The organism is Flavobacterium oncorhynchi (assembly GCF_002217355.1).
In the GTDB taxonomy this organism is placed as follows: Bacteria; Bacteroidota; Bacteroidia; order Flavobacteriales; family Flavobacteriaceae; genus Flavobacterium; species Flavobacterium oncorhynchi.
In genome coordinates, this window is sequence record NZ_MUHA01000023.1 from 1 (window position 1) to 57,671 (window position 57,671).

Here is a 57,671-nt window from a genome sequence, read left to right on the forward strand (position 1 = left end):
TGTTTTTTTTCTTCATTTTTTTAAAGTTTTAATTTTTATCGAATTTCGATGTTTTTTAAGGGTTTGTGAGAAAAATAATAATCATTTAATTACTTGTATTTGTTTTATTTGAGGTGAATTAGGAGTAAAATTAGGCTATATTTTTTTTAAATGTTAAAAAAGTCATTTTGCTGCAAAAAAAAATACTAAAACGTTTTTGTAAATCGTTTTATTAAAATATATTTGTTTTAATAAATTAACTAAGGTTTAAGATAAACTTAACGTTTTATGAAAAAAAAGATCACTATCAAAGATATCGCTAAGGCAGCAAATGTATCGGTAACTACGGTTTCATTTGTTCTTAATGATAAAGGTGAGAAGATGGGGATAAGCAAGGAAGTGATCAAAAAAGTTTTTAAGGTAAGTGAAGAAATGAAATTTAAACTCAATATGATCGCCAGCAGTTTAAGAACTGGTAAAACAAGATCGATTGGGCTTATTGTAGAAGATATTTCAAATCAGTTTTTTTCTGATTTAGCGAGAGTAATAGAAAGAGAAGCAATAGATTTAAATTATAGAGTTTTTTATTGCAGTACAGGCGGGAATGATGAACGTGCAGTTGAGTTGGTTAATAGTTTACTTCAGGCAAATGTTGACGGTTTTATTATAACACCAACTGAGAATATGAAATCTACTATAGATAGATTAGTAGAGTTACAGTGCCCAGTTGTTTTGGTCGATCGTTATTTTGAAGAACAGGATGTGAGTCATGTAGTACTTGATAATTTTGAGGGGGCAGAAACGGCAACACATTATTTATTAAAAAAAGGATTTCGAAAAATTGCATTTGTAACCAACTCTTCGCAGTTGATTCAGATGAATTTGAGAAAACAAGGATATACAAAAGCATTAAAAGAAGTGGGCTTATATGATGAATCTAAAATTTTAGACTTAGAGTATCATATCAGCGAAGAGGAACGAATTGAAAAGATCTCTGAATTTTTGGATAAAAGAAGTGATATAGACGCTGTTTTGTTTGGAGCAAATTATTTGCTTCTTGCTGGATTACAGTCTTTAAGCAAGCTTGGGTTGAGAATTCCTGTAGATAAAGCAGTTATTAGTTTTGATGATCATGACAGTTTTAGACTTCATTCGCCATCCATAACTGTATTATCGCAGCCAATTGAAGAGATGGGAAAAAAAACAATCAAATTGTTGATGAAGCAAATGAGTGACGGCAGCAATTATAAGGTTGTAAAAGAAAAGAAAAAAGGAAGTTTGACAATAAGGGAATCGGTTTAAAAATTGCACCCTTTTTTTTAAAGAATATCACTAAAACGATATAGTTGAATTAGTAAGCAACTCAAGAGAGCCAAACAAATTATTAAATAAAAACAAAGACGCTTATGATGTAAAAGAAATAGAAAAAATGTTATTCAGGAAACTTAAATTATTACTAAATGCTGAAAGGGTAAATTAAGTAATATAGAATTAAAGGTTTTAGTATTTACTATTTTTTTAAAATTCAGAACCTTTCAATTTAAACAAAAATTAAAACCAAACCAAACTAATATTAATTATGAGAAAACTGTTATACAAATCACTGTTAGTTTTTCTAATGGTATTGTGCTACGAAGGAGTTAGTGCACAAAACAAAACAATCTCCGGTGTAATTACAGACAACGCAAATCTTCCTATTCCTTCAGTTATAGTTAAGGAAAAAGGAACGAAACAAGAAACGCTTACTGATGAGAATGGAGCATTCAAGATTTCAGTAAAAGAGGGTGCCACAATCATCATAAGTTCGATTGGGTTTAAAACAACAGAATTAAAAGCTGTTGATGGAATGGAAGTTAAGCTGGCAAGTGCAACAAATGAACTTGAAGGAGTTACAGTTACCGCTTTAGGACAAACTAAAAAGAATAAAGCAATTGGTTATGCGACAAGTATAATTAAAGCTGATGCGATCACAAAAACAGCATCTCCAACAATTGCTAACTCTTTATATGGTAAAGCGCCGGGTGTTCGTATTACATCTACACCAGGAGGAGCTGGAGCAATCAATATCCAGATTCGTGGTATCAACTCTATTACAGGTAGAAATCAGCCGCTTATCATTTTAGATGGTGTGCCTATTCGTGATGGTGAGGTAAACAATAGTGATTACTGGAATGAGCAACGTGTAAAAAACAATGGTTTAGCAGATATAAACCCTGAAGATATTGAGAACATCTCTATTCTTAAAGGAGCATCTGCAGCTGCATTATACGGTTCTGAAGCTGTAAATGGAGTTGTATTGATTACTTCTAAATCAGGTAAAGGAAAAAAAGGTTTAGGTGTAGATTTTAGTACTAGTTACTCTGGTAACGAAATTGCATACTTGCCAAGATTTCAATATGCGAGAGGACCAGGATGGTCGAATGCAAATTTTTCTACAGGATTTTTAGCTCCAAATGGGTTCACGCAATATGATACAAATGGAGACGGTACACCTGACACTAGAGGAGTTTCTAATAGTAGTTATAACTACGGTCCATGGTTCGACGGGCAACCAGTTATGACTTGGGATGGAGTAGTGCGTCCATATTCTGCTCAGAAAGATGGATACAAAAATATGTTTCAAAATGCTTGGGATGCGACTACAAACATTGCGCTTACAAACAATACAGAAAACAGCAGCACTCGTTTTTCTTACACACATATTGAATCGGAAGGTTTAAGTATGGGGAACAACAACAAGAAAAACAACTTTAACTTAAACGCATCTTTCAAAACAGGTAAATTAAAAACAGACGTAATTGTAAGTTATTTGAATCAAAACATTACAAACCGTGCATACGGTATGGATCGTTTGGTTAATAATTTTACTGGTATGATTAGTCCGTTTTCTAATGGAGATTGGTACAAAGCAAGATACAAAACGAGCTTAGGATATAAATATGTTACGGGTAAAGATACTCAAAGTTTAACTCCGGGTGAGAATATTTATCGCAATGGATTTAGAAATGATATTGCTGATTATTTTTGGAATACAAATGCTAAAAGACAATCGGAAATTACAAACCGTTTAATTGCCAGCGTTACTGAAACACTTTCAATTACAAATGAGTTAACATTACGCGGCCGTCTTTCGACTGATTTGACTTCAGTAAATACAGAGAATAAAAACCCTGTGGAAATTCCTTTAGTTTATAAATTTGGTGGAGATGGAGATGCTTCAGGATCTTTTTTAATGGATGCTCAAGATTACAATATTCTTTATGGAGATGTATTATTGACATACAATAAAAAAATTAATGAAGATTTTGGTGTAAATGCTGTTCTTGGTTTTCAAGGGACTCAAGAAACAGGAAGAACATTATCTCGTTATACAAATGGAGGTTTAAGTGTTGAAGGATGGTATGATATGAACTCATCTATAGGAACACCTCTTAGTAAAAGTACAAGATACGAGACAGTAAAAGATGCGATTTTTGGAACTTTAAGCGGTAGCTTTAGAAACTATTTGTTTATTGAGGGAACGATCAGAAGAGACCGTACTTCTACAATGAACCCAAATAACAATGCCTTTACTTATCCTTCTGTTAACTCAAGTTTTATATTGTCTGATGCGGTTGCATTACCAGAATTTATCAGCTATGCAAAAATGAGAGCTTCTTGGGGTATAGTAGGTAACTACCCAGATCGTTACAGAGCTAACGTTGCATTTATTCAAAACACTTTAGGAACTCAAGGTACAGCAAATCCTGTTTTGATTACAAATTCTCAGGATATTTATGGAAATGAAGGAATTAAACCTGAAATGAAAAACGAGTACGAGCTTGGTTTTGAAACAAAGTTCTTTGATAGAAGATTAGGGTTAGATTTTTCTTACTACAATGCAAAAATTAAAGATCAAATTCTTGACATGACTTTAGCACCAACTACGGGAGCTAGTAAAATTTTAGCAAACGTTGGGGAATTAAATAACAAAGGATTTGAGATTGCTTTAACAGGTTCTCCTTTTAGAACTCAAGATTTTTCTTGGGATGTAACTTTAAACTGGGCTAAAAACATCAACAAGATTGTAAAATTAGCTAACGGTGCAAGTGAATTATTGCATGCTGATTATGATGGATCTGCTGCTCAATTAAAATCTGTTGTAGGTGATCCAATGGGAGGTATTTATGCGCATCCAGTTAAAACAGATGCTAATGGTAATAAAATGGTGGACTCTGATGGTTTTTATATGCTTGATGGTGACAAATGGGAAAAATACGGATCAGCAATGGCTAAAGGTGTTGGAGGTTTGTTAAACACATTCACGTATAAAAATTTCACATTAGACGTAAATATTGATTATTCTTACGGAGGTTCTTTGATGCCAACAGGTATCAACTGGATGACAGCTTTAGGTTTGACGGAAGAATCATTGAATGCTAGTACAAACGAGCGTGGTGGTTTAACGTATTACATGGACAATGGAAAAGGTGTTCAGGTTCCTAACAGTGCTACTGCAGGTCCTGCTGGTCAACCAGTATTCCGTGATGGTATGTTGATGGATGGTGTTAATGTAGATGGTACTCCAAATACAAATGTGGTTTCTCAAGCAGGGTATTATGTTACTACATATAACTGGGGAGGACCACAATACAGCAGCTCACGTTACGAATTATACGTTCAAAAGAATGATTATGTGAAGTTAAGAGAATTATCTTTAGGATTCAACGTTCCAGCATCTTACGCTAGTAAAATTGGAGCTACGAAATTAAGTCTTTCTTTATTTGGACGTAACTTATTCTACATCTACAGAACTATTAAAGATATGGATGCTGAAGCAACTACATCTGGATCTAGATGGGACAAAAACGTAAACAATGCGGGAGTAAGCCCTTCTACAAGAAGTTATGGAGTAATGTTAAGAGCATCTTTCTAATTACGTAAATTATAATTAAAAAACAGACAACATGAGAAAATTATTATATATTTCATTAACGACAGCAGCGATCTTTTTGGGCTCTTGTTCAGACAGTGATTTTGAAAATGCGTATAAAGATCCATCTACTGTAACGGCAACAAATGTACCTAAGCAGTTTGCGGGGTTTATGAAAATTAACTTTGAGGATGTTATCCCATCGTATTGGAATTACTTTACGGTGATTAGAACAACTTCTTTGAATTATACTCAAGCTCACGGTATTGTTAATGCAGCAGGACGTTTTGTTCCTGGAGCAGCAGTAACGAACAGATGGGATAGATATTACAAATTCATTACTCAATACAGAGAGTTGGAAAAAGTAATGGCTTCTTTAACTCCAGCAGAGCAGGCAGAAAATCGAATTTATACCGTTACTTCTACAATTTACTTGTACGATCATACCTCAAAAATGATTGATAATTTTGGAGATATTCCTTTCTCTGAAGCAGGTAAAATTAGTACTACTGGTGGTAATTATGATGCTGCAGCAGCTAAGTACGACAATCAAACGGAGCTTTACATCAAAATGTTAGATGAGTTAAAAGCTTTTTCTACTGAATTGAACACAATTACTTTGTCTCCTAAGGTGGTGGTAGAGTTCAAAAACCAAGACTTGATTAACAAAGGAAGCTTGGTAATGTGGCAAAACTACTGTAATTCTTTGCGATTGAAATTGTTAAACAGAGTTTCTGCGGTTCCGGCTTTTGCTGCTAGAGCAAATTCAGAAATAGCTGCAATCATAGCGGAGGCAAAAATTGTTGATGAAAATTCAGAGAATATCGCATTTAGAGTTTATACTCAAGATACAGATTTAGATACTTCTGGTTTCTTTGATGCTTTAGAATCAGGAAATAACAATCTTGCACCAAAACCAATGATTGATCATATGAATACTAACAGCGATCCACGTGAACCTTGGTTGTTTGAAAAAGGAGCAAGCGCAACTGCTTATGTAGGACTTGATCCATTGATGATATCAGGAGCTCAAGATCAGTTAATTGCTGATACTAAAATAGCTATTTATAATAGATCTGTAATTAGTAGAAACAAGTGGCTTCCTGGAACATTGATTAATGCCGCTGAAGTAAACTTACTTCTTGCAGAGTATTATTCAAGAAGCGGTAATAGTGGTGCTGCAAAAACGTCTTTCGAAAAAGCGATTAAACAATCTGTTGAGTATTATGTAAGATTGGGAGATAAAGCGGATGTTTTAACTTGGAAGCCAGCTACAGAGCCTACAACAGCTGAAATTGATGCTTATATTGCAAAAATTAACTTTGCAGGAGCAACAACAGCTGCTGCTCAATTGCAATTGATTGCTTTCCAAAAGTACATTCACTACAACATCATGCAGGCTGATGAAACTTGGGCTGAACAAAGAAGATTAAAACTTCCAGCACTTAGTTTCATGGAAGATGAAACAAGTACGATCAGAAAGACACCTCCAACTCGTTGGACATATCCAAACTCTGAGCGTGTTTACAATACAACAAATTACAATACTGTTAAAGACAAAGATAATTTAAGTACCAAAATTTTCTGGGACGTAAAATAATTTCATTTTTAATGTTTGGTTAGTAATTGGTAAACCCCAGATTCAGGATATTCTTGATTCTGGGGTTTTTAACTTTAAGATGAATCTTTTTTTAAGAGAAAAAATCTTTGCAAAGGAGATATTATTATAAAAAAAATCGGCGGACTAGTAGTTAATTCAACTATAGTCAGTCGATTTTTGTTTTAAATGGTTTTCCTTTAGTTTCTTTTAATCATACGATAAAGAGGTAGTCAGCTGTAAAAGTTTAAGGATTAGTCGATAGTTTAATCGCAAAGTACACAAAGAAAAAAACGCAAGGTTCGCAAAGTTATAGTGAAACTTTGCGAACCTTGCGTAAATCTTAGCATTCTTAGCGGTTTAAAAAAAATAGGCTGTCAAATAGAATTTAAAGCGTTTTAATTCTGCTTAATAAAAGTCAATGGCTGCTCGTAATTTGCAATAGAAACGAGTGCATTATAAACGTATTTTGAGACTAATGCACCGCCTTCGCTGTTAATTAAAGCAGTATCATCTTCGGGAGTGTGATATTGCGGATGTCCGCCTGTATGTAAACCTATAGCCGAAATATCATTTTTGTAAAAGGTAACATGATCAGAACCACCAACATCACCAGCAAAAACAACTGGATTTAGTCCGCTGCCTTCGCCTAGTTTTTTCATTAGTTCAACTCCATCAGGAAAAGTTCCTGCGCCGCCCATATAGAGTTCTTTTTTATCGTTTAATCTTCCAACCATATCCATGTTGATCATTACTTTAACAGCATTTTTAGCCACAGGTAAGTGATTTACAAAGTATTTTGAGCCCAATAAACCTTCTTCTTCAGCGCTGAAAGAAATAAAAATAATACTTCTTTTTGGAGCTGTTTTAGTACGATAAAATTCTTCTACAATCGACAAAAGAGCCGAAACACCAGAAGCATTATCATCGGCTCCATTGTGAATGGCCAACGTGTCTTTTTTCTTGCTGCCAGAACCTTTTCCGCCCCATCCCCAATGGTCGTAGTGCGCACCAATAACGATATACTCGTTTTTCAAATTTTCATCCGAACCTTCAAGATATCCAACGACATTTTGTGTAGATACACTGTCTGATTTTATTTTATTAATATCAGGTTTCATGAATATTTTAAAAGGCTGATAATAGCTGTTATTGAATTTTTTTAATCCAAATTTTTTGAAATACTTTTTAATGTAAGCCGCAGCTTCGTTGTTGCCTTTTGTTCCTGCTAGACGACCTTCCAGCTTATCTGAAGCCAAATAAGTATCGTGCTTAAGAAATTTCTCAGCAGAAAATGTAGATTGTGCAGTTCCTTTTTCAGCTGCGATAAAAGCAACTGCAGAAAAGAGAATAACTTTTTTAAACATGTTTGTAATAATTAATTTTTATGATATTTTAAATAAGCCCATAAAATTCAATGATCTTACGAGCTTATCGAATTATTGTATTTGCATTTCGATTATGGTATCAATTGCATCGAATTTAACTCCATTCAAATACACAAATGTTCCCTCAGGCTGTTGTTTGAATTTTAGTTCTTTTTTACTGTCCATCAAATAACATTTTTTAATTTTTTGCTTCATCTCAGGAATAAAAATATAATCAGTTTGATTAGGAGTTTTGATAATGTGTGCAAACCAAGTTTTATCTTTAGCCGTAAATACACCCCAATCTTGCGGCTTCATCACATTACCTCTCGTTCCGTAAATTGTATTTCCGTTTTTACCCATCCAAACTCCAATTTCTTTTAACGTTTCAACAAATTCCGGCTGAATAGTTCCATCTGCCATTGGACCAACATTCAAAAGGAAATTAGCATTCAAACTGGCAGCATTGATTAAGTAATGAATTAAATCTTTAGTCGACTTGTATTTGCGGTCATTAATATTAAATCCCCAAGAATTATTCATTGTTTCGCAAGTTTCCAAAGGCAATTGAGAAACGGATTGTCCGCCAAATCCAGTAGAATTTCCTCCAGGTAAGTCTTTCTCAAAAGCTTGAAAATCTTCACCCTGAATAGGTGTAAGATGATGATTGTTTGAAATTAAACAATTAGGTTGTAAGGAATGAATCAGTTTATAAATATCGTCGTAATGCCAGTTTACTTTTGACTGTAATGTTTTATCCGTATCATTATCCAATTGGTCCCAATGACCGTCAAACCAAATACCGCCAATTTCTCCGTAATTAGTCAGTAATTCTGTTAATTGACCTTTCATAAAGCGAATATAGCTTTCCCAATCGCTTTTTTGAGTTCTGCCAGTTCCTTTTCCTGTTTTTCCAGTTTCATATTGATAGTCAGATCTAGTCCAGTCTAAAAGCGAATAATAACAAAATAATTTGATTCCTTCTTTATGGCACTCATCAGCCAGTTCTTTTAGTAAGTCTCTTTTAAAATGCGTATTTGTAATTTTCCAATCCGATAATTTCGTGTCAAAATTGCTAAAACCATCATGGTGACGTGTAGTAAAAGTGATGTATTTCATTCCAGCACTTTTCGCAATACTTACCCATTTTTTTGCATCAAAATCCTGTGGATTAAAAACATTAATCAATCTTCCGTATTCCGTTACTTTGATATTTTGATTGTTCATAATCCATTCGCCGTTGCCCAAAACGCTGTATGGGCCAAAGTGAATAAACATACCAAATTTATCATCTTGAAATTCTTTTCTGTTTTTCAGGTTTCCTTCGGTTGGAGTGTAGTTTTGAGCCATTATTGCCGTCAAGCTCATTGAGAAAAACAGCAGACAAAGTGTGATTTTTTTCATGTTTTTTGAAGTTAGGTGGTTTGATAGTAAGGTTTTAATAGTGAAAATTAAATAAGGATTTAAAATAATGACAATTTAAAAGAGAGTGTGTCCAATAAAAGTCATAATTCTAAATCCTTATTTAATTTTAGTTTTTTTGAAGATTAAATATATAAAGACTTCTCTTTAAGCAATAAGTCGATATTATCTAAGTTTAACTATCAATTACCTTTCTCCAACCAAAAATCCCGAAACATTCCAAGCGCTGCTGCTGGTTCCTTCTGGTTTTCCCATTGGGATAGAAACGCGAATAGTATGTTTTCCTGGTGTAAGGTTTCCTAAATCAATTAAATTTGGATTCGTTGTTGTTCCCGGACACCAGTTAGAACGGCTTAAATCTGATGATGATAATCCATTGCCAAAATTGCCCGAAGCAGGATTGCTCAACCTATACGAACCACAATCTGTACGCCAAGGTGTAAATGCAAATACTTCCTTACCATCAATAAAAATAGAATTCTTTTTTTGTAAAAATTCATCACCGTTTTCCCAGCCTCCATGACCAGTTGTGGTATAACTCAACTTGAAGTTTTTGTATCCTTGCGGTACTTCAAAAGTCATTTCCAGACCTTTTTCGTTATCAAACATCGTAGCATAATCTTGCCCTGCCATTTCCATTACATTAAGGGTATTGAATAAAGGCAAAATAAAATCGCCTTTTTCATTATTGTCCTCGCCCTCATGAATAGAAATATTCAAACTCGCTTTGTGTCCGCCCGCATCATAATTCCCAATAAACATTCCGATATAAACCTCCTGATTGCTCAATTTTGGCTGTAATAGTGAAATGTCCTGACGATAGAAAACACTGTCTTGCCAAACCTTATTTTTAAGCTGCAAATAGTTGAAATGTTTTACACCAAACGGAGTAAAAAAGCGCATCAATTCTAACAGTGGTGCATATTCATCTGTAGCTGTAACACCTTGGTATTTTTTGCCATTTCCGTTTTCGTATACAGGAAGCGTTTTAGCGCCATTTTTTAATCCGTCTAGAAAAGAACTTTTTTTATCCATTGGAATCATAAAAACAGAGCCTGTTCTGTCGTAAGCATCACCATTAGATTGCTGTGTTACATCAACAAAAATGGCGCTTCCGTTTTTTATTTCAGGAAATTTCACTTTTCGGACAATAATAGTACCGCTTGCAAATCGGAGGATGCTGTCATTTGATTTTGAATCAGATGAAAAGTTAATTTGCTCTTTTTCGAAAACTGAAATATTAGTAAAACGACTTTTCCATAATAAATCTTTATAAGTCAGCTGGTCAACAGTTTGTACAGCAGGTATTTTTAATACAGCAGGAACCGTTTTTAGAATCTCGATTTTTGAAGCCGAAACAATAGAATTTCCATTACGATTAGTTTCTAGAACTAAACCTAAATCTTGTCCAAGAACACTTGGTCCGCCTTTTAAACCCAATTCGTTGGTATACCAAATTTCGATTTTATTTGAGTTTACAGATGTAGTAGCTTTTTTACAGGTATAATTTAGGATTTTTTTAGTTTCATTGCTAAACTCAAATTTTTGTTTCCCTAAAGCTTCACTGTCTTGACCAAGAATAGATTTATTTGCTTTAAGCTGCGCCCATTGCAAAATAGTTTTGGAATTTAAATCAACAAAAGTCTGCTCAAAAGGCAAATCTGCTTTTTTCTGTGTTATTTTATCAGATGTTACTAAACTTAAGTCTTTAGAAGCAAACAAAAGCAAAGGATCTTGGTTTTCGCTGATTTTTCCGTTGTAGCTTCTTTGATAAGTAACTTTAATTGCTTTGGCTGTTTTTTGAGCAAAAGTGATAGAGATTGAACAAAAGAAAAAGAGTGCAAATAGTGTTTTTTTCATGTTATGGTTTGTTTGGTTTATTTGTACTTCTGGTTTAAGCCTGAAGAAACTAAATTGGTTGGTTTGAAAATCAAATATATGGCAATTTGCTAAATCGATTTAATAAAATTACAAATCTAAGATGAAATCAGAATTTAAAATGCAGTTTCATAGTGTTTTGAAAATTATAAAATAGAGAAGTATAATTGAAACGGATACCGTTTTTCGCAAAAGCTAAGATAGAAAATTTTAAGTTCTAATAGGAACATACTAACTTTTTTTAGTAAAAAAACATCAATTTTAAAGTCATTACTTGATAATCAGTTAATTTACTGTATCGTTTTAGTAAGAAATGGTTTTTACTAAAAATGTTTAGTAATCAATTAATTACATTTTTTTAAAAATAATTTTGTTCGTAATAAAAAACGAGTACATTTGTTATATGTATGAACATATGAACAAAATACCGTTATTAGATCACGACAGCAAAATTCCGCTTCACAAACAAGTGGAAGAGTTATTGCGCGAATTGATCAAACATCCCGATTTTAAAGATGGAGAGTTATTTCCAAAAGAAGTGGATTTGGCTAAACGCTGGGGAATTTCTCGTAATACACTTCGTCAGGCAATCGCCATTTTGGTAAATGAAAAGCTGTTAGTGCGAAAAAAAGGCTCAGGAACGCGAGTTTCCCAAAATCGAATCACAACCAATCTGAACAACTGGATGAGTTTTACTCACGAGATGGAGGATATGGGATTAGAGTTTAAGAATCTTTCTTTGAATGTAGAAATGGTTAAGGCCAGCGCTAAAGTTGCTAAATATCTGCAAATTAATGAAGGTGATGAAGTTTTGCTTTTGCAGCGTACAAGAAGTATTGATGATAGTCCAATGGTGTATTTCGAATCTTATTTTCATCCAAGGATTGGACTTTCTGTTGAGGAAAATTTTGAAACGCCATTATACGAGATATTAGGCAATAAGTATAATGTCGTTCCTGTGTATTCGCAAGAAGAATTAAAAGCTATTGCGGCAAGTAAACGTATTGCGGGCTTATTAAAAATCGAGAAGAATCAGCCTGTTTTAGAAAGAAAAAGAGCTGTTCTTGATACCGCTAGAAAACCAATCGAATATAATATTTGTTACTATAGAAACGACTGGTTTACCTATACAATCGAAATCAAACGTACGATTTAAAATAGAATGAAAAAGTTAGGAATTGATGTTGGCGGGAGTCATGTTACTGTGAGTATTATTGATGAGAATATTATTAATGAGCAGCCGCAGACTTTAATTAGAAGAGAAATCAATTCAAAAGAAAAAGCATCCAGCATTATTTCAGTGCTAAGCAGTTCGATTGAAGAAGTTTTGAAGCAATCCAATAATATCGATTCAATTGGAATTGCTTTTCCAGGGCCTTTTAATTATGATAAAGGCGTGAGTGAAGTTTTGGGAGTTGGCGGAAAATTCGAAACAACTTTTGGAATCCATATTCAGCAGGCATTAAAAAATAGTATAGGTTTGAAAAATGTTCCTTTTGTTTTTGCAAACGATGCCGATTGTTTTGCCGAAGGTGCCTATTTCCGTCATAAATTAAACAGTGCACGAACTGTTTTTGTGACTTTAGGAACTGGATTTGGTTCCGCCATAATGTTAGATGGCGAGCTAATTAAAAAACATCATGACATTCCCGATGGCGGCGCTTTTTATAATCAGCCTTTTTTAGAACAAAAAGCCGATGATTATTTCTCAGTCCGCTGGCTTTTGGCAGAGTACAAAAGGCTTTCGGGCGAAAATATCAAATCGGTAAAAGCAATTGCAAATTTAAATACTGAAATTTCAAAAACAGTTTTTGCCAATTTCGGTCGAAATATGGGAACGTTTCTTTTTCCTTGGTTTGAAAAATTTAGATGCGAAGAACTGGTAATTGGCGGCAATATTTCTAAAGCCAAAACACTTTTTATGCCCGCTTTAGAAGAAGCTTTAAAAGAATTAAAAATAAAAGTAAATATTATTTTCTGTGATGACGCCGAACTGAGTATTCTTAGAGGAGCGACAATTATTGCAGATAAGAAAAATAAAATACAAATGGAAAAATCTATTCAGTCTAAAAGAAAAACCACACAACCTTTATTGCCTGTAAAAGCAGTTATAAAAGAAAATGGAGAATACAATGTTTTTCCTTCTTTTCCTTCCAAATCTGAAATTTTTGTTGGATTTGAAAGTTTGGCGAATCAAATTGCAGGACAAAAAATTGTTGTTATTGATGGATTTGGCGGTGTTCTTTGGGAAAATTTCAGACATCATTTAAATTCGGCTTTGATCGAAAAAAAGAAAAATGTGCTTTGGTACGATATTGATTCCTGCTTAAAATCAAGCGAAGAAATCAATAAAATGATTGAACCAAACCTTAATGGAAATGATCCTGTTTTTGGAAAAAAATATTTAGGAGAACTTTCTGATTTCTTTGAAGCCGAAAAATTAAATAAACTAAAGCCAGACACAAGTGCTGATATATGTATTGTTTACGGAACTGGAGCTTCATTGTCAAATTGGGAAGGAAAACTGATTTATGTTGACGTTCCAAAAAATGAAATTCAGTATAGAATGAGAGCCGGTGCTGCAAAAAATATGGGCAGTAACGACACTTTAGCTTATTCTCAGGTTTATAAAAGAATGTATTTTATCGAATGGCCTGTTTTAAATATTCACAAAGAACGTTTGCTTCCAAAAATTGATTTTATCGTAGATGAACAGCGAATTGATGAAATCACTTGGATGAAAGGAAGCGATTTTAGAAATGCATTGAATCTAATGTTGGAAAGTCCGCTTCGTGCTCGTCCTTGGTTTGAAGCCGGAGTTTGGGGTGGTGATTGGATGAAAAATCATATTTCCGATTTGAATCAAGAGGAAGTAAACTACGCTTGGTCATTTGAATTAATAAGTCCAGAAAACGGAATTGTGTTTGAAGGAAACAATCATTTACTAGAGGTTTCTTTTGATTTTCTTCTATTTCAGGATAACAAAAAAGTGCTAGGAAAAGCAGCAGATCGTTTTGGAAATTATTTCCCAATTCGTTTTGATTATCTAGACACTTTTGATGGAGGAAATCTTTCTGTACAATGTCATCCGCGTCCAGAGTACATTAAAGAGAATTTTGGAGAGGAATTCACACAGGATGAAACCTATTATATTTTGGATTGTGAAGATGATGCTGAAGTTTATTTGGGCTTTCAAGAAGATATTAATCCAGACGAATTTAGACAAGCATTAATAGAATCTCAGGAAAAAGCAGAAGAGATTGATATTGTAAAATATGTGCAAAAATTCAAAGCCGAAAAACATGGTTTGTATTTAATTCCTAACGGAACCATTCATGCTTCGGGCAAGAATAATATGGTGTTGGAAATAAGCAGCACGCCATATATTTTCACTTTTAAAATGTACGATTGGGTTCGTCCCGGTTTAGACGGAAAACCGCGTCCGATCAATGTAGAACACGGATTCAAAAATGTCTATTTTGATAGAAAAGGAGAAAGAGTGGAGAGAGAGTTTATTTCGAAACCAATTGTAAGCAAAGAATTTCTGAATGGCAGAAAAGTGAGTCTGCCTACTCACGAAGAACATTTTTATGCCGTTGACCGCTACGAATTTACAGGTGAAATTGAAATTGAAACTTTAGGACAATGTCATATTTGTATGCTTGTCGAAGGTGATATTGCCGAAGTAAGCGCAGGACAAAACAGCCAAAAATTCAAATATGCCGAAACTTTTGTCATTCCTGCAAATGTTCCAAAATACAAAATCAATCATATTGGCAGTAAAAAAGCTTTTGTAGTGGTTTCGTATGTAAAAGATAACTGGTGTTAACGCAATTGGCTTTGTGAATTGTCACCCTGAGCGAAGTCTAAGGGCGTTCTAATTGGCACGTGGGCTTCGACTCCGCTCAGCCTGACAATAACTTCGCCTGACAAATGAATATCTAAAATCTATGTTTCTATATGTTAAAAAATTTATTTATTGAATTAAGGGCTCAACATCAACTATAACTACTATCTAAGAACCAAAACTATTATGAAAACCAAAGGAACCAATTATTTCATATCGCTCATAACGCTGATCGCAGCATTAGGAGGATTTTTATTCGGTTTTGATATGGCTGTTGTCAGCGGAATTATCGAACCATTAAAAATGCAGTACGGCTTATCATCAGCACAAGAAGGATTGTTTGTTTCCTGTGCTTTATTAGGTTGTATTGTCGGCGTAGCTTTTTCGGGTTATTTAAGTGATAAAATCGGAAGAAAAAAAGTATTGTTTGTTTCAGCCATATTATTTTTAATCAGCGCTGTAGGTTTTGCATTTTCAGAGGAATATTCAATATTAATATTATTCCGTGTTCTTGCCGGAATGGGTGTAGGAGTAGCCTCGAATGTTTCACCGCTTTATATTTCAGAAGTAGCGCCTTCTCATAAACGCGGACAATTAGTTGTATTTTATCAACTTGCCATAACCATTGGAGTTTTAGCAGCATATATCAGCAATTTTTTCCTTCAAAAGTATGCAGTATCACATTCAACGGAAGGTCATGGTTTACTTCATTGGTTGTTTGTTGAAAATGTTTGGCGCGGAATGTTTATTGTTGGTGTAATTCCTGCAGGAGCATTTTGTTTGTTATTGCTTATAGTTCCAGAAAGCCCGCGTTGGCTGGTGCAATTCGGACTCGATGAAGAAGCTTTTAAAATACTAAATAAAATAAATGGAAACGAAAAAGCCCAATTAGAACTGCATTCTATTAAAGAAATGGCAAGTCAAAAATCGGGCGGCATACAAGAATTGCTTCGTTTGCCTTTACGAAAACTACTGATTTTGGCAATGGTACTTACGGCTTTGTCACAGTTCAGCGGAATTAATGGCGTTATTTTTTACGGGCCTACAATTTTAAAATCTGCAGGAATAGTAACCAGTGACGCTTTGTTTTACCAAGTAATATTAGGATCTGCTAACGTACTTTTTACTTTTATTGCCATTTCAAAAGTAGATACGTGGGGACGTAGACCTTTATACATTGTAGGTTCGTTATGTGCCGCTTTTGCATTGGCTTTAACAGGTTTTTGTTTTATGATGAATATTACAGGCTGGTTTATGCTGTTTTGCATCATTCTATTTCTTTTGTTTTTTGCCTTCTCACTTGGACCATTAAAATTTGTAATCTCAACAGAAATTTTTCCAACACATATTAGAGGAACAGCCTTGTCTATCTGTATTATGACTATGTGGGTATCTGATTGGCTGGTGAATTTGTTGTTTCCTATAATGAGAGACGGATTAGGTATTGCAACAACATTTTTCATCTTCTCCTTTTTCTGTATTCTTTCTTTCGCTTACGCCAAAAAGAAACTATTTGAAACCAAAGGAAAAAGCCTTGAAGAAATTGAGAAATCTTGGAATTTAGATGTAAAAGCAGAAGGACTAAAAGAAATTGAGAAAGCATAAATTGTATTTATAAAAATGTGTAGCGTCCAACTTTAGCTGGATGAAAACAATAAAATTTAGATTAGTGGCTTTAGCCAAAAGACAAAAGTTTGGCTAAAGCCTGAATCTAGAATCAATTTTACCCTCCAGTTAAAATTGGAGGCAATTCAAATGTTTATGTGTTTAGGACAATTAAGTCCAAAAGATTAAACCAATAATTTACTATTTGAAGCTTCATTTTATACTTTAAATATTATGAAAAAGAACGTACTACTATTTATACTTTTAGTTTTTAACCTTACAACTTGGGCGCAGCAAAAGCCCAACGTAATTGTAATTTATGCAGACGATTTGGGTTATGGTGATTTAAGCTGCTACGGTATGTCGAAAATCAGTACTCCAAATATTGATAAACTGGCGAAACAAGGATTGCAGTTTACCAATGCGCATTCGACTTCAGCAACTTGTACACCTTCTAGATTCGGATTACTTACAGGCAAATATCCGTGGAAACAAAAAGGAACTGGAATAGCTCCAGGAGACGCCTCATTAATTATTCCCACGAATGAAGCGACTCTTCCTTCAATGCTTCAAAAGGCAGGTTATACTACGGCTGTAATTGGTAAATGGCATTTGGGATTAGGAAAGAACGGAATTGATTGGAATAAAGAAATTAAGCCCGGACCAAAAGAAATTGGTTTTGATTACTCGTTTATTATGCCAGCAACTTTAGATAGAGTTCCGTGCGTTTATGTCGAAAACGGCAGAGTAGTAAATCTTGATCCAAAAGATCCAATAACGGTAAGTTATAAAGAAAAAGTTGGCAATGATCCAACAGGCAAAGAAAATCCAGAACAATTGCGAATGAAGCCTGATCCAGGTCAAGGACATAACGAAACAATTGTAGACAGTATCAGCCGAATTGGATATATGAGCGGCGGTCATAGTGCATACTGGAAAGATGCTGATATAGCTGGCGATATTACGAAAAAGGCAATCAGTTTTATATCAAAAAATGCTTCAAATCCATTTTTCTTGTATTTCGCAACTGGCGATATACATGTACCTCGTTATCCTCATAGTATGTTTAGAGGTAAAAGCGGAATGGGGCTTAGGGGTGATGCCATATTGCAACTGGATTGGACGGTAGGTGAAATAGTAAAAGCATTAGATAGTCTGAAACTTAGTCAAAATACACTGATTATTTTTAGCAGTGATAATGGGCCTGTTGTAAATGACGGCTATATGGATAAAGCGGTTGAAATGTTAGGAAGTCATAAACCAACAGGACCATTACGCGGAGGAAAATATAGTGCGTTTGAAGCAGGAACAAGGGTTCCGTTTATTGTAAAATGGCCGGCAAGTGTTCAGCCTGATAAAAAGACGGCAGTATTGTTAAGTCATATAGATCTATTCTCTTCTTTAGCAAAACTCACAGGACAGCCATTGCAAAACGATGACGCTCCAGATAGTTTTGATATGCTAACACAACTAACAGGTAAATCTAAAAAAGACCGATCTTATTTAATTGAACAAGGCGGACCGTTATCGATCATTCAAGGAAAGTGGAAATACATTGAGCCCTCAAAAGGCCCACGTATTGATCGTGATGTAAATATCGAATTAGGCAATGATCCGCTGCCTCAGTTGTATGATTTGAGTAAAGATATAGGAGAAAAAAACAATTTAGCATCGCAATATCCTGATGTTGTAGTAAATCTTTCAGCGTTACTAAAATCCAGCAAAGAATTGGAAATAACAAGACCATAATTGATTAAAACATATGAACTTTAAAAAACAAAATATAAGCAGACTATTTCTTTATTTTTTGCTGCTTTTCGTAACACAATCTCTTTTTGCTCAAAAAGAAGTTCCTTTTTTTGGAAAAATAAATTGGATTAATGGTTTCGGAAAAGAAATTACAGGAGAGAATATTACGTATAATTCGGCTTTTCAAGATTATGCAACTGTTGCACTTTTAACGAGAACGACAGATGGAAATAAAACAATAGAATGGGAAACAGCTCCCGTTCCAAAAGTTATAAAAGACGATTATGTATATTTCAGCTGGGTTGCGGGACATTCTTCAGGATCTAGCAGCGGAGACAGAAATTTTGATTTGTATGTGGATGGAAAAAAGATTTTGACTTTTACGACTTTACCTAAAAATCAAAAAACGAACTGGATTTTTAAAACAAATGACGGATCAGCATTAGCATTTCAGCAAATAAAATTAGATGGAGCAAACGACTCTCAAGGATATGCATTCTTGCGTCTTCCCGCCAATAAAGTAAAACCCGGAAAAGCTGTTCGAATAAAAATTGTTGGTCAAAAGCAAAATAGCAACGATTGGTTTATGACTTTCAAATTTGCATTTGAAGAAAATGTAAAAGTAACTCCAATGCCTTTTCTTTTAAAAGATGGCACACAAACGCTGGCTTTAAGTGTTTTGCATTTTGGTAAAGACGAAATTGTAAATGTAAAAATCAACGAAAAAGAAAATTACACTTATATCGCAAAAGATGGAATGAACAATTTTGACATTCCGATTAAAGCAGTTACAAAAGACGAAAATGTAAAAGTGCAGGTGAAACTTGCAGGCAAAACTTTTATTGATAACTTTTTTGTTGTTAAACCCATTGTTTACAGAGAATTTCACTTACTACATCATTCACATACTGATATTGGTTATTCGCATTTACAACCTGAGATTGTAAAAGTGCACAATAAAAATATTGATGATGCACTCGAAATGATCGAAAAAACAAAATCGTATCCAGAAGAAGCAAAATTCAAATGGAACATAGAATCGATTTGGGCAGTCGAAAATTATTTGAAAGTTGCGACACCGACTCAAAAAGAGAAATTTACAGCGGCAGTAAAAAATGGTGACATTCTGCTTTCGGCATTATATGTAAATATGCTTACCGGAATGAGTCAGGCCGAAGAAATGTTTCATTACACAGATTATGCCGCTAAACTGCGCAAAGACTTTGGTTTTACCATAAACAGCGCAATGATTTCTGATGTACCTGGATTTGCTTGGTCAACGGTAACGGCACTTTCAAAAGGAGGTGTAAAGTATTTTTCTATTGGATCTAATTTTATGGGATTAGATCATCCGTATAGGGGAGACAGAGCAGGGCATTTTCTAAAAAATTGGGGAGACAAACCTGTTTGGTGGACGTCGCCATCTGGACAAGAAAAAGTATTGTTTTGGGCTGGAGCCAAAGGATATTCGTCATGGCATGGCATGCAGCCGGGCGATATTTATGAAAGAGGAGCTAAGAAAATTGCAGATTATTTAAATGAATTAACAGCCAATAATTATCCATATGATATGGTGCAATGGCGTTTTAATATTATTGCAGACAATGCTCCAATAGAACCTAATGCTTCTGATTTTGTAAAAAAATGGAATGAAAAATATGCTTCTCCAAAATTAATTCTCAACACTGCCGATAAAATGTTTGAAGCATTTGAGAAAAAGTACGGCGATAAAATACCAACTGTAAAAGGCGATTTGACGCCTTATTGGGAAGATGGAGCACTTTCGACAGCTGATGAAGAAGGAAAAAACAGAGTTAACAGTTTACGTTTGCAGCAATTAACGACGCTTTATACCATGTTGCAGCCTAAAAAGTACGATCAACAGAATTTTTATGAAGCTTGGAGAAATATTATAATGTTTCATGAGCATACTTGGGGTGCACACAATAGTATATCTGACCCAGATTCTCATTTTGTAACCGAACAATGGCGGATAAAAAAACAGTTTATGCTTGATGCTGATACAGAGATTAATGCATTAGAAAAAAACTTATTTGAAACCATAAGCAATTCTAAATCTAAGAAAATTGCCGTTTTCAACACATCATCTTGGAAAAGAACCGGATTGGTACTTATTGAAACAACTGTAAAAGGAAAATCTGTGAAAGATGCAAGCGGAAAAATTACACCATTACAGCAATTGAGCAACGGAAAATATGCTTTTATCGCAACCGATGTTCCTGCTTTTGGAACTGCATTTTATGAAATTACAGATAAAACAAAATCAGATTTTAGTAATCAATTTGTTTTAGGAGATCATTCTTTGTCGAACGGAAAAATTGAGTTTGGCTGGGATAAAAACAACGGAAGTATTACAAATTTAAAAACGATTTCAGATTATAATTATGCGGGCGATTTCAATAAACAAGGTTTAAATAGTTATTGGTACGTTCCCGGTTTAAATCCAGAAGAAGTTCAAACGAATACAAATGTTCAGGTTAAAACTTTGGAAAGCGGACCTGTAGTAACATCAGTTTCAATTATATCTGATGCGCCGGGAGCTAACAAATTGGAACGAATTATTTCGCTTTACAGCGGAAGTAATCAAGTATTGATACATAATATTTTAGACAAAAAAGCTATTCGTACCAAAGAAGGAGTTCATTTTGGATATCCATTCAACACACAATTAACAAAAACTACGCTTGATGCAGGTTATGGAACAATTGAGTTTTTGAAAGATCAATTGGCAGGATCAAATATGGATTTTCTTTATGGAAGAAGATGGCTCGATGTATCATCAGGAGATAAAGGAGTGCAATGGATGCTTTTAGAATCTCCTTTGGTCGAACCAAACAGTATGGTTGACGAACGAAAAGAGGTTGTGCCTAATTATAAGGAATGGAAAAAAACAGAGAAGCCAACTTCTACATGGTTCTCATATGTAATGAATAATTATTGGCACACCAATTACAAAGCGGATCAGAGCGGCATTGTGAACTTTAAATATGCACTTCGACCTCATGAAACAACAGATAGAGCAGTAATGGAAAAAGAAGCCGCAGAGTTTACACAGCCACTGATTGCAATGACTGTAAATGAAGATGTAAAACTGCCTGTAAATTTATTCGAATTGACTAATTCTAGAATAGTGGTAACTAGTTTAACACCAAATCAAGATGGTACAATATTAATGCGTTTATTCAATCCAGAACAATCAGAACAGGAAACCAAATTTGTATGGAAATCTTTGCAGCCAAAAGCAATTATAGATAAAACAACTGGAGCTGAAAAAACAAAATCTACTGAAATTAATATGACAGGAAGCGGTGTTTCAGAATTTATACTGAAAATATAAAATCAGTTAAAATCAGCATCAGAGATTTATCGTTCTAATTTTAAAAAAATGCCTTGATATTAAATTTAAGATATATGAAAACAATTTCAAAGACAATAATATTGTTCGCAATGTTTATTTCGCTTTTCTCTTGTTCAAAGAAAAAAGATGATTTTAATGCAACAGCTTGGGTCGATCCGCAGATAGGTTCCGTGCATGGACGTTGGTTTTTTTATACGCCAGCCTCATTGCCTTTTGGAATGGCAAAATTGGCTCCGCACACTAATGCTTACGGAAGCGGTGGAAGCTGGGCACCTTGCGGCTACGACGATCGTCATAATTCGATTGAAGGCTTTGGACATTTTCACGAGTTTCAAATTGGCGGTTTAGTTGCAATGCCCATAACGGGAGAATTGCAGACTACACCTGGAACTTTAGAAAAACCAGAAACAGGATATCGATCAACATTTGACAAAGAAGAAGAATATGCTGAACCTGGGTATTACTCTGTTTTCTTAAAAGAATATAAAATCAAGGCAGAATTAACAGCTACAGAAAGAGTAGGATTTCATCGTTATACTTTTCCTGAATCTGGAGCATCACATATTATCTTTGATATTGGTCATCGTCAGGGCGAAAGCAGCGGTGTTACCGAAGCAGAGATGAAGCTTTCTGGAAAAAATACTTTAGAAGGAACGATCGAAACGTTTCCTGAGTATTTGAAATTCTGTGATCCAGAAAAACGAGTGAAAATGTATTTTGTAATTCAGCTTAGTAAAACGCCGAAGTCCTTTGGTTCATTTGTAGAAGATAAAACATTTGACGGTCAAAAGGAAACTAAAGGAATTGGAAACGGAATGTATATCAATTTCGCTACCAAAAAAGGAGAAGTTGTCGAAATGCAAGTGGGACTTTCGTACACAAGTATTGAAAACGCAAAATTGAATTTGAAAGCTGAAGCGACTGGACAAACTTTTGATGCTGTAAAAGAAACAGCTCACGAAAAATGGAATGAAAAGTTAGGACGAATTAAAGTAGAAACAAAAGACAGCATCAATAAAGTAAAATTCTACACAGGTTTATATCACGCTCTTCTAGGACGCGGGTTAGCAAGCGATGCTAAGGGAACTTATCCAAGACATGATGGAAAAATAGGTCAAATACCATTAGATGAAAATGGAAAACCAAAATACAATCATTACAATACAGATGGAATTTGGGGCGGATTTTGGAATTTAGGACAGCTTTGGGCTTTGGCGTATCCAGATTATTTGAGTGAGTATCTTCAATCTAATATTGATTTTGCAAAAGAAACGGGCTGGTTACACGATGGAATTGCAGCTGGAGCGCACGCAAATGGTGTACAAACAAATTGTTTTGGTTTGATGATTGCAGCGGCTTATAATAGTGGCATTCGAGATTTTGATGTAGAAGAAGCTTATAAGATTGCATATAAAAACGAAACAGGCTATAGTAAACGTCCATTTGGTTCAGGAAAATACGATTTAGCCTATTTTGTAAAAGAAGGATACATTCCATCAAAAGATACCACACTTGCAAATGGATGGGTATTTAATTTTGGCGCGTCACATACTCTTGAATTTGCCTATACATCTTATGGAGTTTCTCAATTTGCAAAAGCTTTAGGCAAGACAGAGGATTATAATAAACTAACAAAACAAGCAGGAAACTGGAAGAACATTTTTGATCCAGAAACCAAATTTATTCGTCCAAAATATGAAAACGGAAAATTCATAGAAAATTTTAATCCAATGGAAGCTTGGAGAGGATTTCAGGAAGCAAATGCCTATCAATATACTTGGTACGTACCACAAGATCCTGCAGGATTAATCAAAATTTTAGGTTTGGAATTATTCAACAAACGTTTGGAAACCACGTTTAATGAAAGTCAAAAATCGACTTTTGGCGGAGGAAAAGGAATTGACAGTTTCTCAGGCTTAGAAAGGTTGTACAATCACGGAAATCAGCCATGTCTCCATCATTCTTTTTTGTTTAATTATTCTGGAAAACCTTGGCTTACACAAAAATGGTCGCGCGCTATTTGCGAAGAGTTCTATGGCGCAGAACCACTTCACGGTTACGGATTTGGACAAGACGAAGATCAAGGACAATTGGGAGCTTGGTTTGTAATGGCTTCAATGGGATTGTTTGATGTTCAGGGACATGCAGCCATGAATCCAACATTTCAGTTTGGAAGTCCATTATTTGATAAAGTGACCATTAAACTCGATCCGAAATATTATAAAGGCGAGGAACTTATAATCGAGACTAAAAATAATTCGAAGAAAAACAAATACATTCAGTCAGCATCTTTCAACGGAGAAAAAATTGAAAATGCCTGGATTGATCGCAAAAAACTAACCGATGGTGGAACCTTATTTTTTGAAATGGGAGTAAAACCAAATACCAAATGGGGAATTAAGACACCTCCGCCGTCAATGAGTACAAGTGAATGAGTTTTTAAAACTTTTTAATGGAGATTTTATTTAAACACATTAAAACATAGTTTTTTTGATAATCATTTGTCAGGCTGAGCGAAGTTGTTGTCAGGCTGAGCGGAGTCGAAGCCCACGTGCCAATTGGAACGCCCTTCGACTTCGCTTAGGGTGACAATTCACAAACCAATTATGTGAAAAATATGTATTTCTTTTTGTACTCATTATTTACAATCTCGATAGCTATCAGACTATTTGGTTAACAACAACAACAACAACAAACCATAAACTAAAAACAACAAATAATAATTCCAATTTAAATAAACATGAAAAAAATACTTTCATCAGCAGCGGCACTTGCTTTTATGCTGACTCTTACAGCACAGCCAAAAATGCCGATTGACAAAAAATTGTCGGAGAAAATCAAGAACGATCAAAATATGACGTTCGTAAAAAAGAAAGCTTTAGAAGTAATTAAAACTGGTGTAAATGCTGGTGACGGTTATCGCGAAGTATGGATTCGCGATTATAATACCTTTATTGAATTAGCCGCACAAGTCACTAAAAAAGAAGATATAAAAGAGAATCTGCTAGTGTTTTTTAGAATGCAGGGCGATGACGGAAACATTATTGACGGTTATACTCCTAAAGAACAAATTGGTGCTGGAGAAACTGATTTTTCGTATTCGAAATTAGAACCAAGATATGCAGCTCATAAAAATACAGTTGAAACTGACCAAGAAACATCTTTGGTACAAGCAGTTTACAAATACATTCAGTTAACTGGCGATAAATCTATCTTAGCAGAAAAAGTTGGAGATAAAACCGTTGCAAAAAGGTTAGAATGGTCTATGGACTTTTTAATGAAAAACCGCTATACAACAAAATACGGCTTAATTACAGGTGCAACAACAGCAGATTGGGGCGATGTACAGCCAGAAGAAGGTTACGGAGTTGATCTTGATGGAAATACGCATATGGCTTGTGATATTTACGACAACGCCATGTTTATAGTTGCTTTGAATAATATGATGGAGATACTTCCGTCAACTAAAACCAAATGGCAAAAAATCAAAACTGACGTTGCTAAAAACACAAGAACTTATCTTTGGGATGCTAAAAATCAAAAATACATTCCGCATTTGTATTTAAATGGTTCGCCATTTCCAGCAGATTTTGATGAGAATAATATCTTCTATTTCGGAGGGACAACTGTTGCAATGGAAGCAGGATTATTGAGCAAAGCAGAAGTAAAAGCTTCGCTTGACGAAATGGTAAAAAGAGTAAAAGAAGCTGGAGCACCATCTATTGGTTTAACCCTTTATCCACCTTATCCTAATGGTTTTTTTGTAAACAAAATTATGAATCCAGTTTACAGCTATCAAAATGGCGGCGATTGGACTTGGTTTGGAGCAAGAACAATTCAGCAATTAATTAAATACGGATATGTGGAAGAAGCTTACAGAGAAGTACAGCCAATGCTGAAACGAGTAAAAGACAATAACGGTTTCTACGAATGGTATTCGATAAAAAATGAACCAAGAGGATCAGGAACTTTTAGAGGCGAGGCTGGAGTTTTATACACCGCAATTGTAATGTTTGAAAATCTGAATAAATAATAAAATCAGAGAAAGGTGAAGTAGATAAGATAATTATCAACTTCACCTTTTTTATAGAGCAGGATTTAATAGAACCTTAATTTAGGATTGTATTTATGTAAGTGAGATATTTCGTAAGAGATATCTTTTTTTATTTTTTAACTTAAAATAAGGGCAATTGCAACTTAAATTTAGATAAAATCGGAGTATTATTTTATCAAAAAGATATTCTATCTTTAAATTTCTGAAATATTTCAAATAAAGTAATAAAGAAGAATGTTTATTCTTTGAAGTAAAGTAAGTTAAGGTTTTTTAAAACAATTGGCATAACTGAATTGTATAGTCATTTGTTTTAATTGATAAAACGATTTAGTAAAAAAGAAACTCGATAATAAAATTTAAAAACTCAATAATGAATTGCTTAAAAAATTACCGATTTGTACTGTTTTTTTGTTTCTGTGTCGGAATTACTTCTGCGCAGCAAAAAACATATCCTTATAAAAATCAAAATTTATCGATAGATAAAAGAGTAGACGATTTACTAAAACAATTGACGATTGAAGAGAAAATTTCTTTATTAGGTTTTGAAAGCAAAGCTGTTAAACGATTAGATATTCCGCAGTATAATTGGTGGAACGAATCGCTGCATGGAGTAGCACGAGCAGGGAAAGCAACTGTTTTTCCGCAAGCTTTAGGAATGGCAGCTTCTTTTAATGATAATTTATTAAATGAGGTAGCAAATGCCATTTCAACCGAAGCCAGAGCCAAAAATAATATGGCTGTAGCCAAAGATCGTCGTTTACAATATATGGGACTTAATTTCTGGTCGCCAAACATCAATATTTTTAGAGATCCGCGTTGGGGAAGAGGACAAGAAACGTACGGTGAAGATCCTTTTCTAACAGGAAAAATGGGAACCGCTTATGTAAAAGGTTTGCAAGGAACAGATCCAAAATACATGAAAGCGGCAGCTTGTGCCAAACATTTTGCAGTACACAGCGGCCCTGAAAAAAACAGACATTCGATTGATGTGATTGTAGATGAGAAAGATTTGAGAGAAACTTATTTGTACGCTTTCAAAAAATTAGTTGATGCCAAAGTAGAAACCGTAATGTGTGCTTATAATCGTGTAAATTCAGAACCTTGCTGCACTGGTAAAACATTACTAAAAGATATTTTGCGAAATGAATGGAAATTTGGCGGTCATGTTGTTACCGATTGTTGGGCTCTTCAGGATATTTACGAAAGCCATAAAACCCTGCCAAACAGCGTAACTGTTGCTGCTGAAGCAATTAAAGCGGGCGTAAATATGGATTGCAGCGGATTATTACAAAAAGATGCGATTAATGCGCTAAATCAAAAATTAATTACTCAAAAAGATATTGATAACGCATTAACACCAACTTTACGTACACAGTTCAAATTAGGATTTTACGACAAAGCAGAAGATAATCCGTATAGAAAATATGGTATAGATAGTATTGCCAATACGTATCACAGAAATCTAAGCCGAAAAATGGCAGAACAAAGTATGGTTTTGTTGAAGAACGGTGAAGTGGGAGAAAAGAAAACAAAATTGCTTCCGCTAAAAAAAGAAGATTATAAATCGATGGTTGTCGTTGGGCCAAATGCTGCGTCACTAGATGCTTTATTAGGTAATTATCACGGAATTACAGATAAAGCCGTAAATTTTGTAGAAGGTATTGCAGGTGCTGTAGATCCTGATACTCGTGTAGAATATGATATGGGCTGCGATTTTACAGATACAAAAAACTTTGGTGGTGTTTGGGCAGCTTCTATGGCTGATTTGACGATTGCAGTAATTGGTTTTACTCCAGTTTATGAAGGCGAAGAAGGCGATGCTTTTTTAGCTGACGGAAAAGGCGATAGAAAAAACATGGATTTACCAGCGTCGCATATTGCATATATAAAAGCACTTCGTAAAGGAACTAAATCGCCGCTTATAGCAGTTGTAACAGGCGGAAGTGCCGTTGATATTTCGGCAATTGAGCCTTATGTAGATGCAATTGTTTTTGCGTGGTATCCTGGAGAACAAGGCGGAACTGCTTTGGCAAATCTTCTTTTTGGAAAAGTTTCTCCATCAGGACATTTACCGGTTAGTTTCTACAAATCGTTCAGCGATTTACCAGATTATAACAGTTACGCAATGGCAGGAAGAACGTATCGCTATTCTGATAAAGAGGTACAATATCCGTTTGGGTTTGGTTTAAGTTACAGCACTTTTGGCTACAATTGGGTTCGACAGCCTAAAACAGTCAAAATGAATTCAAACGAAATTTCAATGCAAATCGAAATTTTTAATACAGGAAATTATGATGCTGATGAAGTTGCTCAGGTATATGTAGAATATCCAAACGTTGATAGAATGCCGTTGAAAGAACTGAAAGCTTTTAAACGCGTTTCGTTGGTTAAAGGAAAATCAAAAACAATCACATTGCAAATTCCATTGGAAGAGCTTCAAAAATGGGACGAGACTACAAAACAATTTAAGATCTATGAAGGAAACTACACATTGAAAATCGGTTCGAATTCAAGAGATACAATGTTGGAAGGTAGTTTTGAGATTGTGAAGTAGAGAGATTATAGAAGAAAGAGTAAAGAGTAAAGAAGCTTTGTTCTAGTAAAAATTCGTAAAAATTAGTGTCATTCGTGGCAAAAAAAACAGATGTTACCACATATTGATATATCAAATTAAAATAATATGAATAAAAATTTAAAAGCAACATTATTTGCGATTTTAGGCCTTTGCTGCCTGCAAATACAAGGACAGACTAGTAAACAAAATTTGACACAATATGTAGATCCGTTTATTGGAACAGGATTTCACGGACACGTTTTTATGGGCGCAAATGTTCCCTTTGGAGCAGTTCAATTAGGACCAGTAAATATTTCACAAGGTTGGGATTGGTGTTCTGGTTATCATTATTCTGATCCAACAATTATTGGGTTTTCGCACACGCATTTAAGCGGAACTGGAATTGGTGATCTTGGAGATTTACTTTTTATGCCTGCTGTTGGTAAAATCAATCTGAAAAAAGGAACTGCCAAAGACATGGAAAATGGTTATATCTCAGGTTTCGATCATAAAGATGAAGTAGCAAAACCGGGTTATTATTCTGTTATTTTAAAGAAAAACGGAATTAAAGCCGAAATGACAGCTTCTGAAAGAGTTGGTTTTCAGAAATACACTTTCCCAGCTTCAGATAAATCACATATCGTTTTAGACTTAGTGGAAGGAATTGGCTGGGATAAAGCAGTAGATACTTATATCAGAGTAAAAAATGACACCTTGATCGAAGGATATCGTTTCTCGAAAGGCTGGGCGCCGGATCAACGTATTTATTTTGCAGCAGTTTTGTCAAAACCAGCTAAGAAGATCCAATTGTATAACAATACAAAAGAGATGATTAATAAAGTGGTTTTGGGAGATAGTGCCAAAGCAGTACTTCAGTTTTCGACTTTAAAAGATGAAGTGATTAAAATTAAAGTGGGAATTTCGGCAGTAAGTACAGAAAACGCTTTAATGAATATTAAAAAAGAAATTTCAGGCTGGAACTTTGAAAAAGTGGCTGTTCAAGCAGATGAAAAATGGAATAAAGAGTTGAATAAAATTGTGGTAAAATCGAAAGATATTGCTAAAATGAGAACATTTTATACAGCTTTATATCACACTATGATTGCGCCGTCGATTTACAACGACAGTAATGGTGATTATTACGGTTCAGACAAACAAGTGCATAGAGCGGCAGGATTTACCAATTTAACTACATTTTCGTTGTGGGATACTTATAGAGGAGCAAATCCTTTGCTTACGCTGACACAAACCGATAAAGTTTCGGATATTATCAATTCGATGCTGGCGATTTATAAAGAAACAGGACATCTTCCGGTTTGGCATTTAATGGGGAATGAAACCTATTGTATGCCTGGAAATAGTGCAATTCAGATCGTTGTTGATGCGTATTTGAAAGGTATTAAAGGAATTGACGGAGAATTAGCATTCGAAGCTGTAAAAGCAACAGCAATGCAGGACGATCGCGGATTGAATTTCGTGAAAAAAATAGGTTACATTCCTGCAGATAGTTTGAGAGAATCAGTAGCTATTGGTATGGAATATTCTATCTCTGATGGAGCAATTGCAATGATGGCAAAAAAAATGGGCAAAACCGAAGATTATAATTATTTCATTAATCGCTCAAAAGCCTACAAAAAATATTACGATCCTTCGACCACTTTTGTACGCGGAAAAGTAAGCGATACACAATGGAGAACACCTTTTGATCCGTTTAAATCAGCACACATGAAAGATGATTTTGCCGAAGGAAATGCATGGCAGTATACTTGGTTAGTGCCTCACGATGTAGAAGGATTAATAGCTATGCTTGGCGGAGAAAAATCATTTACAAAAAAACTGGATACTTTGTTTACAATAACAGGCGATATGGGAGCAGAAGCTTCTAGTGATATTACAGGTTTGATTGGGCAGTATGCACACGGAAACGAGCCGAGCCACCACATTACATATTTGTATAATTTCGTAGGACAGCCATGGAAGACAGCCGAAAAAGTACGTTATATTGTAGATAATTTATATAGTGACAAACATGATGGATTGTGCGGAAATGAAGATGTTGGACAAATGTCGGCTTGGTATATTTGGAGTGCTATGGGAATGTATTCTGTAAATCCATTCAATGGAATTTATGTTTTCGGAAGCCCAAGCATGGACGAATCAACATTGAATTTAGCTGATGGAAAAAGCTTTACTGTAAAAGCATTAAACAACAGTACAAAGAATATCTACATTCAAAAAGCGACTTTAAACGGAAAACCTTATACGCAGAGCTATATTCTTCATTCGGATATTATGAAAGGCGGCGAGTTAATTTTTACGATGGGAGATAAACCTTCTAAAACTTGGGGAGTTGCTGTGAAAGACAGACCTTATTCTGTTAAATAATATTGAATTTATAGTATTGAATCGTTTGGTGTAAATATTTTTAACACATAGAAACATAGATTTAGAATTCTTAGAAAAGGCGTTTCACTTGTTTAAAATACACATAGTTTGCTATGTGAATGAATAGCGTCTAGTTTAGCTGGATGTTAATAGTAAGATTGAGATTTAGGGCTTTAGCCAAAATGTATAAGTTTGGCTAAAGCCCTTTTTGTTGCCAATTTTATTTCTCCAATTAAAACTGGAGGTAATTCAATCATTTAAAAAAGATATAGATAGAATTAAAAATCATAAAATCTGCTAGATCTGTGGAAAAATTATCAAACAAAATAAATTAGAAAATGAAAAGAAGAGATTTACTAAAATATATTGGTTTAACAGCTGGTACTGTTGCGTTAACGGGTTCAACTTCTATTATTTCTGCAGCAGAAAAAAACAATAAATCTAAAAGAGTTTTGCGAATTGCGCATATTACAGATGTGCATATTCGACCTGAAGAAAATGCTCCAGATCGATTTATAAAATGCTTAGAAGAAATCAAGAAACACAAAGTCGATTTTTTTCTCAATGGCGGCGATTCCATTTTTGCAGCAGACTATGATAATATTACTCGCGAAAGAGTAAATGAACTATGGAAAATTTGGAACGATACAACTAAAGCAATCAGCAGTTTTGAATTGCACAGTTGTCTCGGAAATCACGATATGTGGTGGGCAGCGCCAAACAAACAAGATACTATGTATGGGAAAGATTATGTTGTAAAGCAATTAGGAATCCCAAACCGCTATTACAGCTTTGATAAAAAAGGATGGCACTTTGTGATTTTAGATAGTAATAACGGCGGAGGTTCATTAGATGATGAACAGCGTTTATGGCTCGAAAAAGATTTACAAAATATACCTGTTGGTACGCCAGTTGTCTGCATGAGTCATTTTCCTATTCTTGCCGTTTGCACACATGTTGACGGAGGAAATCATACCGATTCTAAATATATCAGTGATCTTTTTTATAAACATAAAGATAAAAAGATTACGTGTTTAAGCGGGCACATTCATTTAAAGGATGAAGCCGTTTACAACAATGTACATTATTATTGTAATGGTGCTTTGAGCGGCTTTTGGTGGGAACCAGGAGATAAAGATTCAGCAGGGAAATCCTATTACAAACAAACACCTCCAGGTTATGCGATTATTGATCTTTTTGAAGATGGATCAGTTACAAATCAATATTACCCGCATTCTTTTTAAATGCAGCTTTTTTGTTTAAAATTATCATAATAGACAATTAATAATTAAACAAGGGTAATATTGAATTAATAATTATACTTCAAGTATTATATTTTTATAATCGTAAAAAAGTATAATTTTAATAAAAAGCATATGGCATTAATAACGCAGTTAGATGTTCAAAAAGAGGCTGGTACAAAAGAAAATAAAAAATGGCTTTTTCCTTTTATATTAGTTACCAGTTTATTCTTTTTCTGGGGATTTGTACACAATCTAGATCCAATACTTATTCCGCATTTACGAAAAGCATTTAATCTTACAGACTTAGAATCGTCTTTGATCGACTCTTCAGTTTTTATAGCCTATTTCGTGATGGCATTGCCTGCGGGTTACATTATGCGAAAATACGGTTATAAATCAGGTATTATGATTGGGTTGGTTTTATTTGGTATTGGTTCAATTTTATTTGTCCCAGCCGCCAATTCATTGCAGTACATTTACTTTTTAGGAGCTTTATTTGTTATCGCCTGCGGACTTACTTTTTTAGAAACAGCTGCAAATCCATATGTAACTATTCTGGGACCAGCAGAAACAGCAACTAAAAGATTAAATTTCTCCCAATCTTTTAACGGATTAGCTGCATTTATTGCTCCGGCTTATATAGGGCCAATGATCCTATCGGGTAAAAATCTGACCCAAGCTCAAATGGATGCTATGGCTCCTGCCGAATTACACGCTTATGTTTTAGAAGAAGCAGCAAGTGTAAAAATGCCGTATTTAGTTTTAGGACTAATTATTCTGGCAGTAGCAGTTTTGTTTTATTTTACGAATATGCCGGATGTAAAAGATGAAGATAAAGAAGGAGCTGACGGCGCAAGTTTTGCCGGAGCCTTGAAATCACTGCGCTTACGTTGGGGGATTTTAGCGCAGTTTTTTTATGTAGGAGCCCAAGTTTGCGTTGGAAGCTTTTTTATTAAAATGGCAACAACTTCTGCTGGACTTGCAGAAGGTGTTGCAGCCAAATATTTAGGTTTTTTTGGCTTGGCATTTATGCTTGGGCGATTTGCAGGTACATTCTTCATGCAGTACATACAACCTAGAAAATTATTAATTATTTATGCCATTATTAATATTGGCTTATCAATAGTAGCCATAACAGGAACAGGAATGTTAGTGGTTTATACTTTAATAGCGATAGCGTTTTTTATGAGTATCATGTTTCCAACGATTTTTTCAATGGGAATTGAGGGACTTGGACATAACACAAAAATTGGTTCTTCATTAATCGTAATGTCAATTGTTGGCGGAGCATTGCTTCCTCCAGTTTTAGGATTGATTTCGGATATTACAGGAAGCATTCAGTATGGTTATGTCGTTCCATTGACGTGTTTCTCGGTAATTCTATTGTTTGCATTTAACGGACATAAAACAAATAAAGCATAAATTCTATTTATATAATATGTTAGAAAACGGAAGTAAAAGATTGGTTATAAAAATGCACCCAGACGATAATGTACTGGTGGCTTTAACAGATTTGTCTAAAGGAGAAAGTGTAGTTTTTGAGAATGAAACTTTCCTTTTACAGGATACAATCAAGGCAAAGCATAAGTTTTATACAGCCAATTTGAGAGCGGGAGATGAAATTATTATGTACGGCGTTTTGGTTGGAAAAGTACAATGCGATGTTGCCAAAGGAAGTCTAATGACGACTGAAAACCTTAAACATGCGGCTGAACCTTATAAATATCGTGATGTTGATTTTGAATGGCAAGCGCCAGATGTTTCAAAATATAAAGACAGAACTTTTAAAGGGTATAAACGAAATGACGGTCGTGTAGGAACTGCAAATTATTGGTTATTTGTGCCAACAGTATTTTGTGAAAATAGAAATTTGGATGTAATACGCGAAGCTTTACATAACGAGTTAGGATATTCTGTAAGTGATAAATACACTCAGTATACTCATGCTTTACTTCAAGCTTATAAGAATGGTAAAAGTTTAGATTCAATTGATGTGCAATTGACTCCAGAACCTTATACAAACAAAGTTTTTAAAAACGTAGACGGAATAAAATTTTTAAATCATCAAGGAGGCTGCGGAGGCACTCGTCAAGATTCGGCTACCTTAAGTGCGTTATTAGCATCATACGCAAATCATCCAAATGTTGCAGGTATAACAGTGCTTAGTTTAGGGTGCCAGCATTTACAAGTACAGGATTTTACAAACGATGTCAAAAAACAAAATCCGTCCTTCGATAAACCTTTATACATTTTTGAGCAGCAACAATCAAAAAGTGAAGAACAATTAATTGCAGATGCTATCAAAAAAACATTTGAAGGATTAATTGAAATAAACAAACAAGAACGAACTCCAGCATCTTTGAGTGAATTATGTTTAGGAGTTAAATGCGGTGGAAGTGATGGTTTTAGCGGAGTTTCGGCAAATCCAGCAGTAGGTTATACATCAGATTTATTGGTGGCTTTAGGAGGTAAAGTATTACTGGCAGAATTTCCTGAATTGTGCGGGGTAGAGCAAAATTTAATTGATCGTTGTACATCAGAACCAGTAGCTAAAAAATTCATCGATTTAATGCAGTCTTATGATGCCTTAGCGCATAAAGTAGGCTCAGGATTTCATATGAATCCTTCACCGGGAAACATCAAAGACGGATTAATTACAGATGCCATCAAAAGTGCCGGAGCAGCAAAAAAAGGAGGAACTGCTCCAGTAATTGATGTTTTAGACTATACAGAACCTGCAACAAAAGCAGGCCTAAGCTTAGTTTGCACACCCGGAAACGATGTGGAAGCAACAACTGGAAAAGCAGCTTCTGGAGCAACATTAATTTTATTTACCACAGGTTTGGGAACTCCAACAGGAAATCCAGTTTGTCCAGTAATTAAAGTAGCGACAAACTCTGTTTTAGCAAAGAAAATGAGTGATATTATTGATATTGATTGCGGCCCGATTATAAGCGGTGAGAAAACCATTGAAGAAATGGGAGAAGATATTTTAGAATATTGCATTAAAGCTGCCAGTGGTGAAATCATTCCAAAAGCAGTCTTACTAAATCAAGATGATTTTATTCCTTGGAAAAGAGGGGTATCATTGTAATAATTATAAATCGTAACTCTCAATATCTAATAATCTAAAAGATCAAAAAATCTAATCATATGTTTTCATTACAAAACAAAAAAGCAGTAGTTACTGGCGGCGGAAGCGGAATAGGGAAAGCCATTTCAGTTTTATTTGCAAAACAAGGAGCGGAAGTTCACATTATCGAATTAACTGAAGAAAGTGCTAAAAATGCCGTTGATGAAATTAAAGCAAATGGAGGAAAAGTATTTTCACACGCTTGTAATGTTGCGAACCAACAAGAAGTTACAGCTGCATTTGAGAAAATTGGAAATATCAATATTTTGGTAAATAATGCAGGAATTGCTCACGTAGGTAAAGTAGATACTACTCCCGAAGCCGATTTTGACAGAGTGATGAGCGTGAATGTAAAAGGCGTATACAATTGTTTGCATGCTTCTATACCACAATTTAGAAATTCTGGCGGAGGTGTTATTGTAAATATGGCTTCGATTGCAGCGTGGGTGGGTATATCTGATCGATTTGCTTATTCTACAGCCAAAGGTGCTGTAATGGCAATGACTTTATCGATAGCGAGAGATTATATGAACGAAAATATTCGTTGTAACTCTATTTCACCAGCACGCGTACATACACCATTTGTAGATGGATTTATTGCCAAAAATTATCCAGGTCAAGAAGCAGAAATGTTCGAAAAATTATCAAAATCTCAGCCTATCGGACGTATGGCAAAACCAGATGAAGTTGCAGCTTTAGCTTTGTTTTTATGCAGCGATGAATCTGGTTTTGTTACCGGTTGCGATTATCCTATTGATGGAGGATTTATAAAATTAAATAACTAAGTTACAATGAAGGTCGCTTTATTCATACCCTGCTATATAGATCAATTTTACCCAAATGTGGGTATTGCGGCCTTGCAATTATTAGAAAAACTGGGGTGTGACGTTACTTTTCCTTTGGAACAAACCTGCTGCGGTCAGCCAATGGCTAATAGCGGTTTTGCCAATTTAAGTAAAGGCTGCGATAAGAATTTTGTAAAAAACTTCACAGGATTTGATCATATAGTAGCTCCATCTGGAAGTTGTGTTTTGCATGTAAAAGAACATTTGCAGGATTTAGAGAATCCGCAAGCAGCATTACACATTCGTAATTCAGTTTATGAACTTACAGAGTTTCTAACAGATGTTCTAAAAGTAGAAAGCATTAATGCTAATTTTCCATTTAAAGTGGGCTTACACAATAGTTGTCACGGACAAAGAGGATTACATCTTTCATCAATGACAGAAAGAGTACTGCCCGAGTTTTCGAAACCCGAGCAATTACTAAAAATGGTAAACGGTATCACTTTAAGTAAACCCAAACGAAATGATGAATGTTGTGGTTTTGGAGGTACTTTTTGCGTATTTGAAGAAGCAGTAAGCGTAAAAATGGGTAAGGACAGAGTAAAAGAGCATGAAGACAATCAAGTAGATTATATTACCGGAGGAGATACCAGTTGTTTAATGCATTTAGAAGGAATATTAAAACGACAAGGAAGTAAAACAAAAACTATTCATATTGCCGAAATATTAAATAATGGTTTATAAGTAAGAGATTAGAAAATTTCTTCGATTTAAATCGAGGAAGTAAATGATATAGTCATCATTAATTGCATATTCAAAATAATGAATAAAATTAAATTATTTACGCTTTTAGTACTTGTATTATTTGTTGATTCAGTTTGTTTGGCACAGAAGAATCAACCCATAAAACTATGGTATAAACAGCCAGCCGCGAAATGGTCTGCTGAGGCTTTACCTATTGGCAATGGACGGTTAGGAGCCATGTTTTTTGGTGGAGTAGAACGAGAAGTTATTCAGTTTAATGAACAAAGCCTTTGGTCGGGAGATAACAACTGGGATGGTGAATACGAAACAGGTGATCATGGATTTGGTTCATACCGCAATTTTGGAGAAATTATAATTGATTTTACAGACAAAAGTGCTTTTTCTAATTATTCTCGCTCACTTGATATTTCGACTGGGATTCATCAAACCGAATTTGTTCAAAATAAAGTAAAAGTCAGCCGTGAAGGTTTTGCCAGTTATCCAGATCAAGTAATGGTTTTTGAATATAAAGCTAATGGGAAGAATGTTTTTTCAGGAACTATTTCTCTTAATTCAGCTCAAGGAGCAATAAGCAAAGCTTCGATGAGCAGTATAAGTTTTATAGGAGAAATGCCAAATAATCTAAAATATGCAGCCAAACTGTTAGTACAAAATAAAGGAGGAAAAATACGCTTTGAAGGTGAAAATTTGATCTTTGAAAACTGTAATTCATTGACATTGATTTTAGATGCCCGAACAAATTATAAACCAGATTATAAATCAAATTGGCGAGGAGAAGATCCTATGCCGCGTATTGAAAAAGAATTGTCAACTGCAAAAAGCAAAGGTTACGAAAAACTTAGAGCAGCTCATTTAAAAGATTTGAGTTCGATACTAATGCGCGTTTATCTCAATATAGGAAGCTCTGATGCAGTTACTTCAACTTTGCCAACCGATGAACGTTTAAAAAAATATGCAGCTGGCGGAGTTGATCCTGATTTAGAAGAAACAATGTTTCAATATGGACGCTATTTATTAGCAAGCAGTTCTCGGCCTGGAGGCTTACCAGCAAATTTGCAAGGTTTATGGAATGACAGCAACACACCTGCATGGGCAAGTGATTATCACAACAATATCAATATTCAAATGAATTATTGGGGAGTCGAATCGACTAATTTATCAGAATGTCATTTGCCCTTGATTGATTTTATCGTTGCTGCTCAAGAACCGTGTCGTATAGCTACCCGCAAAGCTTTTGGAGAAAAAACACGCGGCTGGACAGCTCGTACCAGTCAAAATATATTTGGCGGAAATGGCTGGGAATGGAATATACCTGCAAGCGCTTGGTATGCACAGCATGTCTACGAACATTGGGCATTTACTAAAGATAATGATTATTTACGTCGTACGGCATATCCTATTATTAAAGAAGTTTGCGAATATTGGGAAGATAATTTAAAAACGATGCCAAATGGACAATTAATGGTTCCAAATGGATGGTCGCCTGAGCATGGTCCGCGTGAAGATGGAGTAATGATGGATCAGCAGCTAGTTTGGGATTTGTTCCAAAACTATCTAGACGCAGCCAAAGCACTTAGCATTGATAGTGATTATCAAAAGAAAGTGGCTGATATGCAAGCTCGTTTAGCACCAAATAAAATTGGAAAATGGGGACAGTTGCAAGAATGGCAAGTAGATCGCGATGATCCAAATGATGAGCATCGCCATACATCGCATCTTTTTGCGGTATATCCAGGACGTCAAATCAGTAATACTATTACACCCGAATTAGCGAAAGGAGCTGTACTTTCATTACGCAGCCGAAGTGGAAATTTTGGAAAAAATGAAAACACACCTTTTACTGTTGAGTCTACTGTTGGTGACAGTCGTCGTTCATGGACTTGGCCTTGGCGTTGTGCGATTTGGGCGCGTTTGGGTGAAGGAGACCGTGCAGCCATTATGCTTCGTGGATTGCTTACATACAATACTTTACCTAATTTATTTTGCAATCATCCGCCGTTTCAATTAGATGGAAATTTCGGAATTACTGCTGCTATGGCAGAAATGCTTATTCAAAGTCAAACAGACAAAATTCAATTGCTTCCTGCACTCCCAAAGAATTGGAAAAAAGGAGAAGCAAAAGGTTTATGTGCTAGAGGCGGGTTTGAAGTAGATATGAAATGGGACGAAGGTAAGTTGGTGAGCGCAAAAGTACTCTCAAAAGTTGGTGGAGTTTGTAAATTACAAAATGGCAGCAACAATATTGAAATCACAACACAGCCAGGTAAAAGTTATACGTTTAATGCAGAATTGAAAGAGATTAGTAAGAAGTAATTATGAAGACAACCCATGCCGATTTAGCGGAAAAGTTTATAGCAGACGAGCCAAGAACCGATTGGCACGACGAAACTTTATGGTTTGTTCGTGAAAAACGAGACAAAGCTGCGCATGGTTTGCCTGAATGGGAGCAGCTGCGTGAATGGGGATCTCAGATTAAAAATGCTACACTTTCTAATCTTTCCAATTATTTAAAAGAATTTGAAGAAAAAGCTACTGCCAATGGCATAAAAGTTCACTGGGCTTCAGATGCCAAAGAACACAATGAAATCGTTCATAAAATCATCAAAAAACACGGTATTCAGAAAATTGTGAAGAGCAAGAGTATGCTTACCGAAGAATGTCATTTGAATGAATATTTGCAGCATAACGGAATAGAAGTAGTGGATACAGATCTTGGAGAGCGAATTGTTCAATTCAGAAAAGAACCGCCAAGTCATATTGTACTGCCTGCAATTCACCTAAAAAAAGAAGATGTTAGTGCCACTTTTCATGAGCATTTACAAACCCAAAAAGGAAATAATGATCCGCAATATTTAACCGAGGCAGCGAGACAACACTTGCGAAATAAGTTTGTAGAATCGGAATTGGCGATTACTGGAGTTAATTTTGCCATTGCAGAGACAGGCGGTTTCGTAGTTTGCACCAATGAAGGAAATGCTGATATGGGAGCACACACAGCACCTGTACACATTGCCTGCATGGGCTTTGAAAAATTGATTCCAAAAGCAGAGCATTTATCAGTGTTTTTGAGATTATTAGCCAGAAGTGCTACAGGTCAGCCTATCACAACTTATTCAAGTCATTTTCATAAACCTAGAGCGAATCAGGAAATGCATATTGTTATTGTAGATAATGGCCGCAGTAAACAACTTGGGAGAGAAGATTTTAGAAATTCCTTGAAATGCATTCGTTGTGCCGCATGTTTCAATACTTGTCCCGTATATCGCAGAAGCGGCGGACATAGTTATCATACTGCTGTTGCAGGGCCAATTGGTTCTATTCTGAATCCAAATTTAGATATGAAAGCCAATGCCGATCTGCCATTTGCTTCAACGTTATGCGGCAGCTGCAGTAATGTATGTCCAGTAAAAATTAACATCCACGAACAGTTATGGAAATGGAGACAAGTAATTGTTTCCGAAGGTTATGTTGCAGGAAGTAAAAAAATAGGCATGAAAGGAATGAATTTCCTATTCTCGAATCCTAAAATTTATCGTTTAATGGGAAAAGTTGGAAGAAAGAGCATGCAGTTATTCCCTTTTATGATAAACAATAAATTTAATGTTTGGTTCAAACAAAGAGAAATGCCAGTTCCTCCAAAAGATTCTTTTAGAGATTGGTATTTAAAGAATAAGAAAAGCCAAAACTAAAATACCAGAAAATATAAAACATGAGTGCAAGAGAAAACATATTGAATGCCATAGCAATGAATCAGCCTGAATTTATTGAGATTCCTGTTATTGACAGCAGCGTTGTGATTCAGTATGATGATGTATATGCGCAGTTTAGAACAGTTTTAGAAAGTATCGGTGGTAAGACGGAATTAATCGGTGATATTTCAGTGCTTAAAGAACAATTAATTCTTGATAAGCAGAGTGGGAGTTTTGTGATAAATGCAGTAGCTGAGCTTGGAAATGTAGATGAACAAGCCGCTTTTTTAACTGCATCTGAATTAGAAAAAGTAGAAAAAGCATATGTTAAAGGAACACTTGGAGTGGCAGAAAATGGCGCTGTTTGGGTTTACGAAAGTCAAATGATAAACAGACTCGTTCCTTTTATTTGCCAGCATTTGGTTTTAGTAATAGAAAAAGAAAATCTTGTAGATACTTTACATCAGGCTTATCAAAAACTGGATGTTTCGAAAGAAGGATTTGGTGCCTTTATAGCAGGGCCATCTAAAACTGCCGATATAGAGCAATCGTTAGTAATTGGGGCGCACGGAGCAAGAAGCGCTGTGATTTATGTTTTGGAATAATAGACAAGAATAATTATTTGAATAGATAAGACAAAGTATAATATATTAAATAAGAATAAAATGAAACTAATACGATTTGGAGAAGCCGGTAAAGAAAAACCGGGTATTTTAATAGATGAAAAAAGATTTGATGTATCTTCAATAGTAACAGATTATAATGAAGCGTTTTTCGAAGAAAAGGGATTAGAAAAATTAAAAAAAGCATTAGAAAGTAATCCAGTTTTACCAGAAGTTGATGCTTCAGTTCGTTTAGGATCTCCTGTAGCACGACCTTCAAAAATAATTTGTATTGGATTAAATTATGTGGATCACTGTCATGAAACTAATGCACCGATTCCAGCAGAGCCGATTATCTTTTTTAAATCAACAACTTCGCTGTGCGGACCAAATGATGATTTGATTATTCCAAAGAACAGCGAAAAAACCGATTGGGAAATTGAGCTGGCTTTTGTAGTAGGAAAAAAAGCAAGTTATGTAGAAGAAGCTGAAGCTTTAGATTATGTTGCAGGTTACGCTTTGCTTAACGACTACAGCGAAAGAGCTTTTCAAATCGAACGCGGAGGACAATGGGCAAAAGGAAAAGGAAGCGACACATTTGCACCGCTTGGGCCATTTTTGGCAACGCAGGACGAAATTGAAGATGTGAATAATATACCAATGTGGTTAACCGTAAACGGGAAAAAATTTCAAAACAGTAACACCTCAAATTTAGTATTCAAAATTCCTTTTCTAGTGCATTATTTAAGTCAGTTTATGACACTGCTTCCAGGAGATATAATTAGTACTGGAACTCCGCCGGGTGTAGGTTTAGGAATAAAACCAGAACCTATTTATATCAAAGCAGGAGATGTGATCGAATTAGGTATGGATGGTTTAGGCAGCAGTAAGCAACATGCTGTAGCATACGCAAAATAAATTAATGGACCCTTTGGGTAAAATTAGTTAAAACACATAGAAACATAGATTTTGAAGCCTCAAAAAAAGACGTTTCATGTATCTAAAAGTTACAAATTTTATTTTGTGTAAGAAATGGATTTTATTTTGTCTAAAATCTATGTTTCAATTTGTTAGATAAATTTATTATGTTTTTCTTTGATGGTGTTATCGTACACACCAAGAGTTTATAATTTTAAAATAATTAAAAAATAGTAAATATGGTTAAGTCATTTCTTTTTTCGCTTCTGTTATGCTGCACATTATCGTTTGCACAAGAAGTGAATATTATCCCTCAGCCGGTAAAAGTTGTTAAAAATGCTGGAAGTTTTGTGATTAATGCACAAACAAGTTTGGTTGCTGCTAATAAAGAAGATAATGCTTCGGCAGCTTTTTTAAATGCTTATTTATCTGATTATTATGGTTTTGTATTGCCTGTAGTTAAAAAAGCAACTAAGAATTATATCAAATTATCAAGTCTTAAGGGCATTCAAGGACTTAAAGGAGAAGGATATAGTTTAAAATCTGATAAAAGTGGTGTTGAAATTATAGGAAATTCTCCTATTGGAACTTTCTACGGAATTCAAACTCTTATTCAGTTATTGCCTGTAGAAAAAAGCAACAATCTTGCAATAGCATCAGTAAATGTACAAGACGAACCTCGTTTTGCTTACAGAGGCGCGATGCTTGATGTTGGACGTCATTTTTTCTCGGTTGCTTTCGTTAAAAAGTATATTGATTATTTGGCATTGCATAAATTGAACTATTTTCATTGGCATTTAACCGAAGATCAAGGTTGGAGAATTGAAATTAAAAAGTATCCTAAACTTACTGAAATTGGGTCTAAACGAAATGGAAGCATCGTAGGAAGATATCCAGGTAAAGGAAGTGATAATACAGCAGAAGGTGGTTTTTATACTCAAGAGGAAGTAAAAGATATTGTAAAATATGCTTCAGATAGATTTATTACAGTAATTCCAGAAATTGAAATGCCGGGACACAGCAGTGCAGCAATTGCGGCTTATCCTGAGTTGAGCTGTTTTCCTAATGAGAAAACCAATCTTCCTGCTAATATGATTTCAGATAAGAGTAAGCAAGAAATGGCCAACGGAAGAAATAAGATCGTTCAAGAAACTTGGGGCGTACATGCAGATATTTTTGTTCCGACTGAAAATACTTTTAAATTCTTAGAAGATGTATTGGATGAAGTAATCGCTTTATTCCCTTCAAAATATATTCATATTGGAGGCGATGAAGCTCCAAAAGATGCTTGGAAAAAAAGCGAGTTCTGTCAGCAGATGATTAAAGAAAAAGGCTTAAAAGATGAGCACGGTCTTCAGAGTTATTTTATTCAACGCATCGAAAAATATGTGAATGCTAAAGGAAGAACCATAATTGGCTGGGATGAAATTTTAGAAGGTGGTTTGGCTCCAAATGCGATCGTAATGAGCTGGAGAGGCGAAGAGGGCGGAATTGCTGCAGCAAAAGAAAATCATCAGGTTATTATGACACCAGGAAGCCATGTTTATTTAGATCATTCGCAAACTAAAAACGAAAAAGAAGTTACTATTGGAGGGTTCTTGCCATTAGAAAAAGTATACAGCTATGAGCCAATTCCTAAAGAATTAAATGAGCAGCAGGCAAAATACGTTATGGGAGCGCAAGGAAATGTATGGACAGAATATATGGCAAATCCTGCCAAAGTAGAATACATGATATTCCCTCGTTTAAGTGCCTTAAGTGAAGTTTTATGGTCTCCAAAAGATAAAAAAGATTGGTCTCAGTTTCAAACAAAAATTGAAACCATGAAAAAACGTTATACCATGTGGGGAGCAAATTATTTTAAAGAGCAATAATAACATGCAATAAATAAAAAGACAGCTCAATTTGGGCTGTCTTTTGTTATTTGTCCAACTTCGAAGATCAAAACGAAATTTGATTTTCAAAAATTAACTTTTAGCTAATTCTATCAAATAATGAAAACCACAAAAACAACCACAAACTTAATTATAACCGCTTTATTGGTATTTTCGATGCAATTGCAGGCGCAAAAGTCCGTTCATATAATACCACAGCCCGTTAGTTTAGAGATCAAACAAGGCAGTTTCTCCTTTGATAATTCTACAGTTATAAAAGTAGATAAGAAAGATGCGGCTTCTGAAAAAGTAGTTCACTTTTTTAAAGAATATGTGAAACGGGTTACAGGATTTGAATTAAACAATACTAAAACAAGTGGAAAAGAGATTGTTTTTAGTATCGAAAAAATCAAAGAAATTGGAGACGAGGGATATTTACTTTCTGTAAATCCAAAAGAAATTCATATCAGAGCCAATACATCCAAAGGATTATTTTATGGCGTACAATCTTTATTGCAGACACTGCCTTTTAGCCGTACAAATGATTTGGTTCAAATTCCAAGTATGGAAATAAAAGATTATCCTCGCTTTCAATGGAGAGGGATGATGTTAGATGTCAGCCGTCATTTTGCTTCTCCTGAATTGGTAAAAGAATTTATTGATTTACTGGCAGCTTATAAAATGAATGTTTTTCATTGGCATTTAGTTGATGGTGCAGGCTGGCGTTTAGAAATTAAAAAATATCCTAAATTAACCCAACAAGCCGCTTGGCGAGTTGATGATTGGGGAAAATCATGGAATTGGGCTGAAATAGAGTTTAATGCCGACAGAAGTAAATCGACTTACGGCGGCTATTATACTCAAGAACAAGCAAAAGAGATTGTGGCTTATGCCAAAGCAAGAAATATTACAGTTGTGCCGGAGATAGAAATGCCAGGCCACTCTGAAGCTGCAATGGCGGCATATCCTGAGTTATCATGTAATCCTAAAAATACTTTCGCACAATCAGGTAATTTTTTAGCCAGTAAAGTAGAAAGTAATTATTGTGCAGGAAACGATCAGGCTTTTACATTCTTGCAAGATGTATTAACAGAAGTGATGGCAATTTTCCCTTCAAAATATATTCATATTGGAGGAGACGAAGTAGACAAAACGAGCTGGAAACATTGTGCTAAATGTCAAGCGAGAATGAAAAAAGAGCAATTGAAAGACGAGAAAGAATTGCAAAGTTACTTTATTCGCAGAATGGAAAAATACTTAGTTTCGAATAACAGAAAAATGATTGGATGGGACGAAATTCTTGAAGGCGGATTAGCTCCAGAAGCAACTGTTATGAGCTGGCGCGGTGAAGCAGGAGGAATAGAAGCAGCTAAAATGGGACATGATGTTGTGATGACACCTGGTTCTCCTTACTATTTTGACCATTATCAAGGTGATCCTGAAACTGAACCTCTTGCGATAGGCGGATTTAACACGTTGAAAAAAGTATACAATTATGACCCAATTCCAGTAGAATTAACTACAGAAGATGCTAAACGTGTTTTGGGTGCACAAGCCAATTTATGGACAGAATACATAAGTACCGCTGAACATGTTAAATATATGATTCTGCCTCGAATGCTTGCTTTGGCAGAAGTATTATGGTCTAAAAAAGAACAGCGTGATTGGAAAAACTTTGCCGAACGTTTGCAACCGCACCTAGAAGGTTTTGAGCAAAGAGGAATTCGTTATTCAAAAGGAAATTTCAAAGTAGATATTAAGCCAGTAGTCGAGAACAATAAACTTTTTATAGAACTCGATACAGATCAAATAGAGGCCGTAATTTATTATACAACTGACGGAAGTACACCATCTATAAGCAGTATTAAATATGAAAAGCCATTTGTAGTAAATAGTTCTATGACCGTAAAAGCAATCACGGTTATAAATAATAAAGTAGTTAGTGCAAAACCTGCAGAACAATCTTTTACCTTTAATAAAGCAACTGGAAAAACAATAAGTTACACAAATGCCAACAGCACTCACTATCGTGCAAATGGAGTCAATACTTTGATTGATGGTTTTAGAGGTACAAAAGATATTGGCAAACAATGGCATGGTTTCAATGAAAATGATTTAATTGCTACTATAGATTTAGGAGAAAGTACATCAATAAGCAGTATTACTTTGGGATGTATTCAAAATTGGAGCCAATGGATATTCCTGCCGCAATATGTAAAATTTGAAATATCTCAAGATGGTGTTACTTTTAAAGAAGTAAAAACAGAGACGAACTCTATTGCAGCTTCTGAAAAGGACATTCTAATAAAAGACTTTACAGCTCAATTTGCATCGCAGAAAGCTAAGTTTGTCCGTGTTACAGCCAAGAATTTGGGGCAATGTCCTAAAGGCCATCCTGGAGAAGGACAATCAGCGTGGTTGTTTGTTGATGAAATTATGGTTGAGTAAGTGACAGTATAAAAAAGTAGAAAAACTTTTTAATTTGAATGATGTCTAAAAAAAGAGGTCAGTTTCGCAAGCCGCGAAATTTGACCTCTTTTTTATTCTGAATATTGTGTCTGATTATCCCAAGTTTGAAACCTTGCTACTGGTTTCAACTATTGGAAAGCATTTTTTGTTAAATATTAAAAATCTAGTAGTTTTTTGTTTTTTAGATAACAGATTATTCTTTTAGATGTTCTAAATTTGTAAAGTGCAAAAACAAATTGTCTACATATTCATCTTTCTAATTGTATCCAATATTGGGTTCTTTCAGCAGTTTTATAAATTGCCTGTATTGATCGAACATTACAAGGAACACCAGCAAAGACATAATGTAAGCTTTATTGATTTTTTGGAAATGCATTATTGGGGAGAAGATATCAATGATAATGATACTGATCGCGATATGCAGCTTCCGTTTAAGCATATTTCGAGCGCTTCGTTTCAGCTTGTATTTGTTCCCGCAGAAAAACACACATTTGATATTCCTTTTAATGCTGATTTTTCAGAATCAGACATAATTCCGTTTACTTCAAACTTATATTCTAATCCCGCTTTATTTTCGGTATTCAGACCTCCTTTGGCATAAATTAATTTTCTAAGATTTTTATTGTGGTCAGGACATTTTTATGTTTTGGCTATAACAGTATTATTTCAAAAAAATTAAATAAAATTATGCTCAATAAGATCATTCAATTTTCAGTTAAAAATAAACTGGTAATTGGGGTTTTCACCTTGCTGTGGATTATCTACGGTATTTTTGAAGTAACCCGTTTACCAATTGATGCCGTTCCTGACATCACCAACAATCAGGTTCAGATTATTACAACCGCTCCGTCGCTGGGTGCTGAAGATGTAGAACGCTTAATCACTTTTCCGATAGAACAAGCGATTAGCAATATTCCGCAGCTAAAAGAAAGTCGAAGTATTTCTCGTTTCGGACTTTCGCTTGTTACGATTGTTTTTGCCGATGATACTGATGTGTATTGGGCACGTCAACAAGTGGCAGAACGTTTGCAAAAAGTAGAAATTGCTGAGAATGCCAGTATTCCCGAAATGGCTCCGGCAACAACAGGTTTGGGAGAAATCTACCAATATGTTTTAAAACCGCAACGAGGTTATGAAACCAAATATTCTCTCGAAGATTTACGTACGATTCAGGATTGGACGATTCGAAGACAACTTCTGGGAACTCCCGGAATTGCTGATGTGGCTACCTTTGGGGGGAAGCTAAAACAATACGAAATTGCCGTAAATCCGTCGCGATTAAAAGCGCAAAATCTGACTATAAAAGAAGTTTTTACCGCCTTAAACAACAATAACGAAAATACGGGAGGCGCTTATATTGAAAAAGGCCCAACTGTATTATATATCCGAAGTGTTGGATTAAAGCGAAATATTAAAGACATTCAAAATATCATTGTCAAAAATACACAGGCAGGAACGCCAATTTTAATCAAGGATATTGCCGAGGTAAAAATGTCTTCAGCGATACGTTATGGTGCTTTAACGACAGATGATATTGGTGAATCTGTTGGTGGAATCGTGATGATGCTGAAAGGTGAAAATGCTAATAATGTTATCGTTAATGTAAAAAAACGTGTTGCCGAAATTGAAAAGATTCTGCCAAAAGGCTTAAAAATAGAACCTTTTTTAGATCGTACCAAAATGGTTGACAATGCGATTGGTACAGTTGAGAAAAACCTTATCGAAGGCGCATTGATTGTCGTTCTGGTTTTAGTTCTTTTTCTGGGCAATTTAAGAGCCGGATTTATCGTGGCTTCCGTAATTCCGTTAGCGATGTTGTTTGCCATTATTATGATGAACACCTTTGGCGTAAGCGGAAATTTAATGAGTCTTGGTGCTCTCGATTTTGGTTTGATTGTCGATGGCGCTGTAATTATTGTCGAAGCGATTTTACATCATATTCACAGTGCCAAAAAGTACAAAGGCATCGATACCATTTCGCAGGAAGAAATGGATAAGGAAGTGACAGGATCTGCCGGACGAATGATGAATGCTGCCGTTTTTGGGCAAATCATTATTCTGATTGTTTATCTCCCAATATTATCATTAGAAGGAATTGAAGGTAAAATGTTCAAACCAATGGCACAAACTGTTGCCTTTGCCATTTTGGGAGCATTTATTCTTTCACTTACTTACGTACCAATGGTGAGCGCTTTGTTCATCAGCAAAAAGGTCAGTCATAAACCCAATCTTTCTGACCGAATCATGACCAAATTGGAAGGGCTTTATGAAAACTGGCTGTCCAAAGCTTTAAAGATGAAAAAAGGAATTGTCATTTCGGCCTTTGTATTATTCGGGATTGCTTTGTTGCTTTTCAGCCGAATGGGAGGAGAATTTATTCCGCAGTTAGAAGAAGGAGATTTTGCGGTGGAAACCCGATTGTTGTTAGGAACCAATCTTTCGACGACAACAGAAACGATTCAGAAAATTTCAAATACACTTAAAACGGAATATCCTGAAGTCGAAAAAGTAGTTTCGAGAATTGGTAGTGCCGAGATTCCAACAGATCCAATGCCTATTGAAGGCGGAGATATGATTATTGTTTTAAAAGATAAATCAGAATGGACAAGTGCTTCTTCGTTTCCGGAACTGGCAGATAAAATGACCGAAACCGTAAAACAAGTAGCTCCAGGAGTTACAACAGGTTTTCAGTTTCCGGTGCAAATGCGTTTTAATGAGTTAATGACCGGAGCCAAACAGGATTTGGTTTGTAAAATTTACGGTGAAGATTTAAATAAACTTGCCGAATATGCTGAAAAACTTGGTTCAATCAGTAAAACTGTCGAAGGCGCAACAGATTTGTATGTCGAAAAAGTAACAGGAATGCCTCAAATCGTAATTGATTATGACTGGGCAGAAATGGCGAAATACGGGATTTATGTTTCAGATATCAACCAAACTGTAAATGCTGCGTTTGCTGGTGCTGTGGCGGGAAGTATTTACGAAGGCGAAAAGCGTTTTGATATGGTGGTAAGAGTTGAAGCCAGCGGAAGAAAAGACATTTCGGACGTTAGAAATCTATTAATCTCAACCCGTTCCGGAATGCAGATTCCGTTGTATCAGGTGGCTTCGGTAAAAGAAGTGGAAGGACCTAACCAAATTCAGCGAGAAGATGCCAAAAGAAGAATTATTGTTGGGTTTAATGTAAGAGGCCGTGATGTCGAATCGATTGTGGAGGAATTACAGAAAAAAGTCAATAGTCAAATTAAATTCGATCCCGGATATTATATCACCTATGGCGGTACTTTCGAGAATCTGCAACAGGCAAAATCGCGTTTGGGCGTTGCTGTTCCGGCAGCTTTGTTTATGATTTTGGCTTTATTGTATTTTGCTTTCAGATCGTTTAAAGAAGGAATTATCATTTTTACCGCCATTCCGTTGTCGGCGATTGGTGGCGTATTTGGGCTTGCTTTGCGCGATATGCCTTTTAGTATTTCAGCCGGTGTTGGTTTTATTGCACTTTTTGGTGTAGCCGTATTAAACGGAATTGTTTTAATTTCTGAATTTAATCGAATACAGAAACAAGGTGAAATTACAGATCCGTTTGATATTATCATTACAGGAACCAAAAACAGATTGCGTCCAGTATTAATGACCGCTGCGGTGGCTTCTTTAGGATTTCTGCCAATGGCTTTAAGTAACGGAGCAGGAGCAGAGGTACAACGCCCGTTAGCAACAGTGGTTATTGGCGGATTAATAACGGCAACTTTGCTGACTCTTTTTGTACTTCCGGCAATTTATTTAATGACGTATCATACTAAAGTATTTTCAAAAAAAATCAAAAAAAACAAAATGGATAAACTGACTTTATTACTTGTTGCTTTATTGATTACAACTTCAGTAAAATCGCAGCAAAAGCCTGTTTCTCTGGATGAATCTTTGTCGATTGCACTTCAGAATAACAGAAGAATTAAATCGGCTCAGCTTAACGAAAAATCTAAAGAACAATTGCAAAAATCGGCTTATGATATTCCAAAATTGGCTTTAGATGCTGATTATGGTCAGTTTAATAGCAGTATTAATGATTCTCGCTTTGGCGTAAGCCAGACTTTTGCTTTTCCTACTTTATACAGCAATCAGAAAAAAGCGTTACAGGAAAACTATAATGTTGCCAAAGTCACGTCACAATTGACTTCGCAACAGATTAAATCGAATGTGAGAAGCTTGTTTTATTATTATATCTGGCTCAACAGTAAAAAAGAATTATTGGCTTACGCCGATTCTATCTACAGGTTAATGGAACAAAAATCTGATTTACGTTATAAAACAGGAGAAACTAATGTATTAGAAAAAAGCGCCTCTCAATCAGCAAGGCAATTTTACACCAATCAGCTTACAATGGTTAATAAAGATATTGCCATTACGCTGAAATCGTTTAATACCATATTGCAGGATAGTGTGGTGCATGTTCCGAATGGAGAAAATATAAAACATGATTTTGCTATTTCGTTAAACGAAAAAATAAATACGGCTGAACTTCCTCAAATTCAACTTTCGAATCACGAAACTGAAGCTGCAAAATGGAAATGGAAAACAGAGCAAGCTAAGTTAATGCCGGATATTATGGTAGGATATAATAATTTAAGCATTATTGGTACACAAACCAGTGTTGCAGGGCAGGAAGTGTATTATGACAGCAGTCACAGGTTTAGTTATGTGAATTTGGGATTATCGATTCCGTTATTCTTTTCGAGTCAGTCTTCACGCAATAAAGCGGCAAAAATCGAATACGAAAATTACAAAATGATTTCCGAATCGGTAAAAGTCGAAATGACAACAGAAATCGCCAACGCTGTAAGTGAAGCCGAAAAGTATAAAGAAAGCCTTGATTATTACGAAAACGAAGGACTTAAAAATGCGACTGTTATTATTGATGCTGCAAACAGTCAGCTGGAAAACGGTGACATTGATTACTTGCAATGGGTTTTAGTCGTAAATCAGGCAATTACCATTAAAAATGAATATCTCGACAGGATTAACGATTACAATAAAGCGATCATAAATCTTCAAACTCTCACTAATTTATAAGATAATGAAAACATATATCATCACGATTTTTGGTCTTTTATTTCTGGTTTCGTGCCACAGTGATAAAAAGAATCAGGAGAAAGAAACAGTACAAAAACAGGAAAACACCATTCAGTTAAGCAACGAACAAATTAAAAATGCGGGGCTTGTTGTGGGAAATCCGGAAGAAAGAACAGTAAAAGGAATATTACAACTTCAGGGAACTGTAACGGTTCCGCCAAAAAGTGTTGTTTCGGTTAGTATTCCGCTTGGCGGCTATATTAAAAAAACAGATTTAATGGCAGGAATGCATGTTCGAAAAGGACAATTATTAGCCGTTGTAGAAGATATGCAATATATACAACTACAACAGGATTATCTTACTGCGAAAGAAAAATTTCAGTTGGCTAAAAGCGAATATGACCGACAAAAAGAACTAAATGCAAAGAAAGCAAGCAGCGATAAATTGTACGAACAAACGGCTACAGAAATACAGACGCAGCGTATTTATATGGCTTCGCTGGCACAAAAATTATCGTTGTTAGGGATTAATGTAAAAACGCTTTCGGCTTCAAATATCAGTAAAACGGTTTCGATTGTTTCGCCTATAAATGCAGTCGTATCTAAAGTTAATGTAAATGTTGGAAAATATATTGCTCCAACAGATATGCTTTTTGAATTGATGGAAATGAGCGATATTGTATTGGTTATGAATGCTTTTGAAAAAGATATTCATTTACTTTCGACAGGACAAACGGTAAGTGCTTTTACGAATGCTAATCCTTCGAAGAGATTCTCTGCAAAGATTGCGTATATCAACCGCAGTCTTAACGACGATCGTGCTGCCGAAGTTATTTGTAAAGTTAATCAATACGATAACACATTAATTCCGGGACTTTTTATTAATGCTGAAGCAGAATTTGAGAACGAAAAAGCCATTACAGTTCCGGAAGATGCAGTAGTAAGATGGCAGGGCAAGTTTTTTGTTTTCGCTTTAAGCGGAAATAATCAATACAAAATGGTTGTGGTAGAACCGGGAACTACGACTGATGGTTTCCGTCAAATTAAATCTTCGGTAATTAATAAATCGTCAAAAATTGTAATTAAGAATGCGTATACGCTTTTGATGACTTTTATGAATGGCGGAGATGAATAAGTAAGCCGAAAGTTTGAAAGTCATAAAGTCAAAAAGATTGATGTTGATAAAAAGAGTTATTTAGTTAATTGTTGGTGAAAGGGCAGCTCCATTTTGGACTGCTCTTTTCTTTTAAGTAGTCTGAACACCAAAGATATATCCTACGAGTGCAGACATTACCATTGCAAAAGTTCCCCAAATACAAATGCGAAACACTGCTTTTAATATGTTTGAACCTCCTGCTTTAGCGGCCAAAACTCCTGAAAAAGCAAGAAAGAGTATCGAAAAACCATATTGATAAAATACCATATCGCGTATTGGGGCAAAAATTGCCACTAAAACCGGAAGCAATCCTCCAACAATAAAGGATACAGCCGATGCAAAAGCAGCCATTAATGGATTTGCTTGTGTGATTTCGTTTATTCCTAGTTCGTCTCTTGCATGTGCTTCGAGCGCGTCATAAGCCGTTAATTCCATTGCAACTTGGTGTGCTAAAGGTTTGCTTAATCCTCTTTGTACATATATATCCGTGAGTTCTTCGAGTTCAATTTCGGGCATGGTTTTCAGTGCATGACTTTCTCTTTTTAAATCAGCTGCTTCAACATCAGATTGTGAACTAACAGATACATATTCTCCTGCAGCCATAGAAAGTGCCCCCGCTACCAAACCTGCTACTGCAGCGAGTAAAATAGGCTCTCGCGTAGTAGTGGCAGCCGCAACACCAATAACTAAACTGGTTGTAGATAAAATTCCATCGTTTGCACCTAAAACAGCTGCTCTAAGCCAGCCGCTTCTATTGATATAATGATTTTCAGCTTCCATTAGTACGCTTTTTGTTATTTCACTATGAAGTTACTTCAAAAAGCGTTTGATAATCAGATAAAAGCTAGTAGAATGATTCTAAATTTTCAGGGGAACAGGTGCATTTCAGAAATTGTGACTGTTCAAAAAATAATTTCTTATTTGTAAGCTTCAGAGAAGCGAAATATTTATACCAAAGAATAGATCTTTACAATATAAAGCTCCAGAGGAGCGATATTCTTTTTCAGAATCAAAATATATTCCGCACCTCCGGAGCTTTTTTTATTTGTCTTATTGAAATTCTATAAATATTTTACCTCACTAAAAACTTACTTACTTTAAGGAATAGTCACCACTTTTTCAAATCGTCCGTGATGACTTACCGAAACCTCCTGAACTGTATTTTGAGAAGTGAGTAAGTAGGGAATACCATTTTTATCTTTTAGAATAGACTTTCCTTCGATTTCTTTTACATTATTCAAATTGTCTAAAAGATTGACTGCAATAGTATGAATATTGTCTTTAGAAAGGATTGTTTTGGTATAATAAATATTTTCGAAGCAGGTAACAATGCCTGCAGCGGTATTCTGGTTTTGCGAGGCGATAGAACAAACGAGTTTTTGCGGGATATATTCTCTTATTTTGGTTTGGCGGTTATAAATTTTATAAGCGGCTTCTTTCATGCTCCAAAGCAGCCAAACTGTAATTTCAGGATTTGTTGCATTTGAAATGAGCAATTGTTCGTCTAGTGTAAATAGTTTTTGTATAAAACCTTTACGCCGCCAATTGCTTTCCTGTCGCGTTTGTTGAATATCTATAACATCATTGCCAATCATTTTTCAGATAACTTAGTTTCTATGATTTCTACGGCAGCTTTTACATTTAGCATACGTTCCATATCGGTATTATCAATTACTACATCAAAGTTTTCTTCGATATCCAGCACAATATCTACCAAGTTAGCCGAATTGATATTTAGATCCTTAATGAAATCAGTATTTTCATTAAGGTTGTCATAGGCTTCGCTATTAGTTGTATATGGTTTTATAATCAATTTTAATTTAGCGATAAGTTCTTCTTTGTTCATAGCTTTATTTTTTAAATTTCTTAAAGATAATGCAGGCATTTACATCACCGAAGCCAAAACTGGCTTTGGCAATTATATTTGGACTAATTTCAACTGTTTTTAAAGGTATTTTAGATGGATCTATCAATGCCGTAATTTCTGGATGAAGATCATCGCAATTGGTATTTCCAAATACAAAACCTTCGTGAATTTGTAGTATTGCAGCAATACTTTCGATACTTCCTGCAGCACTTAAACAGTGCCCGGTCATGCTTTTTAAGGAATTGATGTACGGAAAATCATTTCCTTTTCGATTTAATGCTTTGGTCCAGTTTTCAATTTCAAGACTGTCTTTTGTGGTGGCGGTTAGATGTCCGTTTATAGCATCAATATCAGTAGCAGAGATTCCAGAATTATTAATTGCATTGGTAATACAGCGTTGCACAGCAGTACTGTTAGGAGCCGTCATACTTCCGTTACCGCGTTGACCGCCTGAGTTTACATTTCCTCCTAATATTTCGGCATAAATAATTGCACCACGTTCTAAGGCACTTTCTAAATCTTCGATTACCAATGCACCCGCACCGCTTGCAGGTACAAATCCTGCAGCAGAGGCGCTCATTGGTCGAGAACCTTTTTCAGGATTATCGTTGTATTTTGAACTGCAAACTCGAAGGGCATCAAAGCCGCCCCAAATATATGGTCCGCTATCGCCGGTGCTTCCTGCCAGTATACGTTTTGCCTGTCCGGATTGTATACGATCGTAAGCCATTAAAATAGCTTCGGTTCCTGTTGAGCAGGCTGATGAATTTGTTGTAATTTGATTTCCAAGTCCCAGTTTTCCGCCAAGATAAGCGCTAATACCGCTATTCATGGTTTGAGCTACTACGGTACTGCCTAATTTTCGAACCTGAAGTTCATCTATTTTATAAATGCTTTCGCGAAATTTATCAATTCCTGAGGTGCCGGAACCAAAAATGATTCCGCTGTCCCAATCAGGATCATCGTTAATTTCTATGGGTAATCCGGCGTTTTTCCAGGCCTCAATACCTGCAATTACACCATACAGAATACCAGTGCTGCTAAAACCACGAAGTTCCAATTCTGTAAAATACTGTGCTTTTAATTCTTCTGATATTTCAGGTTTTCCTGCAATTTGACAAGAGAATTGAAGTTCTTCTAACTGAATATCGTGACGTATTCCTGATATTCCATTTTTTATGGCGTGACTAAATTCGGAGATTCCAACTCCATTTGGAGCAGCAACGCCTAATCCTGTTATTACAACTCGTTTGCTCATAATTTATTTGTAATCATACCAGCCATAATGCCTTTACAGACTTCTTGTCCAGCTTCGTTGGTCATTACTACATCACATTTCAATTTTCCAAATCTGAAAAATGATTTTTGAGAAGTCACTGTTACTTTTTCGTTAGGATATACAGGTTTTAAAAATTGCATATCGGCTGATGTAAAAGCAATTACGGTATCTTTGTTAAAGTTATTTCCTAACAGATAAATACCAAGAGAAACCAGACCAATTTGTGCCATCGTTTCGGTTAGAATTACACCTGGAGTTACTGGATTATCTTTAAAATGCCCTTTATAAAAATCAAGATCTTCTTTAAAAGTATAAGTTCCAATAACACTATTTTCATTCACATGAAGCAATTCATCTACAAATAGAAAAGGTTTGCTGTAAGGCAGCTTTGCTAGAATTTCGGTTAGTTTTGTCATTTATCTAATTAATTACCATTGTAGTAAAATTCGTTGTGCCGAAAATCCTGGGCCAAAACTGAGCATTAATCCTTTTTCTCCAGCTTGCGGGTTTTCGTCCATAATTTGTTCTAAAACGTATAAAACTGTTGCACTCGACATATTGCCATACTGTTTAAGTACTTCTTTAGTTGAGTTTATGTTTTTTCCTAATTCTGAGAAAAGTGACTCTACTTTATTAATGATCTTTCTCCCACCGGGATGGAATATCATATGATCAATATTTTCAATTTTTAAATTATTCTTTTGTAGAAACGGATGAATAATATCTTCGAAATGGGAAGCAATAGTTTCTGGCACTTCTATATCCAGCACCATTTTTAAACCATTATTAGTGAGTTTAAATCCCATCATATGTTCAGCATCATAAAAATGATACATTTCTTCATCAAGTATTTCGGGACCAGAATCCTCATTATAGGAGGACAACAAACAACAAGCTGCACCATCGCCAAAAATAGCTGCACTAACAATATTGGGCATCGAAAAATCGTCAAGCTGAAAAGTTGCTGTTGGTGATTCTACAGCAATTACAGCAGCACGTTTTCCGGGATTGGCTTTCAGGAAATTTTTAGCATAAATAATCCCAGATATTCCCGCTGCGCAGCCCATTTCGGTTACAGGAAGCCGTACAATATCTTGCCTTAATTTCATTTTATTGACAAGGTATGCATCTAACGACGGAATCATAATTCCAGTACAGCTTACAGTAATGATATAGTCTAAAGTTTCGGGATTCCAATTGGCTTTTTCGAGTGCTTTTTGCAAAACTTGTTCGCCAAGTATGATAACTTCCCGACTATAAATGTCGTTTTTATCTTCAAACGAAGTTGCAGTAAAAACAGATTCAGGATCCATTATAGAGTAACGTTTGTCTACAGCGGCGCCTTCAAATATTTTTTTGACTTTTTTGATAAAGCGTTCGTCTTGTCCGTGAAGCCAGCCTTCCAGCATTGGAATTATTTCGGACGTTTCTCTTGAATATTGTGGTAGCTGCTTGGCAACTGTTACTATTTTTACACTCATGTTTTAGTAATTATCCATTGATAGCGAAATGCCCATTTCCAGTTTATGGTATAGTGTTTTAAGCTTAGCTTTTTGGAGAACTCTTCCAATTCAGATTTTTTAAATCCTCTTAAAATAGATATTAGTCCATCTTCACGCGACATTTTATTCAAACTAAAAAGAACACAAATTAATTCAAAAAGGTGATAAGCTAGTTTGCTACGATGCAGGTCGTTAATAATAATTCCAACCTCAACATTCTTATTAAAGGTAGTAATTATATTTAATATTTCGACATTGGTAAAATGATGCAGTGTCAAGGTGCATAATACAATATCATATTTTAAGCTTTCAAATTCGGGACTAAAAATGTCTTCGCAATAATATTGGATATTAGAATATTCTTTTGATAAATTTTGGGCATATTTTATAGTAAATGCATTTGCATCAATGCCGATAAGTTTAAATTTGAGGTTATTTTTTTTACCAAATTTCGCCAGCATTCGCAGCATATCACCGTTGCCGCAGCCTATATCAGCAATTGTTATTGTTTGGGCAGTATCAGTCTTTTTCAGCAATTGTTTTATTCCGTGAAGAGTGAGTTTGTTGCCGCCAAGCAATTGATTTATGCGTGC

General features: G+C 35.3%; 36 protein-coding genes (1 of these 36 running past the window's edge). 26 read left to right on the plus strand and 10 right to left on the minus strand.

Features of this window, described 5'->3' with window-relative positions:
- Positions 1-267: 267 nt before the first annotated feature.
- From B0A75_RS14420 to B0A75_RS14430, 3 genes are all read left to right on the plus strand, one after another.
- A complete protein-coding gene (locus B0A75_RS14420) occupies positions 268-1,281 on the plus strand; it encodes a LacI family DNA-binding transcriptional regulator (RefSeq protein ID WP_089054983.1) in 1,014 nt (337 codons plus the stop codon).
- A 277-nt stretch (positions 1,282-1,558) separates the two neighbouring features.
- Entirely contained in the window at positions 1,559-4,894 is a 3,336-nt protein-coding gene (locus B0A75_RS14425; protein WP_089054984.1) for a SusC/RagA family TonB-linked outer membrane protein, read from the plus strand.
- A gap of 31 nt (positions 4,895-4,925) precedes the next feature.
- Complete coding sequence (locus tag B0A75_RS14430; protein WP_089054985.1) at positions 4,926-6,491, plus strand: SusD/RagB family nutrient-binding outer membrane lipoprotein; 1,566 nt, start codon at positions 4,926-4,928, stop codon at positions 6,489-6,491.
- A gap of 395 nt (positions 6,492-6,886) precedes the next feature.
- On the opposite strand, the gene B0A75_RS14435 is transcribed toward B0A75_RS14430, so the two are convergent.
- The 3 genes from B0A75_RS14435 to B0A75_RS14445 all read right to left on the minus strand — a co-directional run bounded on the left by B0A75_RS14435 (position 6,887) and on the right by B0A75_RS14445 (position 11,137).
- A complete protein-coding gene (locus B0A75_RS14435; protein ID WP_089054986.1) occupies positions 6,887-7,855 on the minus strand; it encodes a M20/M25/M40 family metallo-hydrolase in 969 nt (322 codons plus the stop codon).
- 72 nt (positions 7,856-7,927) lie between these two features.
- On the minus strand, positions 7,928-9,259 hold the full coding sequence (locus B0A75_RS14440; RefSeq protein WP_208861277.1) for an alpha-L-fucosidase: 1,332 nt from the start codon (positions 9,257-9,259) through the stop codon (positions 7,928-7,930).
- A gap of 204 nt (positions 9,260-9,463) precedes the next feature.
- Positions 9,464-11,137, minus strand: coding sequence for a GLPGLI family protein (locus tag B0A75_RS14445; RefSeq protein WP_089054988.1), 1,674 nt, complete (start codon positions 11,135-11,137; stop codon positions 9,464-9,466).
- 433 nt (positions 11,138-11,570) lie between these two features.
- Here B0A75_RS14445 and B0A75_RS14450 point away from each other — a divergent pair, with 433 nt between their 5' ends.
- From B0A75_RS14450 to B0A75_RS14560, 23 genes are all read left to right on the plus strand, one after another.
- A complete protein-coding gene (locus B0A75_RS14450) occupies positions 11,571-12,311 on the plus strand; it encodes a GntR family transcriptional regulator (RefSeq protein WP_089055066.1) in 741 nt (246 codons plus the stop codon).
- A gap of 6 nt (positions 12,312-12,317) precedes the next feature.
- Positions 12,318-14,984 (plus strand): ROK family protein, encoded by a 2,667-nt coding sequence (locus tag B0A75_RS14455; protein ID WP_089054989.1) that lies wholly within the window; start codon positions 12,318-12,320, stop codon positions 14,982-14,984.
- Positions 14,985-15,188: 204 nt separating this feature from the next.
- The gene (locus B0A75_RS14460; protein ID WP_089054990.1) at positions 15,189-16,607 is read left to right on the plus strand and encodes a sugar porter family MFS transporter; all 1,419 of its coding nucleotides are present in this window, start codon (positions 15,189-15,191) and stop codon (positions 16,605-16,607) included.
- A gap of 234 nt (positions 16,608-16,841) precedes the next feature.
- A complete protein-coding gene (locus B0A75_RS14465; protein WP_089054991.1) occupies positions 16,842-18,356 on the plus strand; it encodes a sulfatase family protein in 1,515 nt (504 codons plus the stop codon).
- 13 nt (positions 18,357-18,369) lie between these two features.
- A complete protein-coding gene (locus tag B0A75_RS14470; protein WP_089054992.1) occupies positions 18,370-21,714 on the plus strand; it encodes a glycoside hydrolase family 38 N-terminal domain-containing protein in 3,345 nt (1,114 codons plus the stop codon).
- Between the two features lie 74 nt (positions 21,715-21,788).
- A complete protein-coding gene (locus B0A75_RS14475; RefSeq protein ID WP_089054993.1) occupies positions 21,789-24,170 on the plus strand; it encodes a GH92 family glycosyl hydrolase in 2,382 nt (793 codons plus the stop codon).
- Between the two features lie 305 nt (positions 24,171-24,475).
- Positions 24,476-25,768, plus strand: a complete 1,293-nt coding sequence (locus B0A75_RS14480; RefSeq protein WP_089054994.1) for a glucosidase family protein — start codon at positions 24,476-24,478, stop codon at positions 25,766-25,768.
- Positions 25,769-26,159: 391 nt separating this feature from the next.
- Entirely contained in the window at positions 26,160-28,343 is a 2,184-nt protein-coding gene (locus B0A75_RS14485; protein ID WP_089054995.1) for a glycoside hydrolase family 3 N-terminal domain-containing protein, read from the plus strand.
- A 126-nt stretch (positions 28,344-28,469) separates the two neighbouring features.
- Complete coding sequence (locus tag B0A75_RS14490) at positions 28,470-30,728, plus strand: GH92 family glycosyl hydrolase (RefSeq protein ID WP_089054996.1); 2,259 nt, start codon at positions 28,470-28,472, stop codon at positions 30,726-30,728.
- 338 nt (positions 30,729-31,066) lie between these two features.
- Positions 31,067-31,972 carry a metallophosphoesterase family protein gene (locus tag B0A75_RS14495; RefSeq protein ID WP_089054997.1) on the plus strand — a complete coding sequence of 302 codons (906 nt, stop codon included), beginning with the start codon at positions 31,067-31,069 and terminating at the stop codon, positions 31,970-31,972.
- Between the two features lie 132 nt (positions 31,973-32,104).
- A complete protein-coding gene (fucP, locus tag B0A75_RS14500) occupies positions 32,105-33,394 on the plus strand; it encodes an L-fucose:H+ symporter permease (protein ID WP_089054998.1) in 1,290 nt (429 codons plus the stop codon).
- 16 nt (positions 33,395-33,410) lie between these two features.
- Entirely contained in the window at positions 33,411-35,066 is a 1,656-nt protein-coding gene (locus B0A75_RS14505) for a UxaA family hydrolase (protein WP_089054999.1), read from the plus strand.
- 59 nt (positions 35,067-35,125) lie between these two features.
- A complete protein-coding gene (locus B0A75_RS14510) occupies positions 35,126-35,890 on the plus strand; it encodes an SDR family NAD(P)-dependent oxidoreductase (protein ID WP_089055000.1) in 765 nt (254 codons plus the stop codon).
- A gap of 6 nt (positions 35,891-35,896) precedes the next feature.
- The gene (locus B0A75_RS14515; protein WP_089055001.1) at positions 35,897-36,634 is read left to right on the plus strand and encodes a (Fe-S)-binding protein; all 738 of its coding nucleotides are present in this window, start codon (positions 35,897-35,899) and stop codon (positions 36,632-36,634) included.
- Between the two features lie 78 nt (positions 36,635-36,712).
- Positions 36,713-38,968 (plus strand): glycoside hydrolase family 95 protein, encoded by a 2,256-nt coding sequence (locus tag B0A75_RS14520; protein ID WP_089055002.1) that lies wholly within the window; start codon positions 36,713-36,715, stop codon positions 38,966-38,968.
- 2 nt (positions 38,969-38,970) lie between these two features.
- On the plus strand, positions 38,971-40,344 hold the full coding sequence (locus B0A75_RS14525; protein ID WP_089055003.1) for a lactate utilization protein B: 1,374 nt from the start codon (positions 38,971-38,973) through the stop codon (positions 40,342-40,344).
- A gap of 20 nt (positions 40,345-40,364) precedes the next feature.
- Positions 40,365-40,949, plus strand: coding sequence for a LutC/YkgG family protein (locus B0A75_RS14530; protein ID WP_089055004.1), 585 nt, complete (start codon positions 40,365-40,367; stop codon positions 40,947-40,949).
- A 60-nt stretch (positions 40,950-41,009) separates the two neighbouring features.
- Positions 41,010-41,864 carry a fumarylacetoacetate hydrolase family protein gene (locus B0A75_RS14535; protein WP_089055005.1) on the plus strand — a complete coding sequence of 285 codons (855 nt, stop codon included), beginning with the start codon at positions 41,010-41,012 and terminating at the stop codon, positions 41,862-41,864.
- A gap of 239 nt (positions 41,865-42,103) precedes the next feature.
- Positions 42,104-43,738 carry a beta-N-acetylhexosaminidase gene (locus B0A75_RS14540; RefSeq protein ID WP_089055006.1) on the plus strand — a complete coding sequence of 545 codons (1,635 nt, stop codon included), beginning with the start codon at positions 42,104-42,106 and terminating at the stop codon, positions 43,736-43,738.
- 120 nt (positions 43,739-43,858) lie between these two features.
- On the plus strand, positions 43,859-46,186 hold the full coding sequence (locus tag B0A75_RS14545; protein WP_089055007.1) for a glycoside hydrolase family 20 protein: 2,328 nt from the start codon (positions 43,859-43,861) through the stop codon (positions 46,184-46,186).
- Between the two features lie 244 nt (positions 46,187-46,430).
- Complete coding sequence (locus tag B0A75_RS14550) at positions 46,431-46,808, plus strand: hypothetical protein (protein WP_089055008.1); 378 nt, start codon at positions 46,431-46,433, stop codon at positions 46,806-46,808.
- An 86-nt stretch (positions 46,809-46,894) separates the two neighbouring features.
- Positions 46,895-51,274, plus strand: coding sequence for a CusA/CzcA family heavy metal efflux RND transporter (locus B0A75_RS14555; protein WP_089055009.1), 4,380 nt, complete (start codon positions 46,895-46,897; stop codon positions 51,272-51,274).
- A gap of 4 nt (positions 51,275-51,278) precedes the next feature.
- Positions 51,279-52,409 (plus strand): efflux RND transporter periplasmic adaptor subunit, encoded by a 1,131-nt coding sequence (locus B0A75_RS14560; RefSeq protein ID WP_089055010.1) that lies wholly within the window; start codon positions 51,279-51,281, stop codon positions 52,407-52,409.
- Between the two features lie 111 nt (positions 52,410-52,520).
- On the opposite strand, the gene B0A75_RS14565 is transcribed toward B0A75_RS14560, so the two are convergent.
- From B0A75_RS14565 to B0A75_RS14595, 7 genes are all read right to left on the minus strand, one after another.
- Positions 52,521-53,210: a VIT1/CCC1 transporter family protein gene (locus tag B0A75_RS14565; protein ID WP_089055011.1), complete on the minus strand. Its 690-nt coding sequence runs from the start codon at positions 53,208-53,210 to the stop codon at positions 52,521-52,523.
- Positions 53,211-53,527: 317 nt separating this feature from the next.
- Positions 53,528-54,025, minus strand: coding sequence for a 4'-phosphopantetheinyl transferase family protein (locus tag B0A75_RS14570; protein ID WP_089055012.1), 498 nt, complete (start codon positions 54,023-54,025; stop codon positions 53,528-53,530).
- Positions 54,022-54,276, minus strand: a complete 255-nt coding sequence (locus B0A75_RS14575; protein WP_089055067.1) for an acyl carrier protein — start codon at positions 54,274-54,276, stop codon at positions 54,022-54,024. The genes B0A75_RS14570 and B0A75_RS14575 overlap by 4 nt, the downstream gene beginning before the upstream one ends.
- A 4-nt stretch (positions 54,277-54,280) precedes the next feature.
- Complete coding sequence (locus B0A75_RS14580; RefSeq protein WP_089055013.1) at positions 54,281-55,555, minus strand: beta-ketoacyl-[acyl-carrier-protein] synthase family protein; 1,275 nt, start codon at positions 55,553-55,555, stop codon at positions 54,281-54,283.
- Complete coding sequence (locus B0A75_RS14585) at positions 55,552-55,992, minus strand: 3-hydroxyacyl-ACP dehydratase FabZ family protein (protein ID WP_089055014.1); 441 nt, start codon at positions 55,990-55,992, stop codon at positions 55,552-55,554. Before B0A75_RS14585 ends, B0A75_RS14580 begins: the two co-directional genes overlap by 4 nt.
- Positions 55,993-56,004: 12 nt before the next feature.
- Positions 56,005-57,057: a type III polyketide synthase gene (locus tag B0A75_RS14590; RefSeq protein WP_089055015.1), complete on the minus strand. Its 1,053-nt coding sequence runs from the start codon at positions 57,055-57,057 to the stop codon at positions 56,005-56,007.
- Positions 57,054-57,671, minus strand: partial view of a methyltransferase domain-containing protein gene (locus B0A75_RS14595; protein ID WP_089055016.1) — the 3' portion only. 96 nt of this gene lie beyond the right edge of the window; 618 of the gene's 714 nt are visible here — the last part of the coding sequence; the start codon falls outside the window, past its right edge; the stop codon is at positions 57,054-57,056. Before B0A75_RS14595 ends, B0A75_RS14590 begins: the two co-directional genes overlap by 4 nt.

What these genes read in the sequence shown, in the direction of transcription:
- B0A75_RS14425 (WP_089054984.1), top strand. Translation starts at nt 1,559, where the DNA reads ATGAGAAAACTGTTATACAAATCACTGTTAGTTTTTCTAATGGTATTG.
- B0A75_RS14435 (WP_089054986.1), bottom strand. Translation starts at nt 7,855, where the DNA reads ATGTTTAAAAAAGTTATTCTCTTTTCTGCAGTTGCTTTTATCGCAGCT.
- B0A75_RS14560 (WP_089055010.1), top strand. Translation starts at nt 51,279, where the DNA reads ATGAAAACATATATCATCACGATTTTTGGTCTTTTATTTCTGGTTTCG.
- B0A75_RS14490 (WP_089054996.1), top strand. Translation starts at nt 28,470, where the DNA reads ATGAATAAAAATTTAAAAGCAACATTATTTGCGATTTTAGGCCTTTGC.
- B0A75_RS14455 (WP_089054989.1), top strand. Translation starts at nt 12,318, where the DNA reads ATGAAAAAGTTAGGAATTGATGTTGGCGGGAGTCATGTTACTGTGAGT.
- B0A75_RS14520 (WP_089055002.1), top strand. Translation starts at nt 36,713, where the DNA reads ATGAATAAAATTAAATTATTTACGCTTTTAGTACTTGTATTATTTGTT.
- B0A75_RS14450 (WP_089055066.1), top strand. Translation starts at nt 11,571, where the DNA reads ATGAACAAAATACCGTTATTAGATCACGACAGCAAAATTCCGCTTCAC.
- B0A75_RS14535 (WP_089055005.1), top strand. Translation starts at nt 41,010, where the DNA reads ATGAAACTAATACGATTTGGAGAAGCCGGTAAAGAAAAACCGGGTATT.
- B0A75_RS14460 (WP_089054990.1), top strand. Translation starts at nt 15,189, where the DNA reads ATGAAAACCAAAGGAACCAATTATTTCATATCGCTCATAACGCTGATC.
- B0A75_RS14495 (WP_089054997.1), top strand. Translation starts at nt 31,067, where the DNA reads ATGAAAAGAAGAGATTTACTAAAATATATTGGTTTAACAGCTGGTACT.
- B0A75_RS14530 (WP_089055004.1), top strand. Translation starts at nt 40,365, where the DNA reads ATGAGTGCAAGAGAAAACATATTGAATGCCATAGCAATGAATCAGCCT.
- B0A75_RS14590 (WP_089055015.1), bottom strand. Translation starts at nt 57,057, where the DNA reads ATGAGTGTAAAAATAGTAACAGTTGCCAAGCAGCTACCACAATATTCA.
- B0A75_RS14430 (WP_089054985.1), top strand. Translation starts at nt 4,926, where the DNA reads ATGAGAAAATTATTATATATTTCATTAACGACAGCAGCGATCTTTTTG.
- B0A75_RS14485 (WP_089054995.1), top strand. Translation starts at nt 26,160, where the DNA reads ATGAATTGCTTAAAAAATTACCGATTTGTACTGTTTTTTTGTTTCTGT.
- B0A75_RS14545 (WP_089055007.1), top strand. Translation starts at nt 43,859, where the DNA reads ATGAAAACCACAAAAACAACCACAAACTTAATTATAACCGCTTTATTG.
- B0A75_RS14525 (WP_089055003.1), top strand. Translation starts at nt 38,971, where the DNA reads ATGAAGACAACCCATGCCGATTTAGCGGAAAAGTTTATAGCAGACGAG.
- B0A75_RS14445 (WP_089054988.1), bottom strand. Translation starts at nt 11,137, where the DNA reads ATGAAAAAAACACTATTTGCACTCTTTTTCTTTTGTTCAATCTCTATC.
- B0A75_RS14555 (WP_089055009.1), top strand. Translation starts at nt 46,895, where the DNA reads ATGCTCAATAAGATCATTCAATTTTCAGTTAAAAATAAACTGGTAATT.
- B0A75_RS14565 (WP_089055011.1), bottom strand. Translation starts at nt 53,210, where the DNA reads ATGGAAGCTGAAAATCATTATATCAATAGAAGCGGCTGGCTTAGAGCA.
- B0A75_RS14470 (WP_089054992.1), top strand. Translation starts at nt 18,370, where the DNA reads ATGAACTTTAAAAAACAAAATATAAGCAGACTATTTCTTTATTTTTTG.
- B0A75_RS14585 (WP_089055014.1), bottom strand. Translation starts at nt 55,992, where the DNA reads ATGACAAAACTAACCGAAATTCTAGCAAAGCTGCCTTACAGCAAACCT.
- B0A75_RS14505 (WP_089054999.1), top strand. Translation starts at nt 33,411, where the DNA reads ATGTTAGAAAACGGAAGTAAAAGATTGGTTATAAAAATGCACCCAGAC.
- B0A75_RS14580 (WP_089055013.1), bottom strand. Translation starts at nt 55,555, where the DNA reads ATGAGCAAACGAGTTGTAATAACAGGATTAGGCGTTGCTGCTCCAAAT.
- fucP (WP_089054998.1), top strand. Translation starts at nt 32,105, where the DNA reads ATGGCATTAATAACGCAGTTAGATGTTCAAAAAGAGGCTGGTACAAAA.
- B0A75_RS14515 (WP_089055001.1), top strand. Translation starts at nt 35,897, where the DNA reads ATGAAGGTCGCTTTATTCATACCCTGCTATATAGATCAATTTTACCCA.
- B0A75_RS14465 (WP_089054991.1), top strand. Translation starts at nt 16,842, where the DNA reads ATGAAAAAGAACGTACTACTATTTATACTTTTAGTTTTTAACCTTACA.
- B0A75_RS14575 (WP_089055067.1), bottom strand. Translation starts at nt 54,276, where the DNA reads ATGAACAAAGAAGAACTTATCGCTAAATTAAAATTGATTATAAAACCA.
- B0A75_RS14420 (WP_089054983.1), top strand. Translation starts at nt 268, where the DNA reads ATGAAAAAAAAGATCACTATCAAAGATATCGCTAAGGCAGCAAATGTA.
- B0A75_RS14475 (WP_089054993.1), top strand. Translation starts at nt 21,789, where the DNA reads ATGAAAACAATTTCAAAGACAATAATATTGTTCGCAATGTTTATTTCG.
- B0A75_RS14510 (WP_089055000.1), top strand. Translation starts at nt 35,126, where the DNA reads ATGTTTTCATTACAAAACAAAAAAGCAGTAGTTACTGGCGGCGGAAGC.
- B0A75_RS14440 (WP_208861277.1), bottom strand. Translation starts at nt 9,259, where the DNA reads ATGAAAAAAATCACACTTTGTCTGCTGTTTTTCTCAATGAGCTTGACG.
- B0A75_RS14480 (WP_089054994.1), top strand. Translation starts at nt 24,476, where the DNA reads ATGAAAAAAATACTTTCATCAGCAGCGGCACTTGCTTTTATGCTGACT.
- B0A75_RS14540 (WP_089055006.1), top strand. Translation starts at nt 42,104, where the DNA reads ATGGTTAAGTCATTTCTTTTTTCGCTTCTGTTATGCTGCACATTATCG.
- B0A75_RS14570 (WP_089055012.1), bottom strand. Translation starts at nt 54,025, where the DNA reads ATGATTGGCAATGATGTTATAGATATTCAACAAACGCGACAGGAAAGC.